Raw genomic sequence first — 54,524 nt, forward strand, 5'->3', positions numbered from 1 at the left:
GTTCGGACGTTCCACCCGCCGGGCCGATCGCATCGACCAGGCGATCGAGGACCACGGGCAGCCCTTCGCCGCTCGCGCCCGAGAGCGGGAAGGGGTCGACCCCGCTCGCTTTCTTGAGCGCCTTCATCAGCTTGGCGCGCGTCTTGTCGTCGACCGCGTCGACCTTGTTGAGCGCCAGCACCTCGGGCTTGTCGACCAGCCCGCCGCCATAGGCGTCGAGCTCGGCGCGCACGATATGATAGGTTTCGATCGGGTCGTCGCCGGTCGCATCGACCAGGTGGAGCAGCACGCGGCAGCGCTCGATATGACCCAGGAAGCGGTCGCCGATGCCGGCGCCGTCGGCGGCACCCTCGATCAGGCCGGGGATGTCGGCGACGACGAACTCGCGGTCGCGGTGGCTGACGACGCCCAGCTGCGGGCGCACCGTGGTGAACGGATAGTCGCCGACCTTGGCCTTGGCATTGCTCACCGCGTTGATGAAGGTCGACTTGCCGGCGTTGGGGAGGCCGACCAAGCCGGCGTCGGCGAGCAGCTTGAGCCGCAGCCACACCCACATTTCCTCGCCGGGCCAGCCCGGCCCGTGCTGACGCGGCGCGCGGTTGGTCGAGGTCTTGTAGCTGAGATTGCCGCGGCCACCGTCGCCGCCGCGCAGGAAGACCTGCTGCTGGCCGGGCACGGTGAAGTCGGCGAGCACGGTCTCGCGATCGTCGTCGAGCAGCTGCGTGCCGACGGGGACCCGGATGATCAGGTCCTTGCCGCCGGGGCCGGTGCGGTTCGAGCCCGATCCGCCCTTGCCGCGCGGCGCGCGGAAATGCTGCGTATAGCGGAAGTCGATCAGCGTGTTGAGGCCGGGCACCGCCTCGAAGATGATGTCGCCGCCCTTGCCGCCATTGCCGCCATCCGGACCGCCATATTCCATGAATTTCTCACGACGAAAGCTGACCCCGCCGGGGCCGCCGGCACCGGAGCTCAGATAGACTTTGGCCTGGTCGAGAAAATGCATGACGGGTCCGGACGCAGAAAGCGGCAGAACGGCGAAGGCCGGTCCGCCGTCCGCGATGGGATAGGAGGCCGGCCGTCGCCGCACTGACGGTGAAGACGGTTGAAGCGGGCCGCATAGCGTTTTTGGGCGCGGACCGCCACCCCTGGGGTACGGGCCATCCTGGCTTCATCGTCATGCCGGACGCGATCCGGCATCCAGAGCCGCAAACGGCGCGCTCGACGCCCTGGATCCCGGATCACGTCCGGGATGACGGCGTAAGAAGGGGCAGGGCGTCAGCCCGCGTGCGCGTACATCACGCAATCGACCTCGCCACCACGCACCGCGCTCCAGCGCTTGGCGGTCTCGCCGGTCGGCACGAAGCCCAGCTTTTCGAGGACGCGCCCCGACGCCGGATTGTCCGGGAAATGTCCCGAGCGCAGCGTCTTCAACCGCAGTCCGTCGCGCGCCATGCCGACCACAGCCTGTCCGGCCTCGGTGGCGAAGCCAAGCCCCCAGCAGGGCCGTGCGATCCAGTAATCGAGCTCCGCCGACTCCTCGTCCTCGGTCTCGCGCAGCGCGATCCCGCCGACCAGCCTAGGGGCGCCGCGCGTGCGGGCGTAGATCAGCAGTTCGGGCAGATCGTCGGGTGCGCGATCGCGCAGCAGGAACGCCTCGGCATCCTGCGCGCGGTAGGGCCACGGCGTGCCGGGCAGCTTGTCGACGATCGCCTCATCGGCGATGGCGGTGAACAGCGCCGGGGCATCTTCCCCCCAGCCGGGCCGCAGCAGCAGCCGTTCGGTCCGTGCGAACATTATATCCTAGCCTCTCCCCACGCCCGCGAGAACGCGCCTAGGCGCATCCGGTTACGAGCTCGCGACACTATTTTTCGAGGGAGACGACACAGCAAAAAGGGAGCCGGGGCGACCCGTCTCCCTCTTGGCTCCGCATCATGCGGAACCCGGGATCGCCCTCGTCGGACGATCCCTTTGGATAGTCCGATTATTCCGCGGCCAGCGCCAGCGCGTCGACCGACACATATTTGCGGCCGAGCTTGCCGGCGTGGAAGCGCACGCGGCCGTCCGCGGTCGCGAACAGCGTGTGGTCCTTGCCGAGGCCGACATTGACGCCCGGATACACCTTGGTGCCGCGCTGGCGGACGATGATGTTGCCGCCGATGACCTCCTGGCCACCGAACTTCTTCACGCCAAGGCGGCGGCCAGCCGAATCGCGACCGTTGCGCGAGGAGCCGCCTGCTTTCTTATGTGCCATTTTCGTCTACTCCTTGTCGCTGGATCAGGCGTCGGTGGCCGCGGGCGCATGCGCCTCGACGGGGGCTTCGGCCTGCTTCGCCTGCTTGTGCTCGCCGCCAACCGACAGGATCTCGAGGATCGTGTGATACTGGCGATGGCCGTTACGGCGACGATAATTGTGGCGGCGACGCTTTTTGAAAACGATCACCTTCTCGCCGCGCGCCTGCGCGATGATCCGCGCCGAGACGGACAGGCCGTCGGTCGACTGCGCCTCGCCGTCATTGCCCGCGAACAGCACGTCGCCCAATGCCACCGTGGCACCGGCCTCGCCGTCCATCTTCTCGACGACGATCTTGTCTCCAGCGGCGACGCGATACTGCTTGCCGCCCGTGCGCACGATAGCGAACATGGCTCTCTCTTATAATCTAGACATGACGCGCGGAGTGGAGCGTTCGCCCCACGGACCCTCGCGGAAAGACCGGCTCGCTAAGGGATTCGCGCCGGTGTGTCAATCCGAAGTCGCCGCGGCGACAGCCTTAGTGGCGATGCTCGCGGCGCAGCGTGTAGCGGCCCTCGATGAACCCGTCGAACAGCCCGTCGAGCGCGGGATGCTCGACCGGCTCCTCGGTGCGGTCGACGACCAGATTCTGCTGGCTGACATAGGCGACGTAGCTCGAGTCGGCGTTTTCGGCGAGCAGATGGTAGAAGGGCTGGTCCTTCGATGGCCGCACGCCCTCGGGTATCGCCTGATACCATTCCTCGGTGTTGGCGAAGACCGGATCGACATCGAACACCACGCCACGGAAATCGAGCAGCCGGTGGCGCACGACATCGCCGACGGTGAAGCGCGCGTGCACGATGCTGGGCGCGGCTTTGATCGCATCTGGTATGCCCGGCGGGGTGCCGGCGAAGTCGGGGCTGTCGTTCATCCGGACCTATCTAGGGCGCTCGCGGTACGAGGCAAGCGCATCTGCGCTTGGCAAGTTCCGAAATGGTCGCTAATGGCCGCGCCTCACGACCATGGATGCCCGCTTGGCGGGCCCCAGCGTTCTCGCGGAGAGGTGCCAGAGTGGTCGATCGGGACGGTCTCGAAAACCGTTGTGGGTGTGAGCTCACCGTGGGTTCGAATCCCACCCTCTCCGCCAATTATTCAATGAAATCAGTATGTTGCAAGAGACACGGTCCGCGATGCCCACATTGGTGCCCATTTCGCGCTCGGCTGTTTTGGGACGATCTGGAGTACGGTGAGAAATCTTTGACGCGCGAGGCGCACGATATTGACGGGTTGATGACGCCCTAAGTCTGCGGATTGCGGATTGCGGTTGTTCACGCAGCGCGTGCGGTGCGTTTCGATCAGGGCCGTGGTCCGCGGCTTAGCGGGGAACCCAGATGGCGACCTTCGGCGCGCCGTGGCTGCTGCCCAGACTGGCGTCTTGTCCTCTCAGCCGAACGGCAGGTTCTGCCGCGTTCAATCCAGTAGGGCATAGGGCCGACGCTCGGCTGATGAGTGATCGGCGCAGACTCAGCAGCCGCGTCCGGCATGCGCTCGTCAAACCCGGCTGATCATAGCATTGCGCGACGTAGAAAGACCTCAATCCTCGGGGTATGGAGCCGCCTACCATGAGGATCCAGCAGGAGGTGGCATGTCCGACGACGATTATGTCTATGACGAGGATAGCGGCGAGTGGGTTCCGGCAGCCGAGTTGGCTGACAAGCGCCAGCTCGCTGCGCAGATTGAAGTGCGGGACGCGGTCGGCAATCTGCTGGCCGGTGGCGATCAGGTCACGCTCGTCAAGGATCTCGACGTCAAAGGTGCAGGGCAAACACTGAAACGCGGCACTCTTATCAAATCGATCCGACTGACCGGAGACCCGCAGGAGATCGACTGCCGTTACGAGGGGATCAAGGGGCTCGTGCTGCGTGCCGAGTTCGTTCGCAAGCGCTGATGGCACGCCCGAGGCCAGCTATGCCGTCCAAGGCGGCGATATTGGCGCTGGCCGGTGCGGACGGGCGGTTAGAGGTGCGAGTGTCCCCCGGCGCCTCGGCTGATGCGATCGCACTTCCCGCATCGGGGCGTACGCTCGTCGTGCGGACCACCGCTCCGCCCGCTGACGGCGAGGCGAACGACGCGGTCCTGCGGCAGCTGGCCGAGGCGCTCGACCGGCCCTTCTCTAAGCTGGAACTGGTGCGCGGTGCTACCAGCCGGAACAAGCTGATCCGGCTGACGCCTTGATCCACAATTAGCCGCCCATGCGATCTGTCACGCATCCTCAACTTCAGACGTCCGTTAAGATCCGAAGCCGACGACGACGGAGGCCGGACGACTGAGACCACCGACGATCAGCAGGCTGGTGCGCCGATCGTGACCGGTTCACAGAGAATGGATGGTGCTCAGGCGAAGCCGGACGGATTTTTGGGGGAGTGGTCCGGCATGGCGCGAGGCCGCCGGCTTCAGTTTCCATGTGCTGGACGCCAACGCGCCTGAGGAAGAGGTCCAGCAGCACAGTCATGACGAGGCACATTTTGTTCTCGTCCTCGCCGGCGGCTATATGTCGTCGGCGGTCGACGCGCCGCTGGTGTCGAATACGCCGATCCTGATCTACAACCCGCCTGGGACTACCCACCAGGACCGCTTTCATGGCGGGCGCGGGCGTTTCGTGGCGATCTCTGGTGGCGAAGGCGGCGAAGCGACGGCGCGCTGCGTCCGTGATCCCTACGCATGTCGCTTGGCGCGAAGCATTGCGCAGGAGATTGAGGGAGCAGCGTCCTTCACGCTGGAGGCGCGGGCGCTGCAGTTGCACGCTGCGGTGTTGCCGCCCTCGCCGGAAGAGTCCCGAACAGCGACAGCCCCGCCACGCTGGCTGGCGCGGGCCGTCGAGATGATCTTCACTTCCGACGATCCCGATCTCTCGGTCGCCGGGGTTGCTGCGGACGCGGGCGTCCATCCCGTCCACCTCGCTCGCGTGTTCAGGCGTTTCCTCGGCTGTTCGCCGGGCGACTATCTCCGCGGCCATCGCCTAGAGCGTGCCGCCGCGATGCTCGGCCGCGGCACGGCATCCCTTGCGGACGTCGCCCAATCGGCCGGCTTCGTAGACCAGGCGCATCTGACTCGAGCCTTTCGATCGCGCCTGGACACGACGCCAGCGCGGTGGCGGCAACTGCGCGATGTTGCGCGGATACAAGACGGCGATCCAGCGGGGCCCTAGGAATCCCGCGTCGACGCAGGAGAAGTGCCATCACCTTCAAAGCCATCCCTATCGCCGTCCTGCTCGGCGCTCTGTCCAGTACGGCCTCTCCGGCGCGTACCGATCCTGCGCTGAACGCGGTTCTCGCGGGCTACGACCACGACGCGCATCCCGACCTTCGCGGCGTCGTCGTCCTGCGCGACGGGCGGATCGTCGCCGAACGCTACTATAATGGCGAGCGTGCCGACACGCTCCACGACATACGCTCTGCCGGAAAGAGTGTGACCGCCTTGCTGGCCGGCATAGCGATCGATCGCGGCAAACTGCGCAGCGTCACCGATCGCGTCGTCGACTATTGGCAGGAGGCACGGGGCAGCGCGATCGGCGAGGTGGCGATCACTGATGTGTTGACGATGCGATCAGGCCTCGCCGCGTTCGACGAAGACCCCGCATCGCCCGGCAACGAGGACAGGCTGGACGCGGCGCCCGATCCGCTCGCATTCCTTCTGGCGGTGCCGCGTGCGGACCCGCCGGGCACCCGCTACCGCTACAATTCGGCGACGGCCTACACTGCCGGCATCGTCGTGGCGAAGGCCACCGCCGAGCAAATGGCGGACTTCGCGCGAGTGTCGCTCTTCGCACCGCTGGGCATCCGGAACTGGCGCTGGGCTTCTGACGCTGCTGGCATTACCAAGGGACAGGGCAATCTTTCGCTCACGGCACGCGAATTTGCCAGGATCGGCGAAATGGTGCGCGGCGGTGGCAAATATCATGGCCGCAGGATCGTCAGCGCGGCCTGGATCCACGATGCGCTGACGCCGAAGGTCACGATTTCGGGCAGCGATCCCTATGCCGACGGATACGGCTATTTCTGGTACTCGAAGGTTCAGCAGGTCGATGGGCAGCCGGTTCCCGTCTCGTTCGCCTCGGGAAACGGCGGCAACAAGATCTATGTCGTCTCAAGCCACCATCTGGTCGTGGCGATCACGTCGAGCGCGTACGGACATGGGTACGGCCAGCGGCGCTCGGAGGATATCCTGAAGGCGATACTAGCCGCAGACGGAAACGGACATTCAGCCTCGATTGCCATCCCGCCGATTGGCTGAGGCCTCCAGATCCATAATTGCGCCGCGGATCTTAAGACCCAGAAGGCGACGTTCAGGGCAACGGAGACGCTACCCAACTTCAGACACTTGTTCATCTCGATCCAGTCGGCGATTGTGGCACTTCAATCGGCTGTCCGGCAGCATGGTTGATATCGGCAGGGTGGACGCGTCCAGCACCGTGTTGTGATAAAGCGGACGTTTGTCGGAGAGCCGGATGGCCTACGCGTCCAGACCAGCCCCACATGCTGCGAGGACGGCACCTTCATGTTGAAACTCCTGCCGTTTTTTGCTGCGTTCCTTTTATTGATCCCAAGCGCGCAAGCTCAGGCAACAAGGGATCGACCTTTAGCAAAGACTGCGCCGCTGAAACTCCAAGCGCGGATAACTAGGGTCGAGCGAGGGCTCTCCACACCCGTCGTCGTCAAGGGTTCGCCCGATCAGAAGATGACACTGACAGAGCGCATGGCCTTTTATCAGGTCCCCGCCGTCAGCATCGCCTTGATCAACAATGGCCGGGTGGAATGGGCCCGAGCCTACGGTGTGGCCGATGTCGCCAGCAGGCGGTCCGCGACCGTGAAGACGCTGTTTCAGGCGGGTTCGATCAGCAAGGCGGTTAGCGCCATCGGGGCCCTACGCTTGGTTGAGCAAAGCAAGCTCTCCTTGGATGAAGACGCGAACCGCCAGCTCGCATCCTGGAAGATCCCCGAGAACGATTTCACCCGGAACAGGGCGGTAAGTCTGCGCATGCTACTCAACCACGGCGCCGGAACGACCGTGCATGGATTCGACGGGTATGCGCTCGGACAACGACTACCGACCTTGTTGCAGGTGCTGGACGGTGCGTCGCCAGCGAATTCCGGGCCGGTCCGGGTCGTTCATCTCCCCGGCAGCGCCTGGAGCTACTCGGGCGGTGGCTACAGCATCATCCAGTTGATGATGATTGAAGCCAGTGGACAGCCCTTCGACCGGTACATGAAAGCGGCAGTGCTGGATCGGCTGGGGATGACACAGAGCACTTTTGTCGTGCCGCTGCCACGCACTTGGCGCGATCGTGCGGCAACGGCCTACGATGGCAACGGCAAGGCCGTCGCAGGTCAATGGCATAACTATCCAGAGTCCGCCGCGGCTGGCCTCTGGAGCACGCCTAGCGACCTGGCGCGCGTAGTGATTGCAGTTCAGCAGGCCGAAGGGGGAACGTCCGACAAGATCCTGTCGCAGCGCACGGCATCTTCGATGCTGACGCGCGGCTTGGGCGAATACGGCTTGGGCTTCTTCGTCGAGAACCTAGGCGACCGAACAAGCTTCAGTCACGAAGGCGGCACCGAGGGGTACCGTTCCCAGCTCTACGGTTACACGCGCGCCGGCCAAGGCGTGGTCGTTATGACCAACAGCAATAACGGCGCTGCTCTGATCAACGAGATCTTGTGCAGCATCGCGGCAGAATACGCGTGGCCTGAGTTTAAGGTCGTCGAGAAGGTCTCGATTCCGGCTGATTTAACCATCAACAGCCATCTCGTGGGCGAATATCGGTTGCTGGACAAAACAGCGTACATCATCACCGAAGGTGATCACCTCTATTTCCAGAGCGAATTGTTCGGCCACAACCGGATGGAGCTATTTCCGGAATCGAAGACCGAGTTCTTCATGACGGCGCAGGACATGTCGATCCGTGTCGAACATGAGGCCGATGGTCGAGTCGCAGGATTCACCTTGGTCCGCGGAGCGAATACCTACACGGCCAAGAGGATCGGATAATTATAGCGAGTGTCGAAGTTTGCGCCCCCCCATCGGAGATACGGAGAATAATGACGAGTTGGCGCTGGATGCTCGGTATGACGTGCATATCGACCCAGACTAGCATCACTGGAGTTCTATCCGGCAGCGATGACCCACAAGGCGACGTTCGGACTAGCCTGGCGGCTGCCTGAATCTCGACGCTCGTTCATATCAGAACTCCGGCCCGCGCCGGCAGAAATCGGAAGGTAGGTCCAAGCGCGAGTGCGACAAAAGCTGACATCCATCTTTTAGCCTGTTAGCTTCGTGTCGTAGCCATGCGGCTTCTCGGGAGGGTGCGTGAGCCGACAGCTGATCAACGAATATCGTGCTGATCTCGACCGCCTGCGTGCTGTCTCGGGCAGCCGCCGCGAAAGCGTGCTGCGCGAGGCGTTCAAGGATCTGCTCAAGCGTTGGGGGCGCAGCCACGACCTGCTGTTCGTCCCCGAACATGCCATCACCACCCAGCAGAAGAACCGCATCTATCTCGACGGCGCGCTGCTTCATGCGCTGCGCGTCCCATTCGGCTATTGGGAAGCCAAGGACGCCGATGACGATCTTGATGCCGAGATCTCCGTCAAATCGCGCAAGGGCTATCCGCGCGACAACATCATCTATTCGGACGATCACACCGCCATCCTGATTCAGGACGGACACGAAGTCGCACGCGTCGCGATGGACGATACGGACACGCTCTACCCGCTGCTCGTCCGCTTCTTCGCGCACGAGCGGCAGGAGATCGCCGACTTTAACAAGGCGGTGAAGCAGTTCAGCCTGGACCTGCCCGCCGTGCTCGAAGCGTTGCGCGACCTGATTGCGAAGAAGCGCAGCGCCTCCAAACCGTTCGTCGTCGCCGAAAAGGCGTTCCTTACCCATGCGCATGAGGCGATCAACCCGGCAATCACCGAGGGCGATGTGCAGGAGATGTTGATCCAGCACATCCTGACCGAGGACATCTTTGCCAAGGTGTTCGACAACCCCGATTTCCACCGCCAGAACAACGTCGCCTCCGAACTCTACAAGCTCGAGGAAAAGCTGTTCGGTCGCGGAGAGAAATCCACGCTTCTGCGGGCGCTATCACCCTATTATTCGGGTATCGCGCAGACCGCCGCCGTGATCCAGAGCCATTCCGAAAAGCAGGGCTTCCTAAAAGGGCTCTACGAGAATTTCTACAAGGTCTACAACGCCAAGGCCGCCGACCGGCTTGGCGTGGTCTATACACCCGGCGAGATTGTCCGCTTCATGATCCGCTCGACCGACTGGCTCTGCGAGAAGCATTTCGGCAAGAACCTGGTCGATCGCGGCGTCGAGATCCTTGATCCCGCCACCGGCACCGGCACCTTCATCGTCGAACTGCTCGAACATTTCCGCGGGCATCACGACAAGCTCCGCCACAAATACAAGGAGGAGCTGCACGCGAACGAAGTCGCGATCCTGCCCTACTATGTCGCTAATCTAAACATTGAAGCGACCTATCAGGCGATCACCGGTCAGTTCGCCGAGTTCGAGAATTTGTGCTTCGTCGACACACTCGACAATGTCGACGCGCTCGGCATCCATGCCGGCCACCAGTTCGATTTGCTCGGCAGCCTGACCGACGAGAATATCGAGCGCATAAAGAAGCAGAACCGGCGCAAGATCAGCGTCATTATCGGCAATCCTCCCTACAACGCCAACCAGCAGAATGAGAACGACAACAACAAGAACCGCACCTACGCCCACATCGATCAGCGCATCAAGGACACTTACATTGCGGCGAGCACCGCGCGAAAGACCAAGCTCTACGACATGTACGCGCGCTTTTATCGTTGGGCGAGCGACCGCCTGGGCGATGAAGGGATCGTAGCGTTTGTGACGAACAATAGCTTCATAAATAGCCGCACCTTCGACGGATTCCGGAAAACGATTTCCAGCTCGTTTAGCGAAGCATGGATCGTCGATCTAAAAGGAAACGCTCGTACGAATGGCGAGCAGAGGCGGCGAGAAGGCGGCAACGTATTTGAAGACAAAATACGTGTCGGGGTGGCTGTATGTTTTCTCGTGAAAATCAAGAAGAACGTTCCCTTTCGTGTTCGTTATCTGGCGGTCGAGGACTACGCGAAGGATGATGATAAACGTCAATTCATAGCTTCCTGCGACATCAGTCGTGACCAGTTTACCGATATTAAACCTGACAAAGCTGGAATTTGGATCGATCAACCGGACGACAACGGGTGGGAAAGCCTGCTCCCTGTCTTCAATGCCAAAACGAAGTCTGGCGATGAAGGAGCTGCGGCAACGGCTCTATTTAAGCAACATTCGCTTGGGGTTATTACAGCGCGGGACGATTGGGTCTATGGCGAATCTGATGAGGAGATCGCTACCAAGCTTACGTGGTTCGTATCGCGCTATGAGAAGGAACGCTTGCGACTCAAGTCAATCGACCGAAGGGCACGTGGCGAGTCGATTATCGAGCAGAATATAAAGCTGACGCGAGCGCTTAAAAGTGATCTCGTTGCCGGGAAGAATTTGGAATTTCGAGAGTCACTTAATCGAGATGCTGCATATCGCCCATTTATTGCGAAGAGGCTGAATTTCGATCCACGGCTCAATGAGATGCAGTACCAATTAAATACGCTGTATCCCGACTCCTCGTCCAATCCGACGATTGCATTTCGATGTGTGTTTTCGAACGATCAGATCGCTGTTTTGGCGGTCGATAAGGTATTTGACTACGGACTTCTAAAAATTGGAAACGGTGGAACGGAGTCGCTTCCACGCTACCGCTACACCAAATCCGGCGAGCGGATCGACAACATCACCGACTGGGCGCTCAACAAGTTCGTCAAAGAATATGGCAAGAAGGGTGTCACAAAGGATGGGATCTTCAACTATGTGTACGCCGTTCTGCACGATCCGCTCTATCGCGAGACCTATGCGCTGAACCTCAAGCGCGAGTTCCCGCGCATCCCCTTCTATCCCGATTTTGCGCAATGGGCGACGTGGGGCGAGGCTTTGATAGCGCTGCTCATTGGCTATGAAGACGTTGTGCCTTGGCCGGTCGAGCGGATCGACACGCCGGGCACGCGCGCTGCGGGCACGCATCCCCGGCCGATCCTCAAGTCGCAGCCCAAAGCGGGGGTAGTGGTGATCGACGCCGACACGCAGATCGCCGGCATCCCGCCCGAGGCCTGGGCGTATCGCCTGGGCAACCGCTCGGCGATCGACTGGGTGCTTGACCAGCACAAGGAAAAGCGCCCGCGCGATCCGACCATCGCCGCCAAGTTCAACACCTATCGCTTTTCCGATTACAAAGAGAGCATGAGCGCCTTGCTCGCAAAGGTTGTGCTAGAGAGTGTTGAGACGGTTGAAATTACCAAGTCCATGACGCAAATTAATCGCAGCGCTTAGGCTCCAATCCCGTGCCGGCGCTATTTGGGTCCTTAGTTTTACCATTGCATCTTTGAGCGATGGCCCAGGCGTGCCGGTGCAAAGACCCAAAGCCAGCCGCTCATGCAGGTTCGACGCAGTCCGAAAGCAGACGTTGGTTCAGGCCTACCTGCCTGTTTTCATGGCTTTTGTGCGCGAGTTTTGACCGCGGCAGCATCTTAAAGCGGCCGGACCGTTCTCCACCATGAATCGACCTATCCGAAGCCGAGCGGTGACGCGTCGCCAGCTCGAACCGGACCGGCGGCAGTCGGGGCGGGCGTGGCATCCGGGTTACGGCCGACGTCGCGAACGTAGCGCTTCGACAGGAACCGCCTTTGCTGCGTCATCGATGGCTCACCTCGGACGAGAAGCAAAAGGGACGACCTTCCCAAGGCCCTTTTTAAGCGCGGCCTCTGAGCGTTCCTGCACAGCCTCTTCGCCATTGAAATATCGCAGTGCGCCGTCACTGATCGGCGCAGCGAAGGCACCGGCAACCTGCTCTGCCGCCTTGATCATCTCTCGGTGGACGCGTTTGTATTTTGCCGACTTCACGTCATCGATGTCGTTGAGCCGATCGACAATCCGGGCGAGCCGCTGGCTCGTATTATGGATCATCGTCTCACGCAGCCGACGCTCGGCCTTTGTTTCGGAGCGCATCGCCGTCTTCGTCCCCATTCGTCGAGGTCAATCGACGAGGGTCTAAGCATCCTTCGACCAGGCGGCTACGGCAACTGACGCCGATCCAAAGGGATGCCGCGCCCTGTCGCTGATCCGACGAGTATCACGGATCGGATTGGCTGCAATCAGGAAAAGGCTCGGGTGCAGGCGCACCTGGCGTAGGGCCGTCATTGGCCACGTTCATCGACCTGGTAGAACATCGGGCTCATCATCCAGCGGTTGACCGCGGACTCCCGCCAGCCTGCACACCGGGTGCTGAGCGCGATCTGCCTGGGGAAGCTGCCAGCCGCGATCTTGCGATAGAGGGTGGAGCGGGAAAGCCCCGTGCGCTCGAGCACGGTTGGCAAACGGAGGATACGGTCGGGCTGGTCGGTCATCGAAGGTCTCCTTGATCGAGGGACTGAACTTCGATGGGGTTTCTATGCACGCCATGGGCGCGCGGGCAGGGTCGTTTTCGTCTTTTCCAAAACGACCCCCCGGGGCGGGCGTCCCGCTTTCTACGGAAAGCGGCCGCGCTCTGCTCCGCTGGCGCTCCATCGAGCCACCGTAACCGGTGTCTCGCCGCCTGTCGGCGCTACGATCGCTGACGCGAGCCGGCTGGCGCCGGATGCGGCCATCGCGCGGTGCGCGACGAGCGTCGTTGAACCGGCCGCGCAAGGGGGCAGGGTGGGCGTCGCTACCCTGTAATACCGCCGCGGCGGGCCGCAACCCGGCGGTGCCGGGTCCTCCACTACGTTACGGCGCTTCGCGTGCAGCCCGCCTCTTTCGGCGGGATTGCCGGTTCGCTCCTGCCGCCCACCCCGCCCCCTTCCGGGCCGGTTGCGTTGGCGTAGGAAGGAGCGAGGAACATGAAGAAAGATGCGCAGGATTTGGGTGACCGGCTGGTGCGGCTGACGCGCGCGTTGGCCGTCCTCCCGGAAGGCCCTCGAACGGTCTATCTCCTTCACGCACGCGATGAAGTGCCGTTCGACGCAATCGCGGTGCGGCTCGGCATCGCGCGGGCCGATGTCATGGCGCATCTGGCCCACGCGCTGGCCGCGCTTTCAAAAGCGTTGGACGAGTCGAGCCCATGATCGGGTGGCCTGGTACGTCGTAGTCGATGCCTCCCCGATCTGGGCAGCGCCGCCCACATGTGTTTAGGTGATTTGTCATGCGCACCGATCTCGATCATCTGCCGCCGGCCAAACAGCGCGAGCTCGAGCGCGTGGTGCAGCTTCTCTTCGAAGAGTTCGAGGCCGCGAACGCCGACGCCACCGGCGATCGCCGCCGCGCGCGCATCCGCAAGATCATCCTGTACGGAAGCTATGCCCGCGGTGGCTGGGTCGACGAGCCGCACACCGCCAAGGGGTATCAGTCCGACTTCGATCTCCTCGTCATCGTCAGCCAGAAGGAGGTCACCGACCGGGCGACCTATTGGTACAAGGCGGAGGAGCGGCTCAACCGCGAGCGGGCGATCACCAGGACGCTGCAGACGCCGGTCAATTTCATCGTCCACACGCTGCAGCAGGTGAACGATGGTCTCGCCCATGGCCGTTACTTCTTCATGGATGTCGCCAGGGACGGCATCGCGCTCTACGATGGCGACGACACCGAGCTGCACGAGCCCAAGCCGAAAACGCCCGATCAGGCGTATGTCATGGCGAAAGAGTATTTCGAGGAGTGGTTTCCGAGCTCGGGCGAGTTCTTCGATAACTTCAAATTCAATGCGGCGCAGGGGCGACGCAGCAACGCCGCGTTTCAGCTGCACCAAGCCACCGAACGCCTATACCATTGCGTCCTGCTGGTCTGCACCTTCTACACCCCGCACAACCATAATATCGCATTTCTGCGCACACAGGCGGAGCGTCTCGACCGTCGTCTCCATGGCATCTGGCCGATGGACAATCGACGTGAACGAGCGATGTTCGAGAAGCTCAAGGACGCCTATGTGAAGGCGCGCTATTCGAAGCATTACCGGATCGCGCAGGATGAGCTCGCCTGGCTCGGCGGGCGCGTCGAAGAGCTTGGCATGGCCGTCAACGAGATTTGCTCTGAACGCCTTTCTGCGTTGCGGTCGAAAGTGCAGGACGCCGCCGAATAGTCGCCTTCGCGTTGGCTTCGTTCGTGCGCCATACGCTCACGAGCAGACATGTCGTCAATGTCGCCGCCGCAGACCCTTCCGCGATCGCCTTTGAAGTGTCTCGTCAGGTTTCGTATGCCGTATGGAGTTCGGCCTCATGTGGCAGGCGAAAGGTTCGAAAATGCCTGGAAGGAAGCTGCGGGTCTGGACGAAGGCGCCGCCGCGTCCCGTTCGGCCGGAAGAAGCCGAGAAGCGGGCCATGATCGACGCGTGCGAGGCGTTCATCAGCGACGTGCTCAAGCCGCGGTTCCTGCCCGGGATCACGCCGACCGAGTGGAACTATGTCGTCGACATACGGGGTGCGTATGCGGCGGGGCGTTATCGTTTCATGCAGCGTTACCGGTCGGGCATGGCGCACAATCGCGGCGAGGAGTTTGATGCGCCCTTCGCGCGGATCGACCGGATGGGCCCGGACAACTTCGATGTTCAGTGGATGCGACACACCGGGCAGTGGTGGCGCGTCTACACCGGGGTGACATTCGCCCGGGCGCTTCATCTGCTGGAAACCGACGGGGTTCTCCATCCGCAATGACGGGCTTGCCTGAGCGGCGCGCGTCCATGAGAAAGCGCCGATGAGCGAATATCAATATTACGAGTTCCAGGCTCTCGACCGTCCGCTCGATGCAGCCGATCGGGAAGCGCTGCGTGCGCTGTCGACGCGTGCCCGGATCACCGCCACGAGCTTCACCAATTCGTACGAATGGGGCGACTTCAAGGGCGATCCCGCGACGCTGATGGAACGGTGGTTCGATCTCCATCTCTATCTGGCGAATTGGGGAACGCGCGAGTTCAAGATGCGCTTGCCGGCGCGCCTGGTCGACCGAAAGCGCATCGCCGCTCTGCTGCGGGGGAACGAACATGCCCAGCTCAAGGTCACCGGCGAGAATCTGATCCTCACCATCATGCGTGACGAGATGGAGCCGGGAGACGATTGGGATGACGGCTCCGGTTGGCTGACCGCGCTCGCTCAGCTTCGGGCTGACGTGTTCGCGGGCGATCTGCGGTTGTTTTACCTTGTCTGGCTGATGGCGGTGGAAGCCTGTGCCGTCGAGGCGGACGAACCCGAGCCATTGCCGGGATTGGGACCGATGACGGGCGCGCTCGAAGCCTTTGCGGAATTTTTCGGCATCGATCCCGACCTTGTCGCCGCCGCTGGCGAAAGGGCCGGTACAGCGATGGAGCCGTCGTCGCCGGACGCCGTGCGCGCGGTTGTCGAGGGATTGCCCGAGGATCGGAAGAATGTGCTTCTCGTCCGGCTGATCGACGGCGATCCGCATGTCGCCAGCGAACTGCGGACGCTCGTGCGCAAGCAACTGAGCCCGACTTCTCCAACGAGTACGGATGGTCTTCGGACTGCGGGCGTGCTGCGCGCCCGGGCTCGGACGATTCTCGGTGATCGTCAGCGCGCGGCGGCCGCCAAGGCTGCTGCAGAGCGCGATCGACGGGAGAAGGAAGCGGCGAAGGCGCAGCGTGTCAGACTCAATGGTCTGCTCCAGCGGGGCAATGCGGTCTGGAGCGAGATCGAGAACGAAGTCGAGCGCCGGAATGCGGCTGGCTACGACAACGCTATGAGCCTGCTCACGGATCTTCGCGTGCTGGCTGGTGAGCAGGGCTCGATAGCCGCTTTTGTGGAGCGCGTGGCGAAGTTGCGCGACCGGCACGTTCGGAAAGCGCGATTCGTCGAACGACTGACGCCGTTGATCACGTCGACGCAGCGTTCGTGAACCAAGAGTAAGTGGCGCGGTCGATTAGTGTAAACGCAATGAGATAGTGTGAAACGACGCAGTCCCGAAATTGATGAAATCATTTGAGGGCGCGCTTATACATCGTGCCGACGTCGCTTCCGAGGTGTAGATGGATTGCCGTCATGGCGATCTACCACTTCTCGGCTAAGATGATTTCGCGGGCCAACGGCTCCAGCGCCTTGGCGGCGGCCGCCTATCGCTCGGCCTCGCGGCTGCACGACCAGCGGCTCGATCGCCATCACGACTTCGCGAACAAGGTCGGTGTCGTCCACTCCGAGGTGATGCTGCCGGACGGCGCGCCCGAACAGCTCGCCCACCGCGAGAAGCTGTGGAATGCCGTTGAGGCAGTCGAGGTTCGCAAGGATGCGCAGCTTGCTCGCGAGATCGAGTTCGCGATCCCGCGTGAGCTGGACCATGCCGAGGGCATTCGGCTGGCGCGTGAGTTTGTCAAAGCCGAGTTCGTCGACAAGGGCATGATCGCCGACCTCAACGTGCATTGGGATATCGGCGCAGATGGTCTTACCAAACCGCACGCGCATGTCATGCTGACGACGCGGTCGATCGTCGAGGAGGGGTTCGGTCCCAAGGTTCGCGACTGGAATGCGACCGCACTGCTGGAGCAATGGCGCGAGCGCTGGGCGGGGCACGTTAATGCCAGGCTCGCCGAGCTCGATATCGATGCGCGCGTCGATCATCGCTCGCTCGAAGCCCAGGGGATCGACCTCGAACCGCAGCACAAGATCGGGCCCGCGGCGTCGCGGATGGCCGGGCAGGGGCTGGAATCCGAGCGCCTAGCCGAGCATGTCGAGATCGCGCGGAGCAATGGCGAGAAGATCATCGCCAATCCCGGTATCGCACTCGATGCGATCACGCGGAGCCAAGCCACCTTCACCGCCCGCGACCTCGCGAAGTTCGTGCATCGCCACAGTGAGGGAAAGGAACAGTACGACCAGGTGATCGCGGCGGTGCGCGCGTCGCCCGATCTCGTCGCGCTGGGCCGGGACGGACGCGGCGAGGAGCGCTTCACCAGCCGCGACATGATCGAGACCGAACAGCGTCTCGAACGCGCGACGATCGCGATGGCCGATCGCTCTCGCCATGGAGTCGGCGAACTCGAGCGCGGCGCCGCGCTATCGCGTGCCGCGCAGCGTGGAATGGTGCTTTCGTCCGAGCAGCGCGACGCGTTCGACCATGTCACAGACCCCAAGGATCTCGGCGTCGTCATTGGCTATGCCGGTACTGGCAAGTCGGCGATGCTGGGTGTTGCGCGCGATGCCTGGGAGAGCGCTGGCTACCGCGTCACCGGCTTGGCATTGTCCGGCATCGCTGCCGAGAATCTTGAGAGCGGATCGGGCATCGCGTCGCGCACGATCGCGAGCCTCGAACATCAGTGGGGACAGGGAAGAGAGCTGATCTCTCGCCAAGACATCGTCGTTGTCGACGAGGCCGGCATGATCGGCACGCGCCAGCTCGAACGGGTGGTGCGCGAAGTCGATAAGCAAGGTGCCAAGTTGGTGCTCGTCGGCGACCCCGAACAGCTCCAGGCGATCGAAGCGGGCGCGGCGTTCCGCTCGGTTGCCGAACGCCACGGCGGCGTCGAGATCATGGAGGTGCGCCGCCAGCGCGAGGATTGGCAGCGCGATGCCACCCGGGCGCTGGCGACGGGGCGGACTGCCGAGGCGATCCGGGCCTATGACGACGCCGGTCACGTCCATGCCGCGGACACGCGCGACTCGGCGCGGCGAGCGCTCATCCAGCGGTGGGACGAGGATCGCCTGTCCCAGGGCGTCTCGTCGACGATGATCCTCACCCACACCAATGCAGAATGCGACGAACTGAATGGGATGGCACGGGATGCCCTGCGCCGCAGTGGCGGCTTGAGCACTGAAATTGCTGTGGAAACGACGCGTGGCCGCCTCTTGTTCAGCGCCGGCGACCGTATCACGTTCCTTCGCAACGAGCGCGATCTGGGTGTGAAGAATGGCACTCTGGCTACCATCGAGCATGTCGATCCCAGGCGCATGGCAGTGCGCCTCGACGACGGTCGCGAGGTTCGCTTCGATACGAAAACCTATGCCGACGTCACCCACGGCTATGCGGCAACCATCCACAAGACGCAGGGCGTCACCGTGGAGCGCGCCCATGTGCTGGCGACACCCGGGCTCGATCGCCATTCTGCCTATGTCGCGCTCTCCCGCCACCGCGACGGCGTCGAGCTCCATTATGGTCGCGACGACTTCGAGACACAGGACCGGCTCGTCGCCACGCTGTCGCGCGACCGGTCGAAGGACATGGCATCCGACTATCCGCAGCACTTCGCCGAGCGACGGCAGATTATTCGCCGCGGCGAGCCTGCGGAACGGACGCCCGCGGTCGAGCCGTCGGCCCGGCGTCCGGGCGTGTTCGATGGGCTGCGGCTGGCCCTTGCCGACGAGGGGCGTGCCAGGCCGGCACGCGCGCCGGCGCGCGGCATGTTCGATGGTCTGGTCGCCAGGGCGGCGCAAATGCCGGTGCCGGATCGTGGGCCACTCGGTCTCGAATCCGCGGTTGGTCGCTATGCGCGCGCCTACCAAGAGGGGCAGCGCATGATCGACCACGAAGCCTCCGAGCTCGAATCCCGGAAGGCGGCGCGACTGACCGCCGCCAAAGCGCTCGATCAGATCCGGCCGGGGGCGGCGCACGATCTGGATGCTGCCTTCGCCGGTCATCCCGAGCTGGTGGAGAGCGCTGCCGGCGGTCGGCCGGCGTCTGCGATCCGTGCGATGCAGATGGAGGCGGAGCTTCGCGCCAATCCCGAGCTTCGCGCCGATCGCTTCGTACAGACGTGGCAACAATTGCGCGCACGCCGCGACGAGTTGGATGGGTGGCGCAACGCCGACGCGCGTGAGCGGATCGACGGCCAACTTCGGGCGATGGCCAAGGGAATAGACAAGGATCCGGCAATGGGCAGCGCGCTGTCCAAACGCGCCCACGAATTGGGCTTGAGCCGGCAATGGTCGCCCGAATGGTCGCGTCACTCTCCCGATGGCGGGATGGGGCGTGAGGTCGGCGACCTCATCAAGGCGCGGGCCATTGGTGCCGCGCTCACCCACGAACTCGGTCGCGGCAGAGGAGTCGGTTTATGAACGACGGTGACGCATTGGGCTTCGCGCTGGACCCTCGTGACGGACAGGACGCCGCAGCCGCAGCCTTCGATCGACTGGGGCGGCGCATGGCCAGTCTGACCGCTGCGGTCGAGAGCTTCGCGTTGCGCCAGGAGGCGATCGAGGCACGTGATACGGGACCGGTGATCGAGAAGATCGACCGGCGGTTCTCGCAGGTCCGTGACGCCTTGCTGAAGCTGAACGCGCGGCCCGGGCTACAGACGACTGTCGAGGGGATTGCCGCCAGCATCACCGAGGCGGGGCGAACGGCGAGAATTGCGGATCATGACGCCCTCGCGAGCGCGCAGCGTCAGATCGACGCCTCGACGCGCACGCTCGATCGGATGATCGCCGGAAAGATCGACCTGCGCAAACAATGCTATTGGCTGGCTGGCGCGGCGGGCGTGTGCCTCTTGATGGGCGCGATCGTCGGCGATGCCGTGCTGCCGATGATTGATCGGGCGGCGCCGACCAGCTGGCGATGGCCGGAGGAGCGGGCTCTGGATGATCTGGGCATGTCGGCCAACGAGGCCGGGCAGCATCTTTTGCAGTTGTCCGATCCGGCGGGTTGGCATGCACTCATCCAGGATCATCTGCTCGTTCAGGGCAACGAAGCCGCTATCGATGCCTGCCGAGCACGGCGGGCGAAGCACGGGTCCCCCGTCGATTGCTCGATCGTCGTGAGCGGCCCGAAAGCCTAGCTGGCTATCTGATCAGCACCATCGTAGTCGGGTGATCTAGGCACATTCCTATAATACGCTAGCTCTTCTCAAAAGACAGCAAGTGGGATGAAGCCGTCGTCGCGAGCCCGACAAAGCAGGGCAGGTTCTGGCAATGAGCGGACTTTCGAAGGGTTTCGCCTGCCCCTCCGAACGGCAAGCCTCGCTCAATGAGGGAAGAATGCTTGTGAGCAGCGTCTGCGGTTGGCTGACTGTGGTTAAGCGTCGAAGCCGGACTCTGCCAGAAGCGCGCTAAACGTCGGTAAAAGCGAATAAAACCCTGGATCAGAGAAGCCGATCGACGCCGATTGTGCCCCCTTAGCAAAATCATTTCCCCTGTATTTTCATGCGTGTGTGCCCCGCAGTGATGGGCTCCTGCTTGCGCCTATCCACAGTGTAGGTCCGGTAGAACTGGTTCCCGCTCTACGACCGCAAACCGCTGAGCTTCGATCCCAACGTCTTCGTCGCCAAGCCCGTCGACTATGTCGCGGCGACGCAGGTGACGGTGTCGGGTCCCGACCAGAGTTATATTGACCTGCCAATGGTGGCACCATCGGGGCGCGCCGGCCAATCGGCGCGCTTGCGCATTGCTAAGCGGCGCGAGATCGGCGACGACGCAGCATTATGGACGACGAACGCTCGAGCATCCGCTCCTCGTTGGGGCGCAATCTAACCTATGGGATGCTCGACGCACTCGGCCGCTCGATCGTGACGGGGGAGTATACCGCCAAGATCTTCCCGACCGAGGCCGAGCTGACCGAGCGCTATGCGGTCAGCCGGTCGGTGACACGCGAGGCGGTCAAGATGCTCACTGCGAAGGGGCTGCTCAGCGCACGCCCGCGGCAGGGGACGATCGTCCAGCCTGAGGTGTCGTGGAACCTCTTCGACGCCGACGTGCTGCGCTGGCTGCTCGAGCGTAAATTCTCGATCAGCCTGCTGCGCCAGTTTAGCGAGCTGCGCGTCTCGATCGAGCCCGCCGCGGCCGAACTCGCCGCGCGCACCGGCACGCCCGAGAGCTTCGGGCTGATCGCGGCGGGCTATCAACGCATGGTCGCCGCCGAAGCGGGTAAGGACGACACGCTCGACGCCGACATCGCCTTCCACGTCGCGGTGCTGACCGCGTCGGGAAACCCCTTCTACGCGCAGTTCCGCGACGTGGTGGAGACCGCACTGCGCACCTCGATCCGCTTCACAAACCGCTTCAAGGGCCGCGCCGCGAGCCTGCCCGCGCACAAGGCGGTTAAGGACGCGATCGAGGCGCACGACAGCGCGGGCGCGCACACCGCAATGAGCCTCATCATCCGCGAGGTGATGCTGCTGATCGCCGAGGCCGAGCGCCAGGGCGCGGTGGAGGGCTGATCCGCGCCTACCACCGCCTTCCCCCCCTCAGTTGGTGGTCGAGGTCAGCCTGGTGATGAGATCGACCTCGGCCTGCCGATAGGGCGCGCCGTCGGTGTGCAGCACGTCGTGGAACCAGACCGTCGGCTGCTCGAGCACATAGGGGTGCTGCCAGCTGTCCCACGGCAGCCAAGTCTGCTCCTTGCCCTCGACGAAGCCCCAGTTGATCATGCCAACATGGTGCGCCTTGCCGATCGGCAGCGATCCGTCGAAGGTCGAGCCTGCGCCGCGCGCCATATATTCGGTGCAGATCACCGGGCGGCCATAGGCCTCGAGAAGCGTGATCCTTTTCTCCATCGATTCGGGCCAGCCATAATCGTGGAAGGTAAGCACGTCGGCCTGGCCGAGCTGGACGGTCTCGATCGGGCGATGCTTGTCGGTCGGCCCCCACGCATCGCCCAGCCACACGCCGCTGGTGAGCGGCTGGCTGGGATCGACGCTGCGCGCCCAGGCGAAGACCTGCGGCAGCAGCTTGGTGACGAGTTCGGTCTTGTCGGCTGGCTGATTCTTATACTGATCGGAGGGGTTGTCGGGCTCGTTCCACACGTCCCAGCCGAGGATACGGTCGTCGTGCGCGAAGGTGCCGATCACCCCCTTCACATAGGCTTCGAGCCGCGGATATTGTTTGGGATCCTGCAGCGCGGCGGTGCCCGGCGACTGCACCCAGCCCGAATTGTGGACGCCCGGGATCGGCGGATGCTGCAGGCCGAGCTTGGGGTTGGGATCCCAGCAGCTGTCGAACAGCACGAACAGCGGCTTGATGCCGTGTTTGTGCGCGATCGTCAGAAACGTGTCGATGCGCTTGGAAAAACCCTTGGGGTCCTGCTCCCAGAGCTGGTCGTGGAGGAACACGCGCATCGTGTTCATCCCCATCTTCTGCGCCCAGCCGAGCTCGAGATCGATCCGCGCGGGATCGAAGCTGCCCGCCTGCCACATTTCGAGCTGGTTGATCGCGTTGGCGGGCAGATAGTTGGAGCCGACCAGCCAGCGCTGCTGGCCGTACCACGCATTGGCCTGCGCGGGTGTCCAGCGCTCGCGCGCGGCGGCGGGGCTCGCCACCAGGGTCGCGCCGGCGAGCAGCGCGAGGATCGCGGTCTTCATCAGTCTCACTCCCTGAAATTGTGAGTCTTTACCGCGCCGAGAAGCGGAAGATCATGTGGTTGGCATAGGTCTGGCCCGGATCGAGCCGCACCGATCCGAACGCCGGACGATTGGGCGTGTCGGGAAACATCTGCGGTTCGAGCACGATCGCGTCGCCCTCGCGGTAGATGTGCCCCGCCTTGCCCGTGATCGTGCCGTCGAGGAAATTGCCCGAATAGAATTGCAGCCCAGGCTGGTCGGACAGCAGCTCCATCACGCGCCCCGACAGCGGATCCTCGACGCGTGCCATCAGCTGCATCGCCTTGGGCCTGGTGCGGCTCACCACCCAATTATGATCGTAGCCGCGGCCGAAGCGCAGCTGCTCGTCGCGCCCGTCGCGGACGCGCAGGCCGATCGGCGTGGGGGTGCGGAAATCGAACGGGGTTCCGGCGACGGGGCGGAATTCGCCGGTCGGGATCGCGGTCGCGTCGGTCGGCGTATAGGCGTCGGCGGGGATCGTCATCCGCAGACCCATCGCGCCCGCGACCGAGCCTTCGCCGTCGATGTTCCAATAGGTGTGGTTGGACAGGTTGACGACGGTCGGCCGGTCGGTGGTCGCGCCATAATCGACCGCGAGGCCGCCATGGCCGTCGAGCGCATAGGTGGCGGTCGCGGTCAGCGTGCCGGGATAGCCCTGGTCGCCGTCGGCGCTGACGAGGCGCAGCGTCACGCTCGGCGTAGGGCCACCCTTGGTCGAAACGATCGTCCAGACGCGCTTGTCGAAGCCCTTGGCGCCACCGTGCAGCGCGTTGGGGCCGTCGTTAACGGGGGTTTGATAGCTCTTGCCGTCGAGCGTGAAGCGGCCCTTAGCGATGCGGTTGGCGACGCGGCCGACGGTGGCGCCGAAATAATTGGGCTTGGCGACATAGCCCGCGAGATCGTCATAGCCGAGCACGACGTCGCCGGCTTTCCCCGCGCGATCGGGGACGATCACCGATTGCACCGCCGCGCCCAGCGTCAGGATCGTCGCGGTCATGCCGTGGCCGTCGGCGAGCGTCACCGCCTCGACCGCGGTGCCGTCGGGCAACGTGCCGAACGGCTTGCGTTCGACGCTGCTCGCCGAGGCCGCCCCGGCCAGCGTCGTGGCGAGGACCAGCGCGGTCCCCCAATGTGCGATCATGTCGCTATCTCCTCTCCCGAATGCCGCGATTGTGAGGCGGCTCCCCGGCAATGTCCAGAATTATATGATAATTCGCACTCGGCGCGCCTGCCATGCCTCGAGCAACGCTTGCGCGCGCGCACCGACGGTGGCGGCGTCGTCGCCCGCCTTGTAGAGCGCGCCGCCGACGCCGATGCCCTCGGCGCCCGCCGCCAGCCATTCGCCGAAATTGGCGACGCCGGTGCCGCCCACCGCCCAGGTCCGCGTGCCCGCGGGGAGCACCTCGCGGATCGCCTTGAGATAGGCGGTGCCGAAGCCGCTCGCGGGGAAGAGCTTGAGCCGCTTCGCGCCCGCCGCGACCGCGGTGAAAGCTTCGGTGGGGGTGGCGAAGCCGGGCATCGGCTCCATGCCCAGCGCGACTCCGCGCGCGATCACCGCGGCGTTGACGTTGGGGGTGACGAGCAGCTTGCCGCCGACCCCGGCGACCGCGTCGACGCTGTCGGGGTCGAGCACGGTGCCCGCGCCGCACAGCGCGCGCGGCCCCATCGCCTCGACGAGCAGGCGGATGCTGGTGATCGGATCGGGCGAGTTGAGCGGCACCTCGATCAGCCGGATACCGCCCGCGACCAGCGCATCAGCGATCGCCACCACCTCGTCGGGCTTGACCCCGCGCAGGATCGCCACGACGGGCGGCGCGCCGTCGCTGAGAATGTCGTCGATCGTCATCGCGTCGGTCCTTGGTAGAGCAGGGCGAGTCCGGCGATCGCGCAGGCGTCGCCGTCGAGATGCGTCACGGCGAGCCCGAAACGCTCCGCCGTCTGCGTGTAGAGCGCGGAGAGCGCGGGATCGCCGATCAGCACGATCGGGCTCGGCGCGCCGCCTGCGAGCGCGATCGCCTCGGCGAACTCGCCGCCGATCAGCAGCCCCGAAAGCAACCCGAGCGCCCAGCCGTGGCTGCGCCCCTCGACGAGCTGCGCGGCGCGCGCCTCGAACAGCCCCGCGATAAGCCCGGTGCCGGCGCGCGCGAGCCCGTCGGCGAAACCCTGTTCGCGCCCCGCGGTGTCGGCGCCCGCGCGCGTCAGCGTCGAATGGTCGCGCAGCAGGGCGAAGAGCTCGCCGGTGGGAAAGGTGTGGAATCGCTCGACGCGGCCGTCGATCAGCTCGGCCCATTTGCTGTGCGTGCCGGGCAGAACGACCAGCGCGCGCCCCCGGGCGAGCGAGGGATCGACCGCGGTCGCGCCAAAAATCTGCGTCTCCTCGCCGCGCATCACGTCGGCGTGTCCCGTGAAATTGGCGCCGCTCAGCCCCGGCGCGACCGACACCGCGATGCCGTCGACGGTGACGGTGGCGAGCCGCGCGCGCCACGCATCGGCGTCGGCGGGGCAGGGCGCGTAGGGCACTTCGACCAGTCCGTTGCGCGATCCCGCCATGCCGCAGAGCAGAACGCCCTCGTCGCGCGCGGCGTCGCGCCACGGCGCGAGCGCAGCGGCGAGCGTCTCCGCGGGCGAGGCGGCGAGCTGGCCGATCCCGGGGCCGTCGAGCCGCTCGGCGATCGCGCCGTCGCGGAGGCGGAACAGGCGGAGCCGCGTCGTCCCCCAATCGCCGAGGATCGTCATGCGTCGATCTTCGCGGGCGTGGCGACGACGCCGGCGACGTCGACCGCGAAGGCGAACAGCCCGCCCGCGAGCGGCTGCGCGGCGAGCGCCGCCTCGTCGAGCCCCGCGCGCGCGCTGGTCGCGAAGGCGGTCTTCAAGTCGGGGCCGCCGAACGCGACCTTGGTGATGTTGGCGCAGGGGAAGCGCACGGTCTGCACGAGCGTGCCGTCGGGGGCGTAGCGCCGCGCTGCCCAGCCGCCCCACAGCCCGACCCAGAGATGGCCCTCCGAATCGATCGTCACGCCGTCAGGATTGCCCGCGCTCTCCTCGATGCGGACGAAGACCTCGCCATGGTCGAGCCGCTCGGCGTCGCTGACGTCGAAGCGCCAGATCGTCCGCTCGACCGTGTCGACATGGTAGAGCCAGCGGCCGTCGGCGCTCACCGCGGGGCCGTTGGTGATCATGCTCTCGCCGCCCGCCACCGAAATCTCGCCGTCGACATGGAGGTGGACCGCGCCGGTGACGGCCTGCTCCTCATTGTCCATCGATCCGAACCAGAGCCGGCCGTGGCGATCGGTGGTGGCGTCGTTGAAGCGATTCTCCGGGCGCATCGCGACGTGCGCGATCTCGCCCGTCACGGCCTCGCCGTCGAAGCGCTGGAGCAGATGGCCGTTGCCGACGACGAAATTGCCGCCTTCGCGTGGCAGGATGAAGCTCGGCGATCCGCCGACCTCGATGGTGCGTCGATCGCCGCCGCGCGCGTCGCAGCGGTGGATGCGGCCCTGCTTGATATCGACGAACCACAGCGCCTGCGCGGCCGCATCCCACAGCGGACCCTCGCCGAGCGTCGCTTCCAACGGCCAGATGCAGTCCATCGTCTCTCCCTTCGGGCGTCGTTCCAACGCCGGTTGCCAATGCGTAATAATCATATAAATGGAGCCGGCAAGGCCAAGATGCCCGGCGCGCCCAAGGCGCGATCAGAGAGGAAATCCCGTGTCGCTCGCTCCCATCGATATCGCCGTCATCGTCGTCTACGCCATCGCCATCTTCGGGCTGGCGCAATGGGTGAGCCGCGACAAGGCGGGGGTGGGGGCGAAGAACACCACCGACTATTTCCTCGCTTCGAAGAATCTCCCCTGGTGGGCGATCGGCGCCTCGCTGATCGCGGCCAACATCTCGGCCGAGCAGATCGTCGGCATGGCGGGATCGGGCTATGCGATCGGGCTCGCCATCGCCTCCTATGAATGGATGGCGGCGCTGACGCTGCTGATCGTCGGCAAATTCTTCCTTCCGATCTTCCTGCGCAACGAGATCTACACGATGCCGCAGTTCCTCGAGCGGCGGTACGGCAAGAACATCCGCACGCTGATGGCGATTTTCTGGCTCGCGCTCTACGTCTTCGTGAACCTCACCTCGATCATCTGGCTGGGCTCGATCGCGGTCACCAAGGTGGCGGGGATCGACCAGATGCTCGCGCTGGTGATCCTGGGCGCCTTCGCGCTGCTCTACCAGATCCGCGGCGGGCTGAAGGCGGTCGCGCTGACCGACATCGTGCAGGTGACGCTGCTGGTGATGGGCGGGCTCATCATCGCGTGGCTGACGCTGGGCAAGCTCGGCGGCGGCGACGTGCTCGGCGGCTGGCACAAGCTGACCACGGGCATCCCCGAGCATTTCCACATGATCCTCAAGAAGGGCGATCCGCATTATGCCGATCTGCCCGGCCTGTCGGTGCTGATCGGCGGCATGTGGATTGCCAACCTCAGCTATTGGGGCTTCAACCAATATATCATCCAGCGCGCGCTGGCGGCGAAGAACATCGACGAGGCGCAGAGGGGCATCATCTTCGCGAGCTTCCTCAAGCTGCTGATGCCGATCATCATCGTGCTGCCCGGCATCGCCGCAGTGATGCTCGCGCCGGCGCTCGCCAAGCCCGACGAGGCCTATCCGACGATGATGCGGCTGCTGCCGACCGGGCTGCTCGGGCTTGTCTTCGCGGCGCTGATCGCGGCGATCATCGCGTCGACCGCGTCCAAGATCAATTCGATCGCGACGATCTTCACGCTCGACGTCTACGCCAAGTTCAAGCGCCAGCAGAGCGCGGCCGAGAACGGCGCCGGCGACGGCACGCACGAGCGCCATCTCGTCATGGTCGGCCGGATCGCCGCGGTGGTCGCGATCATCATCGCGATCCTCACCGCCAAGCCGCTGGTCGGCGCGTCCGAGCAGGCGTTCCAGTTCATCCAGGAGTTCACCGGCTTCTTCACCCCGGGGATCACCGTGATCTTCCTGCTCGGCCTGTTCTGGAAGCGCGCGAGCGAGGCGGGCGCGATCGCCGCGGCGGTCGCCTCGGTGCTGCTGTCGTGGCTGTTCAAGGCCGAATGGGCGTCGCTGCCCTTCATGAACCGGATGGGCGTCGTCTTCCTGATCGCGCTCGCGCTCGCGGTGATCGTCTCGCTGGTCACCCCCGCCAAGCAGGGCACCGACACGATCGAGACGGGCGACGTGCTCTACGCCACGGGCACCGGCTTCAACGTCGGCGCGCTCGCGGTGTGCCTGATCCTCGTCGCGCTTTACGCGACCTGGTGGTGAGCCGGGTCAGGGCGCGAACGGCTCGGCCGCGCTGACCCGCGCGAGCAGGAACGCGTCGGCGACGAGGCGCAGCGGGCGGACGTCGATCGCCGACCGCCCCTGCGCGACCAGCGCCGCGAACTCGGCGTAGACCCCGGGATATTCGATCCGCTCCCGCGTGCGCGGCGGCGCGCCGTCGATCGCGATCGTCGAGCCGCCGTCGCGCAACTCGATCGCGGCGCCGTCGTCGGTCTCGAGCGCGATCGTCCATTCGGGCGTGTCGTCGTCGTGGAAATGGAGGTCCGCCGCGACCGGCGCGTCGCCGACGCGCATCGCGAGCTGCGCGGAAATCGGCGCGTGCAGCCCCGCGGGCACCTGGAAATCGGCGCGCGCGATCGACCAGGGCGCGTCGGTGATTTCGGTGAGGATCGAGAAGGCGTTGATGGTGGGATCGAACACCCCCATGCCGCCCGGCTGCCACAGCCAATGCTGCCCCGGATGCCAGCGATGCGCGTCCTCGCGCCACACCAGCCGCCCCGCGCGGATCGTCCGGCCCGCGAGCCAGGCGCGCGCCTCGGCGACCATCGGCGCGTGGCGCGAATGCCAGCTCGCATAGACGGTGCGGTCGGGCCGCACCGCGGCCTCGATCGCGGCGACCTCGGACAGCGTCGCGGCGGGCGGCTTCTCCATCAGCACGTGCAGCCCCGCGGCGATCGCCTCGCGCACGATCGCGGTGCGCGGCAGCGGCGGCGTGCAGACCGCGACCGCATCGACCGCGGGGCCCCGCGCGATCAGCTCGGCGAGCGTGGCGAAGGCGGGGACGCCCAGATCGGGCAGCGCCGGATCGACCACCGCGGCGAGCGAAAAGGCGTCGCTCGCGGCGATCGCGGGAAGATGCTGATCCTGCGCGATCTTGCCCGCGCCGATGATTGCGATGCTATGGGGAGGCTTCACGCGGATACCCTTGCTTAAATATGGGATCGTATATATCAGACAATTAGAAGAGCGATAGCCGTCCGGCACAGCGGCGGCGAAGGGGAGTGACGACAGTGTCAGACGACGTTACGCCGCGCGGACTGCGTTCGCGAGCGTGGTTCAACGATCCCGAACATCCCGACATGACCGCGCTCTATCTCGAGCGCTATCTCAATTACGGGATCAGCCGCGAAGAGCTCCAGTCGGATCGCCCGATCATCGGCATCGCGCAGACGGGCAGCGACCTCAGCCCGTGCAACCGTCACCATCTCGTCCTCGCCGAACGCGTCCGCGACGGCATCCGCGAGGCGGGCGGAATCCCAATCGAATTTCCCGTCCACCCGATCCAGGAGACGGGCAAGCGCCCGACCGCGGGGCTCGATCGCAACCTCGCCTATCTGAGCCTCGTCGAGACGCTCTACGGCTATCCGATCGACGGCGTCGTGCTGACGATCGGCTGCGACAAGACCACGCCAGCCTGCCTGATGGCGGCGGCGACGGTCGACATCCCCGCGATCGCGCTGTCGGTCGGGCCTATGCTCAACGGCTGGCACAAGGGTCAGCGCACCGGATCGGGGACGATCGTGTGGAAGGCGCGGCAGATGCTCGCGGCGGGGGAGATCGACTATACCGGCTTCGTCGATCTGGTCGCCTCGTCGGCGCCGTCGACGGGCTATTGCAACACGATGGGCACCGCGACGACGATGAACAGCCTCGCCGAGGCGCTGGGGATGCAGCTCCCCGGTTCGGCGGCGATCCCCGCGCCCTACCGTCAGCGCGCCGAAATCTCCTATTATACGGGCAAGCGCATCGTCGACATGGTGCGCGAGGATCTGCGCCCATCGAAGATCATGACGCGCGACGCCTTCCTCAACGCGATCGTCGTCAATTCGGCGATCGGCGGATCGACCAACGCGCCGATCCACCTCGCCGCGATCGCGCGCCACGTCGGCGTAGAGCTGTCGCTGGCGGACTGGCAGGAGAGCGGGCACGACGTGCCGCTGCTCGTCAATCTCCAGCCCGCGGGCGATTATCTCGGCGAGGATTATTATCATGCAGGCGGCGTTCCCGCGGTGGTCGGCGAGCTGATCCGCCAGGGGCTGATCCACGAGGATGCGATCACCGCCAACGGCCGCAGCATCGGCGACAATTGCCGCGACGCGACGACGCAGCTTCCCGAGGTGATCCGCCCCTTCGACCAGCCGCTCAAGGAGCACGCCGGCTTCGTCGTGCTCAGCGGCAATCTGTTCGACAGCGCGATCATGAAGACCAGCGTGATCTCGCCGAGCTTTCGCGCGCGCTTCCTCGCCAACCCCGACGATCCCGAGGCGTTCGAGGGCAGGGCGATCGTGTTCGACGGCCCCGAAGATTATCACCGCCGCATCGACGACCCCGCGCTGGGGATCGTCGAGACCGACATCCTCGTGATCCGCGGCTGCGGTCCGGTCGGCTATCCGGGCGCCGCCGAGGTCGTCAACATGCGCCCGCCCACCTATCTGGTGAAGGACGGCATCGCCGAGCTGCCGTGCATCGGCGACGGGCGCCAGTCGGGCACCAGCGGCTCGCCCTCGATCCTCAACGCCTCGCCCGAGGCCGCGGCGGGGGGCAATCTCTCGCTGCTCGCCAGCTACGACCGGCTGCGCATCGATCTCGCCAAGCGCCGCGTCGACGTGCTGCTGCCCGACGACGAGATGGCGCGGCGCCGCGAGGCGCTCGAGGCGGCGGGCGGCTATGCCTATCCGCGCTCGCAGACGCCGTGGCAGGAAATCCAGCGCCGCACCGTCGGTCAGCTCGGCACCGGCGCGATCCTCGAGGGCGCGGAGCGCTACCAGCGCATCGACGAGCGCTTCGGCGTCCCCCGCGACAGCCACTGACCGTCGCACGGGGCGCCCCTCCCGCGCGGGCGCCCCGCGACTCCCTCTGAAAAAATATTGCCGAAGATGACAAAGCGGTAGCCATCGCTTCATTTGTCAGATAAATGCGACTTACTCGGATCGCAGATCCGCAATGAATCGAAGCAGCCGGCAACGTCCGGAAAAACTTGGGGAGGTCCTGATGATCAAGAAGAAGCTGTTGCTGTGTTCGGCGTCCACCGCCGCGATTCTGCTGGGCGGCACCGCCCACGCGCAGAGCGCCCCGGCCCCGACGCCCGCCGAAGCCGGCCAGGCGTCGACCAACGAGACCGCCGGCCAGGCCCCCGCCGCCTCGGACACCGCGCCCGCCGCGCAGGCCCCCGACATCGTCGTCACCGGCATCCGCGGCAGCCTCAAGGCCGCCGAGACGATCAAGCGCAATTCGGACCAGATCGTCGACGCGATCGTCGCGCAGGACATCGGCAAGTTCCCCGATCCCACGGTCGCCTCCGCGCTGCAGCGCGTGCCGGGCGTGCAGGTCGTCGTCGGCGACAATAACGAGATCGAGAACCCGCTGATCCGCGGCCTCGCCGACATCGAGACGACGCTCAACGGGCGCGAGGTGTTCACCGGCGAGGGCCGCGGCTTCTCCTTCCAGGATCTTCCCGCGCAGGCGCTCGCCGGCGCGCAGGTCTACAAGAACAACAGCGCCAACATGCTCGAGGGTGGCGTCGCGGGCACGATCAACATGGATTTGCACCGCCCGTTCGACTTCAAGGGCTTCACCGTCTCGGGCGGCGCCGAGAACACGCTGTCGACCAACCTCAACAAATCGTATCCCTCGGCCAATCTGCTCATCTCGGACCGCTTCGACACGGGCATCGGCGAGATCGGTATCCTCGTCAGCGGCTCCTACGCCAGGACCAAGTTCGACCGCCCGGTGGCGTTCGACGATCTGATGCGCTCGGGCAACGAGGGTCCCCCGGGTGCGGCGGGCGCGCTGCTGCCCACCGGCGTCGGCGGGCTCGACCAGTTCGGCACCTATTCGCGCCCGCAGCTTAACGCCTCGGTGCAGTGGCAGGCGTCGCCCGATCTCCAATTCTACGGCGACGCGCTGTGGGCGGGCTATCGCAACAAGTCGTCGACCGCGTTCATCATCAACGACGCCTTTTCGGGCACCAACATCAGCAATGTCGTGACCGGCAACAGCTGCAACAATTATCTCGTCAACGGCGCGGGCTTCGCGGGATCGACCACCGACCCCAGCTCGCACATCGAAAATCTGTGCAACACGCAATCCTACACCGCCAATAACGGCCGCGGCTTCACCAGCGATCAGGCGCACCAGCAGCGCACCAACGACTATATCTACGGCGGCGGCGTCAAATACGACCATGACCGCCTCCACCTCGATCTCGACGTGTCGGGTGAGAAGTCGACCTATTACAGCAAGACCTTCATCATCGACATCGGCAAGACGCTGCCGACGGTCAACATCACTACCAACGACAATAATGGCGTCAACTTCACCGCGCCGGGCAACCCGCTCAGCCAGGCGTCGGGCTTCTACTTCACCAACGGACTCGACGACGACCGGCTCAAGTCGAGCGGCACGCTGTTCGCGACCGCACTCGACGGCAAGTACGACGTCGGCGGCCTTCTCAAGGAAATTCAGTTCGGCGGCCGCTACGCCCGCCGCACCGGCAAATATGAGGAGGTGATCGTCAACCCCGCGGCGCCGGGCGGCGCCTATGCCACGCCCATCGACGGGCAGGGGCTTCCTGCCGACTTCCTCCAGCCCGTCCCCGGCGTTCCGCGCATCTATGGCGGCACGCCGTGGCTCCAGCCGGGAATCGACCAGCTACTGGACGAGGCGGTTGAGAATCGCCTGCGCCAGATCTTCGGCATCGCGCAGGGCGACCAGCCCTACCAGCCGCAGCGCAGCTTCGCCGCCAAGGAAAACACCTACTCCGGCTATGTGCAGGGCAAGTACGGCATCGAGATCCACGGCCCGATCGAGCTCGACGGCCTGTTCGGCGTGCGCATCACCAACACCAGCCGCGACATTTCGGGCACGGGTGCGGTCGCCAACCCCGACCAAACGACGACGCTGGTCCCGGTCAGCCGCCACACCAGCGACACCGACTTCCTGCCCAACGCCAGCGCCCGGCTCAAGCTCGGCGGCGGCCTCCAGCTGCGCGCGAGCTACGCCAAGACGCTGGCGCGCCCCGACTTCGCCTCGCTCAACCCCGGCCTCAACTATGCGGTGTCGACCAACGCCAACATCCAGAACGGCGGCTCGCAGGGCAATCCGGATCTCAAGCCCGAGAAGGCCAACGAATATGACGCCACCGCCGAATTCTACTTCGGCAAGTCCAACTACATCTCGGTCGGTATCTACCAGAAGGACATCACCAACCGCATCATCACCGACGGCGTGCTGACCGCGATCGGCGGCATCAACTATCTGATCTCGGAGCCGCGCAACCTTGGCGCGGCGCGCCTGCGCGGCGTCGAGGCGGGGACGCAATATTTCTTCGATTTCTTGCCCGGTGCGCTTTCGGGCTTCGGCGTGTTCGGCAACTACACGATCGCCGACAGCAAGGTGACTAGCCGTAGCGATCCGCTCTACGGCTATCAGCTGCTCGGCGTGTCGAAGTATAACTACAATGCCGGGCTGATCTTCGAGAAATACAGCGTCTCGGCGCGCATGGTCTATACGCATCGCTCCAAATATTATGACGGCGACAACACCACCTCGGTCAATCTCAGGCCTACTGATCAAGCCGTGTTCCTCAACGGGGTGCGCGCCAACGGTCGGCTCGATTTCAGCCTCAACTACGACGTGACGCCCCATCTGACGCTGACCGCGGATGGCACCAACATCACGCACGCCAAATATGAGAGCTTCTATTATTACGGGCTGAACCCGCACGATATCCGCTTCGATGACAGCACCTATTCGATCGGCGCGCGTTTCCGCTTCTGATGTCCCAACTGGCCGGACGTGTTCGTGCGTCCGGCCTTTTCTTCCACCGCACCCGCGCAAGGAGGACATGATGCGGCTCACCGTCCTCGTCGCGGCGCTCGCGAGCCTGGCCGCGGCACCGCCGCCCGCATCGCCCGCCGCGACGAGTAACCCGCTGTTCGCCGGCGCCGATCCCGACATGGTGGCTGCGTGCGGGCGCTGGTGGGTCTATCCGACGGATCCGGGCGATCCGCCGTCGGTGGCGGCCGCGACGCGCCTCACCGCCTGGTCCTCGCCCGATCTCCAGCATTGGACGCGCTCGACCCCGTTGCTGCGCATGGCGGATATTCCCTGGATCGCCGCCGACGGTGCGGCCAACCACGGGCTGTGGGCGCCGAGCCTAACCGCGGCGATCGGCCGCTATTATCTCTATTATGCCGTCGGCCCACAGAATCCGACGCCGAGCCGGCTGGGCGTCGCGATCGGCGACCGGCCCGATGGCCCTTTCGTCGACAGCGGTCATCCGCTGCTGACCGGCGGGGACGGCTTCGAGGCGATCGACCCGATGGTGTTCGTCGATCCGAAGAGCGGTACGCCCTATCTCTATGCGGGCGGCAGCGCGGGCGCGATGCTGCGCATCTTCGAACTCAAGTCCGACATGACCGAGATAGCGCGCGAAATCCCCGTCGAGACCCCCCCCAACTTCACCGAGGGTGCCTTCGTCCACGAGCGCGGCGGCATCTATTATCTCTCCTACAGCCACGGCCGCTGGAACGGTCCGGATTATTCGGTCCACTATGCGACCTCGTCGACCCCGGTCGGTCCGTGGACCTATCGCGGCGCGGTCCTCCGCGCCGACGCGACGCACCAGGGCCCCGGTCACCACGGGTTCGCCGAAAATCCCGCGACGCATCAATGGTATATCGCCTATCATCGCTGGGAGCGCGGACCAGGCCCCGGCCCGTATAAGGGCGATCGTCAGGTCGCGATCGACGCGGTCCGCTACGGCCCCGACGGCCGCATCCTGCCGATCGAGATGACCGACGCCGCGCCGCCCGCCTCGCCTCTGCCCCCCTCGACCTGCCAGGAGCCTGACCGATGACCGGAACCGACCGCCGCGGCCTCATCAAGGGCGCGTTGACGCTCTCCGCCACCGCGATGCTTCCGCGTTCGGCGACCGCCGACGCCGCGCCCGACACGCTCAACGCGCATCTGACGGGCTATCTCGTCGGGCTGCACGATCCCGTCATCATCCGCGAGCGCGACACCTATCACGTCTTCGGCTCGGGGGGCTGGGAAGGGCGTCCAGGGCCGAGCTGGCGCACCTCGAAGGATCTCAAGAGCTGGACCGACAACGGCTCGCCCTTCGGCATCCCCGATTGGGCGCACGCCGCGATCCCGACCGCGACCAGCGTGTGGGCGCCCGACATCCATTATGTCGACGGGTTCTACCGCCTCTATTATTCGGTCTCGACCGGGGGGAGCATGCGCTCGGTCACCGGCTTCGCGACCACGCCGACGCTCGACCGCGCCGCGCCGCATTATGGCTGGACCGATCACGGGCTGGTGATCGAGACGCACCCCGGCTCGGGCTACAACGCGATCGATTCCAACTTCATCCGCGACGAGCAGGGCGAGGACTGGCTCGAATTCGGCAGCTATTGGGGCGGGCTCAAGCTCATCAAGCTCGATCGGCACACCGGCAAGCGCGCGCCCGGGGACACGCGCATCTGGTCGCTCGCCTATCGTCCCGCCCCCGAGGGCGCTGACAATCCGATCGAGGGCGGCTTCCTGTTCCGCCACGGCGCTTATTATTATCTCTTCGCCAGCTACGACTATTGCTGCCGCAAGCTCGCCTCCAATTATTTCGTCGCGTGCGGCCGCTCGAAGAGCATCACCGGCCCCTATGTCGACAAAGACGGCCAGCCGATGATGGAGGGCCGCGCCAAGACCGTGCTGATCGAGCGGCCATGGGGCGGCACGCGCTGGCGCGGCCCCGGCCATTGCGGGCTGATGCACGACGGCGCGCGCGACCTGATCGTCTACCACGCCTATGACGCCGAGCACGACGCCACCCCGACACTGCGCCTCGCCGAGCTGCGCTGGGATGCTGACGGCTGGCCCGTCGCGCTGAGCTGAGCCGCGCGATGGCGATCGATCGGCGCACGCTGCTGGGACGACGCTCGCGGCGGGGCTTTTGCCCGCGTCGGTCGCCGCCGAGCCGGCCGCAGATGTCGCGCTCGGCTCCGATGCGGTAGCGTGGCCGCCGCGCGAGCGGGTGATGCTGTGGCCGGGCGATCCCCCCGGCGTCGCGTCGCCGCCGCCGCGCCCCGATTCTGAGATGCGCGGCGATCCGGGGCGCCGCGAAATCCAACTGCGCGGCGTCGCGACGCCGATGCTCTACGTCTTTCGCCCTGCCAGGCCCAGTGGCGTCGCGCTGCTGGCCGCGCCCGGCGGCGGCTATGAATTTCTTGCGGCGTCGAACGAGGGGTTGCACGTCGCCGAGACGCTTCGCGCGCTGGGCTATACCGTCTTCGTGCTGATCTACCGGCTTCCCGCCGAAGGCTGGGCGGACCGCGCCGACGTGCCGCTGCAGGGTGCGCAGCGCGCGATCCGGCTGATCCGCGCGGGCGCGGTGGACTATGGCATCGATCCGGGCCGCGTCGGCATCGTCGGTTTCTCGGCGGGCGGCCATGTCGCGGCGAGCCTCGCGGTGGGCGCCGGCGAGCGCGTCTACGCGCCCGTCGACGACGCCGACCGCCTTCCGGTGCGGCCCGATTTCGCGGGGCTGCTCTACGCGGTCACAACGCTGCGCGCGCCGGAGACGCACCAAGGCTCGCGCGACCATCTGCTGGGGCCCGATCCATCGTCGGCGCTGGTCGACCGGCGCTCGCCGGTGCTTCACGTCGACGCGCGCACCCCGCCAAGCTTCCTGCTCCACGCGCTCGACGACACTATCGTCCCCCCGGCGTGCAGCCTCGACTGGCTGGCGGCGTGCCGCGCGGCGGGGGTGCCCGTCGAGGCGCATCTGATCGAGCGCGGCGGCCACGGCTTCGGCACGGGGTTGCCGCCGGCCAACCCGGGCAGCCTGTGGCCCGCGCTGTTCGATCGCTGGATCGCCGCACGCACCGCATAGCGGGCGTGGGCATGGCAATCGAACTGCGGCCTTTGTTCGGCTCAGACTTACGCCTGCTTGTGGCCGATGCACGGACCCGCTGCGCGGGAGCATCGTGCGTGGCGAGGTTGGCCTGAGACGGCACCGTTGCGCTTGAGTTGAGCGCTGCTCAGTCGAGGCCGAGGGATCGAGGTCACCGACCACCTCATGCCCGGGATGACCGGGACTGAGCTCGCGGCGGCAATTCGATCCACGAGGCCCGACACCTCGGTGCTTCTAGTGTCGGGCTACGCCGAGAACGGGGGCATACTGGCGATCCACAGATCGCCGGTCAGCGCGGTCTCGAGCGCGACCTGCTCGCCCAGCGTGCCGTGGAGCAGATCCTCCATGCCGTGGACAAGGGCGTTAATGTCGGTCGATTTCAGATCGAGCGATTGCCGCCGGCCGAAGGCCAGCCGGCGGGCCGTGAGCGCGGCCGCCCGCTGGGCCGAGGTGTTGGCCGCGTCTATATATTTGTCGACCCGATCCACCTTGCCGGCGGCGATGTTGCGCTGCGGAACGCAGCCGATCTTCTCGCAATTGACACCACCGCTGCCCATCGCGAGGGGTGATCCCGCTCGTGGTCGAGAACCATCCGTACCGCGCGTCCGCGAACTTCCGGCGCAAACTTGTTCGTTGTCTTACTCATACAGGCTCCACCTTCTCAGATCCCATGAGGAGTGGAGACCGGCTCGCGCTGTGACAGAGTTGGTCACCAAATTGCTGGAGACAAATCATGAATGCGATAGCTGACGGATTCGATGGACCTGCCGCGTTCCGCGTAGATCTCGGCTCATTTTTGTCTCGTTGGAGCTCAGTAAATCGACCTGGCTGGTCACCTCACTAGCACCGGGTAGCGACAAGATGTCGCGCCGGACGATCGCCGGCGGCGATATCGACGGCCTGTTTGCCTGCTTTGCCCAACTTCGGACAAAGGCGCAGGAACGGCAGGGCAAGCTTTACCCCTTGGTGGTGATCCAGAAAGCGGGCCTTGACGGCTTTTGGATCGACCGCGTGCTGGGCCGAGAAAGCTGGATCGAAAGCCATGTTGTCGACGCCACGTCAATCGCGGTGTCGCGTCGCCACCGTCGCGCAAAGACTGATCGCATCGATGGCGAGATGCTGCTCCGCACGCTGATGGCCTACACGCGGGGAGAACCGCGTGTCTGCTCGATGGTCCGGATACCGACGCCTGAGGAAGAAGATCGCCGCCGGATCGGTCGGGAGCGAAAGGCGCTGGTCGCCGAGCGAATCCTTCACGTCAATCGCATGAAAGGATTACTCTTCAGCCGAGGCATCCGGGACTATGAGCCGCTTAATCGTGATCGTCGCAAGCGCCTGGATGAGCTGCGAACCGGCGATGGCCGCGAGCTCCCTGGGAATATCAGGGCGCAGGTCTGCCGTGAGCTCGACCGCCTCGAGTTGTTGCTCGATCAGATCAAGGCGGTGGAAGGCGAGCGGGATGCTATGGCAATCCCAGCCGTCATCGGCACCCCCGCGCCCATGGCAATGCTCCTTGGCCTCAAAGGGATTGGTCCGAAGTTTGCTGCGATCCTCTACTCGGAAGGCCTTTTCCGCCACTTCGACAATCGAAGGCAGGTCGCCGCCTATGCGGGGCTGGCACCCTCTCCGTGGCAGAGCGGATCGATCGATCGTGAGCAGGGTGTCTCGAAGGCCGGAAATCCCAGGCTGCGTACGACGATGGTTCAGCTCGCGTGGCTGTGGCTGCGTCACCAACCGGACTCGACGCTAGCCCGTTGGTTCCAGGATCGCGTGATACGCAATGGTGGCCGCCTCAAAAAGGCGATGATCGTGGCACTCGCCCGCAAGCTGCTGGTCGCGCTTTGGAAATTCGTGACGTCCGGCGTCGTTATCGAAGGCGCCGCCATGAAAACTATTAGCTGATATTCCTAGCAAATTTTGAATCCCCAGGACCTGATCAGTCCTGACGGATCCAGGTGGACGGACCGCCAACTCCTATGGCTTCAAAAGCCGCTTCTCAGAATGGTCCCGTTCTCCTGAGCCCTTGCCCGTCGAAAGCGGGATATTGGTGCAGCCGTTCCGAGCGGCGACCGGATGTGAGGTTGTGCAGGCTTGGATACCGGACCGGCACTATGCGATCGGGTTCAGACCTTGGATGCCGAACAAGAAAGGATAGACCAACCTAATGACCCCTTGACCCCAAAACCCTCATGTGAGGAGTTGGAGCTTCCGGCAAACCCGGGGCGGTTCATTTCGTGCCTGAACGGCCGCTGCACCTTGTGACTGCATGAGGTTCAGGTTGATCGTCCTACGCAGGCTCGATCAAAGCCCACGACAAGGATTAACATTATGGTGACAGGACGGAACCTCAGGCGCGTCGTCTCTCTCACTCTGGGAGCAGCGCTCATCACCGGCACCGCGTCGGCACAGGCATCGAGGGACATCCGTCCGCATGCCTCGCTGCCAACTAGCGTGGGAGCCGGCGAGCGGGTGATCGACCTTCCGCTACGCGGGGGAGATCATCAGCGGGTCCTGTTCTCGGCGCCAGCGCGTCCGCGTGGAACGATCGTGATGCTTCCCGGCGGCGCCGGCGATGTTGGCCTTGGACGCCGTGGCGACGTTCAGCATGACGAAAATTTCGTCGTTCGGACGCGTGCGCTGTGGAACAGCCATGGCTATGCGGTGCTGATCCCGGACACGGTCGATCGCGCCAATCTCCGCGGTCTGCGCAGCTCACGCGCCTACGCTAGGCTTGTGAGCGGCCTGGTCGACTTTGCGCATCGCCAAATCGCTGGTCCCGTCTTCCTTCTCGGGACGAGCCAGGGATCGATCGCCGCCATGAACGGTGCCGCGCACGCCGCGCCGGGCAGCATCGCCGGGGTTGTGCTTACTGAATCCGTTTCGGTCATGGGCGGTAGCGGCGAGACGGTGTTCGATGCCGAGCCGCAGCGGGTGCGCGCCCCGGCACTGATCGTCGCCAATCGCGATGATCGCTGCAACGTGGCGCCCCCGCAGGCCGCGCAGCGGATCGCCGCCGCCATGACCGGTAGCCAGAACGTGCGCGTCCTCACCGTGTCGGGCGGCACCACTCGTTCCCCGAAGGATTGCGGCTCGCTCACACCTCACGGCTATTTCGGCATCGAGGGACAAGTGGTGGCGGCGATCGGCAAGTGGATGGACGCGCATGGCTGAAGCACCGCTTGACCGTCGCGCTTTCCTCGCCGCGGCTGGTGTCACACTCGCCGCCGGGCTTCATGCAAATCCGGTCTTGGCCACGCCAGGGAGCAACGGCTTCGTTCCGGGCTCGGTCGCGTCGCCGCCGGACGCAACGTGCGGTTTGGGTTCGCGCTCGATACCCGGCGCCTGAACGGCGATCCACGCTACGCCGCGTTCGTCGCCGAGCAAGCTACGCTGGTCGTGCCGGAGAACGCGCTGAAATGGGCGACCGTCCATCCGTCCCCCGACCGCTTCGATTTCGCGCAGGCAGATGCCATCGCGACCTTCTCGGGAACCCACGGCATCGCGATGCGCGGCCATACCTTCTGCTGGCATCGTGCCCTGCCGCCCTGGGTCACACAAACGGTGACGAGGCAGAACGCCGAAGCGGTTCTCGTCGACCATGTCCGGCAGGTTGCCGGCCGCTACAAGGGCAGGATCCAGTCATGGGATGTCGCGAACGAGGTCATCAACCTCGTCGATGGCCTGCCGGGTGGCTGGCGGGACTCGTTCTGGTATCGGGCGCTGGGCCCGGGCTATGTCGACATTGCCTTCCACGCCGCGCGGGAAGCCGATCCGGCCGCCATCCTGTGCTACAACGACTATGGGCTCGAGGGCGATGGGGACAGTGGGCGCCGCAAGCGCGCTGCGGTGCTCGCCTTGCTTGCTGGCCTGCGTGAGCGAGGCGTTCCGATCGGTGCTCTTGGCATCCAGTCTCACCTGAGCGCCGGGGCGACCGATGGCTTCGCCGGGGCTGGCGCAGTTCATCCTCGATGTGAAGGCGATGGGGCTCGCGGTCTACATCACCGAACTCGACGTCGACGACAGCAGGCTCAACCCTGGCAGCAGCGACGGGATGGTCGCGGGCGTCTACAAGCGCTACCTCGGCCGGGTACCGGGAACGGGTGCGGTCTCATCGGTCCTGACCTGGGGCGTCTGGGATACGCCCCACTATACGGCAGCGACGCCGGGTCAGAGCGGACCGATGGCGAGGCGGCCGCTTCTGTTCGGGGCAGACGGTACCGTTAAGGACGCAAGCTGGGCGACCGAGCATTGCTTTGCGCGAACACCTTAGTAATTCAGCCCGGCATTTTGACGGCGCGAGAGCGACGCGCTGGCAGCCGATCCGTGACGCAGCCGAAACATCGATCACCAATAAGTGTGCTGCCGACTGAATTTTCTACAAGAAACGGCGGTCGAGACAGCCGGAGCGTTCCTAAAAGCATGCGGCCACGGGAAGGCACATGGCTTCGCGAAGCTCACACACCGATTTTAGAGAAGATCCAGCATCACTGGCAATTGCCTGCGCGGCATCTTCTCGTGCGCTCCGCCTCGTTTTGGGTAAAGCGGTCCCTCGCGAACCGCATGAGGAACGACATGAAGGCCCTGATAATCTTAGCTGGTGTCGCGCTGGCGGGAACCGGGTTGGCCCAAGTTCCGGCCGGCAGCCGCTATGTGGCGATGGGGAGCTCCTATTCCGCCGGGCCCGGCGTTGGGACGCCCGACAGTGCCAGCGGTCAATGCGCTCGCTCGATGTCCAACTTCGCGCGCCAGGTCGCGAGCGGCCGCCACCTCACGCTGACCGATGTATCCTGCTCGGGTGCCACGACCGATAATATCCTCGTACACGGCCAGCATGGATTCTCAGCCCAGATCGAGGCAGTGACGCCGGACACGAAGCTCGTCTCGATCCTGATCGGCGGCAACGACATCGACTATGTCGGCAACCTAGGCGGCCTGTCGTGCCGCGACACGGGCGGCACCAATTGTCATGTAGCCGATCCCGCCAGCATCGAAAGCAAGCTGGCGGCCCTTCCCGCTCGTCTCGATCAGGTTGTGGCGGAGGTACGTCGCCGGGCTCCCGCAGCTCGTATCGTGCTTGTCGGCTACCTACCTGCCGTGCCTGCAAACGGCGCCGGCTGCGCGGCGCTGCCCTTGTCAATTGCCGATATTGGCCGGATACGCGGTGTGGCGATCCGGCTCGCGCAAGCGATCGGGGGCGCCGCAGCGCGCAATCATGTTGGCGTGGTGCGATCTTCCGAGATCGGCACCGGCCATGATGCCTGTTCGGCTAGTCCCTACATCGCCGGCTATCACGCGCCGCGCACACCGAATTGGCCGAGCCCCGTCGCGTATCATCCCAACCAGGCCGGCATGGATCGGATTGCACAAGCACTCGACGCGGCCATTGGTGGTTAGCTCTTTCTCGAAAGGGAACCCGGCACCGGGCCGGCGGGCAACAGTGACGAGTGAACTGCCCCCGCTGCGAGCCGCTTTCCCAAAAACCGTTCTCAAGACGTTTTCCCGAAATGGCGTCATCTCGGCGGAGTTATGGGAATGACAGCTACGCTCTTTTGGCGACGCAAAAGACACGTTTTTCGCGCATATCTTGAGCGCCTGTCATATCATGTTTGTTGACTCGGAAAGCTGTGCGACAAACGCTGTCGCTTTGCTGCAATGTACAACAATCTACGTTTTAGGGTTTGTCGACACGCGCGATTGCACCGTCGCTGCAACATTTAGCGAAGCAGAAAACGTCGGGTTCTCGGAAACTCGCTCTCTTCGTTTAACGGCAGAGAAGTCGCGCCCTGCGGCCCGACCGCTCAATGGAACGGGATGGCAAGTTTCAGCATGAGCCGCCGTTCACGCTCTGGGCCGGGAATGGCTTGAGTTGGTCGAAAGGAGCTGCATGGCTTCGCGACCGTGATCAAGTTCTGAGTTCCAAAGTCCCTTGTAGGCGACCATCAGACGTGGGTGGCTCGGTCATCGGCGATTTGGGCACAAAATCATACCGCGACGATCGTTCAATGGCGCACGCGGCTTAGGCAGATTTTTGCGACGCATCAGGGCGCGCGTCATTCTGGGGCCGCTTGATCTGGCGGAAGGAGATATTCCGCCCACTTTTTCATAAGTACGCGCCTGCGCTCGATTGCCGTTCCGCGGCGATACGCACGCTCTACCTTATCGCTGATAGTATGCGCCAGGGCTTGCTCGATGAGGTCGCGCGGGAACTCGGTCGCGTCACCGGCCCAGTCCCGGAAGGTGCTCCGCATTCCGTGGGTAGTGATGCGGTAGCCCATTCGGCGTAGGAGCATCGCCATCGCCATGTTGGAGCGCGCTGCACCTCCGACGGCGAAGATCAGATCCTTGGGTCTGTAATCTTCGGGCTTCAATTCATTCAGAATTGCTACCGCCGCGTCTGAAAGGGGCACGACATGTTCGGCGCCGGCTTTCATTCGCGTGGGCGGAACAGTCCACAGTTTCTGGTCGAGATCAATCTCACCCCATGCCGCGCCGAGCACCTCGCCGGATCGGGCGGCAGTCAGAATAGTGAACTCCAAGGCTCTGGCTGCTAATGCGGGGCGCTTAAGCAATTGAACCATGAAGGATGGCGCATCGCGCCACGGAAGCGCTTCGTGATGCCCTCGGGTGAGCTTGGGGCGACGTGGGAGCAGGACGTCGAGGTGCCCCTTCCAAAGTGCCGGATTGGCTGCATCGAGTGGGCGTAGCCCCCGAGCTTTGGCAGCCGCCAGGATCTTCTCGATCCGGCCACGGACACGACTTGCCGTCTCCGATTTTGTCAGCCAGATCGGCTGCAGGACGGCAAGCACGTCCTCGGTGCCGATGTCTTCGATCCGCTTGTTGCTCAACGACGCTGCGTGGTCTCGCAGCGAGTTGCGCCATTGCTGACGGTGGACATCATTCCGCCAGCCTTCCTCGATGCTGGATATGTATGTCTCAGCGAATGTGCCGAAAGTAACGATATCGGGCGGCGCCTCGATGGGTTTGGGCGCGATGACTGCGCGAGGATCGATACCGGTGGCGACGGCCTCCCGCATATCGGACGCGAGCTTTCGTGCTGTCGATAGCGGGACGGAGGTCTCCGCGCCGAGGCCAATTTCGGCGCGTTTGCCGGCGTTGGTTGTCATGAAGACCCAAGACCGAGCACCGCTTGGTGTGATCCTGAGATAGAGCCCTCCGCCGTCGGCATGACGGCCCGGTTCTTTGAGCGAAGCGACCTTGCGGGCGGTCATCCGACTGAGGGCTCTCGACACGGGCTGCTCCATCGTCCGTCGAACCCCTATAGCCCACTTCCATGCCCACTTCCATGCCCACTTTGTGATGCGCTTCGGAGAGGATGTCTGGCACTTCGTGAACTGGCCGTTGATGGATAATGGAAGAAAGACCGGCCTTAAAACAACGGGATACGTCTTCTCAGGACATTCCGTAAGGGCTCAAAATATTCCGCAATTCTAAGGACACCCTCTCCGCCAAGAACCCCGCCGCAGGGGTTCGTAGAAGTCCGGCACGATCGACTTTTCCGCCTGGAACCTGACGTTCGGCTGACCCGCTCGGCTTAGGTCGTGCGTACCGATCCGACGCACCGTGGGTCTTCGTCCGCCATCATGATGCGCGACGCCCGTCCAAAGACAACCTAGGATCCGTTTGTCGTCAGCAGCCCAAGCGCCTTCAAGGAAGGAAAGCTGCGGTCAGGCATGAACAAACGACAGGACAAGCAAACCGGGGACGCTACGCGAATGGCCTTTTCTGGGGCTAACGCGTCGCGCGCTAGCCTTGGGTCAGCGCAGCACATCCTCGGCATCGACGACCGTCATGTCATGCATCCCGTTGAGATAGCTTTCCAGGTAGGGCTTGTGCGAGGCGCCGACCACGACCAGTCCGCGAACGCCAGGTTGCGCGGCGAACATGTCGCGGATGTTCGATGCCATGCGAAGGTTACGTGTCTCCCAGCCGCCGAGATAGGCACGGCCGAAGCGGGCTGCCGACGGCTCCTCCAGAGCGGCGCCGAAATCGCTGTCGAAAATCAGTTTGGGCTGATCGGGGTCGTTGTAGGCCCGATAAAGCGTCAGCATGGCGCCGGGCTGACCGAGCGTCGCATCGAGCGCCATGTCCATCGCCTTGCGCTTGGCGGTGGCGGGATTATCCCACGCCTTCGCGATCGCGGCGTCATAGGCGGTCTCGTCGAGGACCGGCGCATCGGCGGTATGGTCGTCCATGGCGTATAGGCGGTCGAGGCCGAGCCGCGCGGCGAGGGCGGCTGCGATCAGCAGGCTCTCGTCGTGTCTCGTACGCAGCTTGTCGAGCCGCGCGACGAGAGCGTCATCAAGCCCGTCGCCGACATGGCGTTCACCTTCGGGAAGGCGCAGCCATTGGACCAGCGCGGAAGCGCTCTCGCCTCCGGCGAGAAACAGCGCCGAAAGGCGACGACGGTCAGCGGCCAAGGGTTGCGCCGGCCACGTCGCCAGCAGCCGGCCCCAGGCAGCGGTCGCGGCCGGCACGTCGAGCCCGGTCGCCTTGGCGGCAGGCGCCGGATCCCAGCAATAGGCCGCAACGCTGTCCTTATAGCGATCGGGATAGTGGCGCATGAAGTCGCACTGGATGCCGGACACCGCCTCGATGGCGATGGCCTGTGGGTGCCATGCTGCAAGCTTGTCGAGTACCGGCCGCAGCTGTTCGGGCTCGAATTGTGCGGGCATGCCGGAAAGATGGGGACTGCCGATGACGAGCAACTGATTATGAGGCCCCGAATGCGGCCCTTTGAAGCGGCCCGTATCAAAGGGATGATAGGTTTGCGCCGCTGCGACGGAGGCACAAGCAACGGCAGCGATCATTGCTGCCACCCTCCACATCCGCATCGTGGTCCCCCTGCGCTCTGCTGTGCTATTCGGCTAACACAGCTGGCGGGGTTAGGGAAGCGGATCCGGCGCAGCCTGGTTCAAGAGCGGCTAGGTAGCCGCTACGGATGCACGCTCGTACAGAGACGGTCGCGTGCGCTCCCCATGCTGATTGAAGAGATCCGGATTCGCGACTGCGGCCCGACCGGCGCCATGAGCAATGGGATCGTGCGTCGCGATAGCGTCGGCAGACCGGTTCGGTAAACCGGTCTGGCCGCCGGTATCGCTAATCGGCCGCAAGCCAAGCTGCGCTGCACATCAGAATGAGTTCTCGCCTAGCCGCAGGCCTTTCGAGATGGGCTGCAACGACCACTCGATCGCCCGCCGCGAGGTGGCGGATCACTTCCGAAACACTACGACACCGCCCCGACTGAGCCAGCTGAAACGCGCGATCGATTGCCGATGTCATCGCCGTCACCTAACCCAAAGCTGCGACAGAGCGAAGGCCGCTTTTTCGTCATGATCATGTCGTGTATCCGAGGATACTGACCTGCCTTGATCGTCACGCAGTCGATGCTAATCGACAGGCCACAACGAAGGGGCATGTGTGAGCGAAGCGCGCGAGAGCAGCTGGCGGATCGAGCGCGCGGACCAGATGGCCGTCATCATCGATGCGGAAGACTATTTCGCGACGGCTCGACAGGCGCTTCTCCAGGCGCGTCGTCGCATCATGCTGGTCGGCTGGGACTTCGATTCCCGCGTCGACCTCCACGTCGCGGCGCGGCTGCCGGGCGAGCCTGCGCAGATCGGCGAGCTGCTCTCCTGGCTGGTCGATCGCAACCCGGACCTGCATCTCTATCTGCTGCGGTGGGACACGGGTGCGCTCAAGGGCCTGTTTCGCGCGTCGACGGCGTTTCGCCTGCTCAAATGGATGCGGCATCCCCGCATTCATCTGAAACTGGACGGCCATCATCCGACCGCCTCGTCGCACCATCAGAAGATCGTATCGATCGACGATTGCTTCGCCTTCTGCGGCGGCATCGACATGACCGACGCGCGCTGGGACACGCGCGCGCACCATGACGAGGACCCCGCGCGCACCAACGCCGGCGGCAAGCCCTACAAGCCCTGGCATGACGCGACGTCGGCGCTGAGCGGCCCGGTCGCCAAAGCGCTGGCGCGAAGCTGTCGCGATCGCTGGCAGCGCGCGACCGGCGAAACGCTGGAGCCCGTCGAGGGGGAAGCGGAATGCTGGCCGAAGGGGCTGACGCCGACCTTCACCGCGGTCGACGTCGCGATCGCGCGCACCCACCCGAAAATGGACGATCAGGAACCGGTCTACGAAATCGAGGCGCTGTTCCTCGAACAGATCGCGGCCGCCAGGCGGTGGCTCTATTGCGAGAGCCAGTATTTCGCGTCGCGCCGCGTCGCCGAGGCGATCGCCAGGCGGCTGGACGAGCCCGACGGGCCGGAGATCGTCATTATCAACCCGCAGACCGCCGAGGGTTGGTTGCAGCCGATCGCGATGGACAGCGCCCGCGCGCGGCTGGTGCGCGCCCTGCAGGCGCGGGATCGCCAGGGCCGGCTCGCGCTCTATCATCCGTTCACTGCCGGCGGTGCCCCCATCTATGTGCACGCCAAGATCACGATCGTCGACGACGCCCAGCTTCGCATCGGCTCGGCGAACCTCAACAACCGGTCGATGCGGCTCGACACCGAATGCGACGTCTCGGTCGATGCCGCCCGCGATCCCGATGCGGCGCTCGAGCCGGCGATCGCCGGCATTCGCAATGGCCTGCTCGCCGAACATCTGGCTGTCCCGGTCGAGCAGGTCGGTGCGCTGCTCGAGCAGACCGGGTCGCTGATCGCGGTGATCGAGCGCCTGCGCGGACCGGGCCATTCGCTCAGCCCCTATCAGCTGCCCGAATTGACTGCGGCGACGCAGTGGCTCGCCGACCATGAGGTTCTGGATCCGGAAAGCCCCGAAGAGGTGTTCGAACCGATCGCCGGCGGCGGCCTGCTCCGCCGTCTGCGGCGGCGATAGGGCCGCTCCTCAGCTATCTTCGGTCGGACGGCCCATGTCTCGCGATAAAGCTAGCTGCGCCGGACGATCGCCCGGTAGAGATGCGTGTCGGACAGCGAATAATAGAGCCAGATCTGGTCTCCGACGACGACCACGGAGGCGGCGAAGGCAATGTCGGTCGCGGTCCGTTGCAGCGCGGGCGGCGGGATGATGAGCGGCTCGATGCAGCGCGCGACGACCTTGCCATATTGGCTGTCGAAGGCGATCCAGCCGATCCGCCAGCGCGCGTCCTGCGTCGCGCCGTTGTAGAACATTACCGGCATGTCCTTGTCGGTGGTGAGCAGGGGGCCGGTCGACAGATGCCAGCTGTCCCAGCCGTCGGTCCGCGGCGCGAACGGATCCCGTTCGTCGGTCCAGGGGCCGGCGATGTCGTCGCTGACCGCAAGACCGACCAGCGATGCCTCGTGGCGGGCGAACTCGTAGAACATGCGCCACCCACCGGTCTCGGTCCGGTCGACTGTGGCCTCCTTGATATTGCCCTGCGACGGCGTGTTCGGCATCGCCACGCCCCGCTTCTCGAGCCGGTCGATCGAAGGGCCGACCGCGTAGAGCATCTCACCGTGGCTGCGTGTCGCATCGACGCCGGTATAATAGATCACGACGCTGCCGTCGGGCCGGAACACCGGGGTCGGATCCTCGCAGCCGCCGATATCGTCGGCGCCGGGACCCGGCGACAGCACCGGCGTGTCGGTCGCGGTGAAGCGCAGGCCGTCGGTGCTGGTCGCATACCAGATCGTGCCGGTATCGCCGGTCTCGCCGGGACGCGGCACCGCGCGGACCAGCATGGCATAGAGGCCGTCGGGCGTCCGCCAGACATAGGGGCTCATCAGGTCGCGTCGCGAGACCTGCTCGTTGCCGACCATGGCGATCGGATCGATCTGCTCGACGTTGAAATCCACGAGCGCGGCCATGATCAGGCGCCTTGCGCGACGGTCAGCGACAGCGCGCCGTCGATCGTGACGGTCGTGCCGGTGATATAGTCGGCCTGCGGCGACAGCAGGAAGTTGACCAGCGTCGCCACCTCGTCGGGCCGGCCGGCGCGGCGCCAGGGGATCGCCGCCTCCTTGGCCTTGAGCTCCGCCGGATCGTTCAGCGCGGACTGATTCATCGGGGTCAGGATCATGCCGGGCGCCACGCCGTTCACCGCGATGCCCTTGGGCGCGAGCTCGAGCGCCAGCGTCGCGGTGAGCTGCGAAAGCCCGCCCTTGGCGGAATCATAGTCGACGCCGCCGGGACGCGGTGCCTTCTCGTGGATCGAGGAGATGTTGACGATGCGCCCCTTCATCGCCTTCGCCTCGAGCGCGCGCACCAGCCGGCGGCAGGTGAGAAACGGACCATAGAGATCCGAGCGGATCACGCGATCGAACTGCGCGAGCTCCATGTCGACGAGATCGACGCCGGTCATGTTGAGGCCCGCCGAATTGACCAGCAGGCTGACGGTGCCGAACGTCGTCTCCGCTGTGGCGAACAAGCGTTCGACCTCGCCCTCGTCGCCGACATTGGTCTGGACGGCGATGGCCCGCGTCTCGTCGCCGATCGACCGGCAGACCGCCTGCGCCGCATCGGCATCCTTGAAGAAGGTGATGACGACACGGGCGCCGGCATCGCCGAGCGCTTTCGCGCAGGCGGCTCCGATGCCGGATTCACCGCCGGTGACGATCGCGATCTGGTTGTCGAACATGTCGGCTCCTCGAGGATTGGGGGGAAGCTTGGGCGGCGGTCGAGGGGCGGGTCGAGTTACGCTTTTGTCATTCGTCGCATTCACCCACGCGGGACCCAGGCCACGACGACCGTCCATATCGACGCGGCGATTGCCAAGCTGTTGTTCCAGCGCCGGGAGCGGATCGGATGGAGCGAAGGGCCCGTTCGCGAGTAGGTCCGTAGGAACGAGCAGGCAGCGGGACGGCACGATGACGGGCGAGATCTGGCACTATAAGGACGGCGACGTTGCGTTGCGCGGCGAGATCTACCGGCCGGTCGGCCATCCCAACGGGCGGTCGGTGTTGGTCGTGCACGAAGCGGACGGGATCGGCGGCAATGTCCGGCGGCACTGCGCGATGCTTGCCGAGCGCGGCTATCTGGCAGCGGCCGCCGACCTTCATGGCGATGGCCGTGTGCTCGAGGGTGAGGCGGTGGCGTCCGCGATCGCGGCGTTTCGGGACGACCCGGCGCTGTTTCGACACCGCGTCCGTGCCGGCTTCGATGCGATGGCCATGCTCCCGGGCGTCGCGGGCGAACGCAGCGCGGCTGTCGGCTACTGCTTTGGCGGCGCAGCGGTGCTCGAACTCGCGAGAAGCGGCGCGCCGATCGCCGCCGTGGCGAGCTTCCACGGCTCGCTGACCACGGCGCTGCCGGCGCGCGCGGGTGTCGTCTCCGCGCGCGTTCTGGCGTGCACCGGCGCGCGTGATCCGCTCGTGCCCCCCGCCGACATCGCCGCCTTCCAGCAGGAGATGACCGACGCGGACGCCGACTGGCAGCTGCTCGTCTTTGGTCGCGCGCTGCACAGCTTCACCAACGACCAAGTCGATTCACGCGGCGATCCGCGCATGGCCTACGACCGGATTGCCGACGTACAATCCTGGGAGGTGATGCTCCGCTTCTTCGACGACACATTTGCGGGCGGGTCGTGACGGTCGATCAAACCATGCACGGCAGGTCGGATGGACGTCGGTGCGTCGGAGGCGGCGGATCACGCTCGGCATTGCCGACGATCCGGCCGCAGCTCGGACTCTCCGCGCGACATCATGCGTAGCCATCGAGATCGTCCTCCTCCTCGTCCTCGTACTCCTCGCCTTTCCGTGAGAGAGGGCCAGCGGCCTCGATGTCGGACACGGTGAGCAGGACTGGCGGCTCACCACCAAGGCGCTTCACGAATTCCAGCCGGGCAATGTGGTGAACGTCGGTTTCGAACTCGAAAAATGTCTCCATCGCCGTCTCGCTATCGATCTCGTCGAGATCCGGGTTCAGGAGATAGGCAAGCGCGTCGCGCGTGATTAGAAAATCGACCGGCCCCAAAGCCGTCAGGCCGGCGAAGCCGACGCTGTCTCGTTCCGCGACCCATTCGGCATCTCCGGGCTCAAATCGAACGCTTGGCTCTGCCATGTCTGCAATCCATTCTGATGGCCGATGATGGCAGCGCGATACGCGGCCGGACTGGGTGATGACAATGTCGGCCCGTCGACGAGAGCATAGCCGCCGGCAGCCACGTGCCAGCCATCGGCCAGACGCGACCCGACCGCGACGCAAAGGCGGCGGCCGCCTGGACTGATGCTGATCGCGATCGCCATGGGTCGGAGGTGAACCCGGCTCGTGAACGGACGGACTCGCCGCTTTCGCGGTGCCCGGCGTCTTGGACTTTGAGGCCGACGCTTTCCCGCCGCCGGTGTTGCTGATCGAGGCAACATTGAGGTTTCTTATTTTTGGCTCGGCGCCGATCTCCGCTAGGGCGGCCGCTGCACCTCCCAGTGGACAGCGACGGCAGCGCATGAACATTCTCGTCGCAGAAGATGATCCCGAAACGGCGGCGTTTCTGTGTCGCGGATTGGGGGACGCGGGCCATCAGGTCCACCATGTGGAGACGGGCGCCGAGGCGCTCGCCGCGCTGCAGTCCGGCAGCTTTGACATCGCCGTGTTGGACCGGATGCTGCCCGGACTTGACGGGCTCTCGGTGATCCGCGGGGCACGGCGCGGCGGCATCGTCACGCCCGCGCTGATGCTGACCGCGCTGGGGCGGATCGAGGACCGGGTCGACGGGCTTGAGGCCGGCGCCGACGATTATCTGGTCAAGCCCTTCGCGATGTCCGAGCTGGTCGCCAGGCTCAATGCGATCAGCCGGCGGCGGCAGACCGGCGACGTGGTGACGACGCTGACCGCCGGGTCGATCGTGCTCGACCTGCTGCACCGCGAGACGCGCATCGCCGGCCGGCTGGTGCCGCTCCAGCCGCGCGAATTCCGCCTGCTCGAAGAGTTGGTCCGCAACGCCGGGCGCGTGGTGACGCGCACGATGCTGCTGGAGAGCGTGTGGAACTTCCATTTCGAGCCGCAGACCAATCTGGTCGAAACCCATATGAGCCATCTGCGCGCCAAGCTCGCCGCCGGCGGCGCGCCTGCGGTGATCGAGACGGTGCGCGGCGCCGGCTACCGAATGGTCGCCGACGCCTGAGATGATGCGCAGCGCCGCCTATCGGATCGCGACGATCTATTCCGCCGCCTTCGTCATCGCGACGCTCGTGCTCGGCGTCGCGGTCTATTATGCGGCGCATGTCGCGCTGCAGACCCAGCTCGACGACCGCATCGCCGCCGAGATGAGCTCGCTGGTCAGCGAATATCGCAGCGAGGGGCTGACCAGCCTCAAGCTGGTGATCAGCCGGCGCGAGCTGGCGCGGGCGACCAACGATCTCGGCTATGCGCTGTATGATCCGGCCGGGCACCGCGTCGCCGGGACACTGAGCGCGCGCAGGCCCGCGCTCGGCTGGTCGACGATCGGATTCGTCGATCGCGAGGACGCAAGCGATGTCGCGCGGTCGTTCGCGGTGCGGCTCGACGGGGGCGAGCGGCTGGCGGTTGCCGCCGATTGGGACGAGCTGGAGGCGGCGGATCGGCTGATCCTGACCATCCTCGGCGTCGCCTTCCTGGTCGAACTGATCATCGGCGGCATCGGCGCCGTCCTGCTCGGCGCCTATCTGCGTCATCGACTGTCGGGGATCAGCGGCGCGGCGGAAGGGATCATCGCCGGCGATCTCGGCACACGCGCGCGGGTCGGGCCGCGCGGCGACGAATTCGATCGGCTGTCCGCCGCGCTCAACGCGATGCTCGATCGGATCGGCGAGCTGCTCGACACGCTCCGCCAGGTCTCGAGCGACGTCGCGCACGACCTGCGCACGCCTCTGTCGCGGCTGCGTAACGGGCTCGAGGAGGGGCTGCGCACCGATCCCGGCCCCGCCGTGATCGAGCGCGCGATCGAGCAGAGCGACCAGGTGCTCAGCCTGTTCTCCGCGATTCTGCGGCTGTCCGAGATCGAGGCGGGCGGGCTGCGGCAGGCGTTCGCGCCGGTCGATCTCGCCGCGCTGGTGCGCGATCTGGCGGAAAGCTACGCGCCGGCGATGGAGGCAGCGGGCCGGACATTGGCGGCGCATGTCGAGACCGTCCCGCCGGTCATCGGCGACCGCGAGCTGCTCGCGCAAGCGGTGATCAACCTGCTCGACAATGCGCTGGCGCACACGCCGGTGGGAACGACGGTGCGGCTCGGCCTGGCGGTGGGTGGGGGCGGGACGGTGCTGACTGTCGCCGACGACGGCCCGGGCATTCCCGAGGCGGACCGCGACCGCGTGGTGCAGCGCTTCGCGCGTCTCGAGGCCAGCCGGACGCGGCCCGGCTATGGGCTGGGGCTCAGCCTGGTGGCGGCGGTGGCGCGCATCCACGCGACGTCGCTCGTCCTCGGCGATGCCCGACCCGGTCTGGTCGCCACCCTGACGTTCGGAGCGGCACGCCGATGATCCGCAAGCTCGGCCTGTGCGCGTTGCTGCTGCTGCCGTCCGCCTGCCAGCATTATGCGCCCGCCCCGCTGCCGCGCGCGGTACCTTTGCGGCCGGCCGCCGCCGATCTCGTCGGCATGCCGGCGGGTCCGCTGACCGTCGGCGACGTCGTGCGGCTGGCGCTTGCCAACGATCCCGATCTCGTTGCCGCGCGGGCCAAGCGGGGCGTCGCGCAGGGCCAGCTGCTGCAGACCGGTATCCTGCCCAATCCCTCGCTGTCGGGCGCGTTCCTGCCGCTGATCTCGGGCGTCGGCTCGGTGCCGGCCTGGACCGCCGGGCTGTCGCAGGACATCAAGGCGCTGATCACCTATCGCTCGCGACGCGAGGCGGGCCGCTACGCCGCGCAGCAGGTCTATGCCGATCTGCTGTGGCAGGAATGGCAGGTCGCGGGGCAGGCCAGGCAGCTCGTGGTAGACCTGATCGAGACGCAGCGTGCCCGCCCGGTCGCCGCCCAAGCCTACGACATTCTGTCGGCGCGCAACCAGGCCGTCGAGGCGGCGCTGGCGGCGGGCAATTCGACGCTGGTCATCGCGGCGCCGTCGCGCCTCGCCTTCCAGACCGCACGGACCACGCTCAACGGCATCGACCAGCGGATCCTGACGCTGCGTCACCAGCTGAACGCGTTGCTGGGGCTGGCGCCTGATGCGCCGCTCGCTCTGGTGCCGACGGTCGCGCTGCCGCCGCTCGACATCGCCGCGGCGCGCGCAAGCCTCGCGACCTTGCCCGGTCGCCGCCCCGATCTGCTCGCGCTGCGGCTCGGCTATGCCGCGCAGGAGGAGACGGTACGCCAGGCGATCCTGTCGCAATTCCCCGATCTCATCTTCGGCGGCGCGGCGTCGAGCGACAACAGCCGCGTGATCAACGCCGGCCCCAACGTCACCGTCGGGCTGCCGATCTTCGATCGCAACCAGGGCAACATCGCGATCGCCCGCGCGACCCGCGAACAGCTCCGCGCCGACTATGCCGCAAGGCTTGCGGCGACCGCGGGCGAGGTCGGCGCGGCGCTCACCGAGATCGAGCAGCTCGGCCGCCAACTCGCCGTCGCGCGGCGCGACCTGCCGATGGCGCGCCAGGCCGCGGCGCGCGCCATCGCGGCGCGCAGCGCTTCCGCGATCGACGAGGCCGCCTTCGTCGATCTGATCACCACGCGCTTCACCAAGAAACAGGACGTCATGGCGCTCGAACTCGCGCTACAGGATCGGCAGGTCGCCGTGG

Annotated in this window: 46 protein-coding genes, 1 tRNA gene and 2 pseudogenes; 30 read left to right on the plus strand and 19 right to left on the minus strand. The window is 65.3% G+C overall.

Annotated features, from left to right (window positions below):
- The 5 genes from obgE to hspQ all read right to left on the minus strand — a co-directional run.
- On the minus strand, positions 1-1,003 hold a 1,003-nt coding region (gene obgE / locus Q0326_RS08765), incomplete at its 3' end, for a GTPase ObgE (protein ID WP_298689243.1).
- Positions 1,004-1,275: 272 nt separating this feature from the next.
- Positions 1,276-1,794, minus strand: coding sequence for a GNAT family N-acetyltransferase (locus Q0326_RS08770; RefSeq protein WP_298689245.1), 519 nt, complete (start codon positions 1,792-1,794; stop codon positions 1,276-1,278).
- 187 nt (positions 1,795-1,981) lie between these two features.
- Positions 1,982-2,251 carry a 50S ribosomal protein L27 gene (gene rpmA, locus Q0326_RS08775; RefSeq protein ID WP_298689248.1) on the minus strand — a complete coding sequence of 90 codons (270 nt, stop codon included), beginning with the start codon at positions 2,249-2,251 and terminating at the stop codon, positions 1,982-1,984.
- A 24-nt stretch (positions 2,252-2,275) separates the two neighbouring features.
- Positions 2,276-2,641, minus strand: a complete 366-nt coding sequence (rplU, locus tag Q0326_RS08780) for a 50S ribosomal protein L21 (RefSeq protein ID WP_298689250.1) — start codon at positions 2,639-2,641, stop codon at positions 2,276-2,278.
- Positions 2,642-2,768: 127 nt separating this feature from the next.
- A complete protein-coding gene (hspQ, locus tag Q0326_RS08785) occupies positions 2,769-3,161 on the minus strand; it encodes a heat shock protein HspQ (protein ID WP_298689252.1) in 393 nt (130 codons plus the stop codon).
- A gap of 126 nt (positions 3,162-3,287) precedes the next feature.
- Here hspQ and Q0326_RS08790 point away from each other — a divergent pair.
- From Q0326_RS08790 to Q0326_RS08820, 7 genes are all read left to right on the plus strand, one after another.
- Positions 3,288-3,377, plus strand: a tRNA-Ser gene (locus Q0326_RS08790).
- Between the two features lie 498 nt (positions 3,378-3,875).
- Positions 3,876-4,178 carry an alkylphosphonate utilization protein gene (locus tag Q0326_RS08795; RefSeq protein WP_298689255.1) on the plus strand — a complete coding sequence of 101 codons (303 nt, stop codon included), beginning with the start codon at positions 3,876-3,878 and terminating at the stop codon, positions 4,176-4,178.
- On the plus strand, positions 4,178-4,465 hold the full coding sequence (locus tag Q0326_RS08800) for a DUF167 domain-containing protein (protein WP_298689257.1): 288 nt from the start codon (positions 4,178-4,180) through the stop codon (positions 4,463-4,465). The genes Q0326_RS08795 and Q0326_RS08800 overlap by 1 nt, the downstream gene beginning before the upstream one ends.
- Positions 4,466-4,616: 151 nt before the next feature.
- On the plus strand, positions 4,617-5,438 hold the full coding sequence (locus Q0326_RS08805; RefSeq protein WP_298689259.1) for an AraC family transcriptional regulator: 822 nt from the start codon (positions 4,617-4,619) through the stop codon (positions 5,436-5,438).
- Entirely contained in the window at positions 5,381-6,523 is a 1,143-nt protein-coding gene (locus Q0326_RS08810) for a serine hydrolase domain-containing protein (protein WP_298689261.1), read from the plus strand. The genes Q0326_RS08805 and Q0326_RS08810 overlap by 58 nt, the downstream gene beginning before the upstream one ends.
- Before the next feature lie 264 nt (positions 6,524-6,787).
- Positions 6,788-8,278 (plus strand): serine hydrolase domain-containing protein, encoded by a 1,491-nt coding sequence (locus tag Q0326_RS08815; protein WP_298689263.1) that lies wholly within the window; start codon positions 6,788-6,790, stop codon positions 8,276-8,278.
- 318 nt (positions 8,279-8,596) lie between these two features.
- The gene (locus Q0326_RS08820; RefSeq protein WP_298689265.1) at positions 8,597-11,686 is read left to right on the plus strand and encodes a type ISP restriction/modification enzyme; all 3,090 of its coding nucleotides are present in this window, start codon (positions 8,597-8,599) and stop codon (positions 11,684-11,686) included.
- A 372-nt stretch (positions 11,687-12,058) separates the two neighbouring features.
- Here Q0326_RS08820 and Q0326_RS08825 read toward each other — a convergent pair whose 3' ends face one another.
- Both Q0326_RS08825 and Q0326_RS08830 read right to left on the minus strand, forming a co-directional pair.
- On the minus strand, positions 12,059-12,361 hold the full coding sequence (locus tag Q0326_RS08825) for a hypothetical protein (protein ID WP_298689267.1): 303 nt from the start codon (positions 12,359-12,361) through the stop codon (positions 12,059-12,061).
- 188 nt (positions 12,362-12,549) lie between these two features.
- Positions 12,550-12,759 carry an AlpA family phage regulatory protein gene (locus tag Q0326_RS08830; protein WP_298689269.1) on the minus strand — a complete coding sequence of 70 codons (210 nt, stop codon included), beginning with the start codon at positions 12,757-12,759 and terminating at the stop codon, positions 12,550-12,552.
- 471 nt (positions 12,760-13,230) lie between these two features.
- Here Q0326_RS08830 and Q0326_RS08835 point away from each other — a divergent pair, with 471 nt between their 5' ends.
- The 7 genes from Q0326_RS08835 to Q0326_RS08865 all read left to right on the plus strand — a co-directional run bounded on the left by Q0326_RS08835 (position 13,231) and on the right by Q0326_RS08865 (position 21,467).
- The gene (locus Q0326_RS08835) at positions 13,231-13,455 is read left to right on the plus strand and encodes a sigma factor-like helix-turn-helix DNA-binding protein (protein WP_298689271.1); all 225 of its coding nucleotides are present in this window, start codon (positions 13,231-13,233) and stop codon (positions 13,453-13,455) included.
- Positions 13,456-13,532: 77 nt separating this feature from the next.
- Positions 13,533-14,462, plus strand: coding sequence for a HEPN domain-containing protein (locus tag Q0326_RS08840; protein WP_298689273.1), 930 nt, complete (start codon positions 13,533-13,535; stop codon positions 14,460-14,462).
- Positions 14,463-14,583: 121 nt separating this feature from the next.
- Positions 14,584-15,033: a hypothetical protein gene (locus tag Q0326_RS08845; RefSeq protein ID WP_298689275.1), complete on the plus strand. Its 450-nt coding sequence runs from the start codon at positions 14,584-14,586 to the stop codon at positions 15,031-15,033.
- Between the two features lie 40 nt (positions 15,034-15,073).
- A complete protein-coding gene (locus Q0326_RS08850; RefSeq protein ID WP_298689277.1) occupies positions 15,074-16,225 on the plus strand; it encodes a hypothetical protein in 1,152 nt (383 codons plus the stop codon).
- Positions 16,226-16,368: 143 nt separating this feature from the next.
- Positions 16,369-19,371, plus strand: a complete 3,003-nt coding sequence (gene traA, locus Q0326_RS08855) for a Ti-type conjugative transfer relaxase TraA (RefSeq protein ID WP_298689279.1) — start codon at positions 16,369-16,371, stop codon at positions 19,369-19,371.
- On the plus strand, positions 19,368-20,090 hold the full coding sequence (locus tag Q0326_RS08860) for a DUF6118 family protein (RefSeq protein ID WP_298689281.1): 723 nt from the start codon (positions 19,368-19,370) through the stop codon (positions 20,088-20,090). Before traA ends, Q0326_RS08860 begins: the two co-directional genes overlap by 4 nt.
- 642 nt (positions 20,091-20,732) lie before the next feature.
- Positions 20,733-21,467: a FadR/GntR family transcriptional regulator gene (locus Q0326_RS08865; RefSeq protein WP_298689284.1), complete on the plus strand. Its 735-nt coding sequence runs from the start codon at positions 20,733-20,735 to the stop codon at positions 21,465-21,467.
- Between the two features lie 27 nt (positions 21,468-21,494).
- Here the strand turns inward: Q0326_RS08865 and Q0326_RS08870 are convergent, their stop codons facing one another.
- Genes Q0326_RS08870 through Q0326_RS08890 form a run of 5 tightly spaced genes read right to left on the minus strand, consistent with a single transcriptional unit; the run spans position 21,495 to position 26,215 of the window.
- Positions 21,495-22,607 (minus strand): cellulase family glycosylhydrolase, encoded by a 1,113-nt coding sequence (locus tag Q0326_RS08870; protein ID WP_298689286.1) that lies wholly within the window; start codon positions 22,605-22,607, stop codon positions 21,495-21,497.
- A 28-nt stretch (positions 22,608-22,635) separates the two neighbouring features.
- Positions 22,636-23,766, minus strand: coding sequence for an aldose epimerase family protein (locus Q0326_RS08875; protein WP_298689288.1), 1,131 nt, complete (start codon positions 23,764-23,766; stop codon positions 22,636-22,638).
- A 60-nt stretch (positions 23,767-23,826) separates the two neighbouring features.
- Positions 23,827-24,471, minus strand: a complete 645-nt coding sequence (locus tag Q0326_RS08880; RefSeq protein WP_298689290.1) for a 2-dehydro-3-deoxy-6-phosphogalactonate aldolase — start codon at positions 24,469-24,471, stop codon at positions 23,827-23,829.
- A complete protein-coding gene (locus tag Q0326_RS08885) occupies positions 24,468-25,361 on the minus strand; it encodes a 2-dehydro-3-deoxygalactonokinase (RefSeq protein WP_298689292.1) in 894 nt (297 codons plus the stop codon). The genes Q0326_RS08880 and Q0326_RS08885 overlap by 4 nt, the downstream gene beginning before the upstream one ends.
- A complete protein-coding gene (locus Q0326_RS08890; protein ID WP_298689294.1) occupies positions 25,358-26,215 on the minus strand; it encodes an SMP-30/gluconolactonase/LRE family protein in 858 nt (285 codons plus the stop codon). Before Q0326_RS08890 ends, Q0326_RS08885 begins: the two co-directional genes overlap by 4 nt.
- A gap of 118 nt (positions 26,216-26,333) precedes the next feature.
- Here Q0326_RS08890 and Q0326_RS08895 point away from each other — a divergent pair, with 118 nt between their 5' ends.
- Positions 26,334-27,929, plus strand: a complete 1,596-nt coding sequence (locus tag Q0326_RS08895; RefSeq protein WP_298689296.1) for a sodium/solute symporter — start codon at positions 26,334-26,336, stop codon at positions 27,927-27,929.
- A gap of 6 nt (positions 27,930-27,935) precedes the next feature.
- Here Q0326_RS08895 and Q0326_RS08900 read toward each other — a convergent pair whose 3' ends face one another.
- Positions 27,936-28,862, minus strand: a complete 927-nt coding sequence (locus Q0326_RS08900) for a Gfo/Idh/MocA family oxidoreductase (RefSeq protein WP_298689298.1) — start codon at positions 28,860-28,862, stop codon at positions 27,936-27,938.
- A 95-nt stretch (positions 28,863-28,957) separates the two neighbouring features.
- Here Q0326_RS08900 and Q0326_RS08905 point away from each other — a divergent pair, with 95 nt between their 5' ends.
- The 5 genes from Q0326_RS08905 to Q0326_RS08925 all read left to right on the plus strand — a co-directional run bounded on the left by Q0326_RS08905 (position 28,958) and on the right by Q0326_RS08925 (position 36,840).
- Entirely contained in the window at positions 28,958-30,757 is a 1,800-nt protein-coding gene (locus Q0326_RS08905; RefSeq protein ID WP_298689300.1) for an IlvD/Edd family dehydratase, read from the plus strand.
- 181 nt (positions 30,758-30,938) lie between these two features.
- Complete coding sequence (locus tag Q0326_RS08910) at positions 30,939-33,725, plus strand: TonB-dependent receptor (protein ID WP_298689302.1); 2,787 nt, start codon at positions 30,939-30,941, stop codon at positions 33,723-33,725.
- A 70-nt stretch (positions 33,726-33,795) separates the two neighbouring features.
- The gene (locus Q0326_RS08915) at positions 33,796-34,806 is read left to right on the plus strand and encodes a family 43 glycosylhydrolase (protein WP_298689304.1); all 1,011 of its coding nucleotides are present in this window, start codon (positions 33,796-33,798) and stop codon (positions 34,804-34,806) included.
- Positions 34,803-35,843 (plus strand): arabinan endo-1,5-alpha-L-arabinosidase, encoded by a 1,041-nt coding sequence (locus Q0326_RS08920; protein ID WP_298689306.1) that lies wholly within the window; start codon positions 34,803-34,805, stop codon positions 35,841-35,843. Before Q0326_RS08915 ends, Q0326_RS08920 begins: the two co-directional genes overlap by 4 nt.
- A gap of 58 nt (positions 35,844-35,901) precedes the next feature.
- Positions 35,902-36,840, plus strand: coding sequence for an alpha/beta hydrolase (locus tag Q0326_RS08925; protein ID WP_298689308.1), 939 nt, complete (start codon positions 35,902-35,904; stop codon positions 36,838-36,840).
- Positions 36,841-37,106: 266 nt separating this feature from the next.
- Here the strand turns inward: Q0326_RS08925 and Q0326_RS08930 are convergent, their stop codons facing one another.
- Complete coding sequence (locus Q0326_RS08930) at positions 37,107-37,418, minus strand: hypothetical protein (RefSeq protein ID WP_298689336.1); 312 nt, start codon at positions 37,416-37,418, stop codon at positions 37,107-37,109.
- Positions 37,419-37,594: 176 nt separating this feature from the next.
- On the opposite strand from Q0326_RS08930, the pseudogene Q0326_RS08935 reads away from it, so the two are divergent.
- From Q0326_RS08935 to Q0326_RS08950, 5 genes and pseudogenes are all read left to right on the plus strand, one after another.
- Positions 37,595-38,763, plus strand: a pseudogene (locus Q0326_RS08935) (IS110 family transposase).
- A gap of 426 nt (positions 38,764-39,189) precedes the next feature.
- On the plus strand, positions 39,190-40,032 hold the full coding sequence (locus Q0326_RS08940) for an alpha/beta hydrolase (protein ID WP_298689310.1): 843 nt from the start codon (positions 39,190-39,192) through the stop codon (positions 40,030-40,032).
- A gap of 129 nt (positions 40,033-40,161) precedes the next feature.
- A pseudogene (locus Q0326_RS08945) lies at positions 40,162-40,779 on the plus strand (endo-1,4-beta-xylanase); the annotation flags it as partial.
- 61 nt (positions 40,780-40,840) lie between these two features.
- A complete protein-coding gene (locus tag Q0326_RS18065; RefSeq protein WP_363303900.1) occupies positions 40,841-41,131 on the plus strand; it encodes an endo-1,4-beta-xylanase in 291 nt (96 codons plus the stop codon).
- A gap of 302 nt (positions 41,132-41,433) precedes the next feature.
- The gene (locus tag Q0326_RS08950) at positions 41,434-42,255 is read left to right on the plus strand and encodes an SGNH/GDSL hydrolase family protein (protein ID WP_298689312.1); all 822 of its coding nucleotides are present in this window, start codon (positions 41,434-41,436) and stop codon (positions 42,253-42,255) included.
- Between the two features lie 656 nt (positions 42,256-42,911).
- Here Q0326_RS08950 and Q0326_RS08955 read toward each other — a convergent pair.
- Positions 42,912-44,090: a site-specific integrase gene (locus Q0326_RS08955; protein ID WP_298689314.1), complete on the minus strand. Its 1,179-nt coding sequence runs from the start codon at positions 44,088-44,090 to the stop codon at positions 42,912-42,914.
- 546 nt (positions 44,091-44,636) lie between these two features.
- Positions 44,637-45,554, minus strand: coding sequence for a DUF5694 domain-containing protein (locus Q0326_RS08960; RefSeq protein ID WP_363303898.1), 918 nt, complete (start codon positions 45,552-45,554; stop codon positions 44,637-44,639).
- A 793-nt stretch (positions 45,555-46,347) separates the two neighbouring features.
- On the opposite strand from Q0326_RS08960, the gene Q0326_RS08965 reads away from it, so the two are divergent.
- Positions 46,348-47,736 carry a phospholipase D-like domain-containing protein gene (locus Q0326_RS08965; protein WP_298689334.1) on the plus strand — a complete coding sequence of 463 codons (1,389 nt, stop codon included), beginning with the start codon at positions 46,348-46,350 and terminating at the stop codon, positions 47,734-47,736.
- Positions 47,737-47,786: 50 nt separating this feature from the next.
- Here the strand turns inward: Q0326_RS08965 and Q0326_RS08970 are convergent, their stop codons facing one another.
- Together Q0326_RS08970 and Q0326_RS08975 are read right to left on the minus strand one after the other, a co-directional pair.
- A complete protein-coding gene (locus Q0326_RS08970) occupies positions 47,787-48,686 on the minus strand; it encodes a glycosidase (protein ID WP_298689318.1) in 900 nt (299 codons plus the stop codon).
- A 2-nt stretch (positions 48,687-48,688) separates the two neighbouring features.
- Complete coding sequence (locus Q0326_RS08975) at positions 48,689-49,456, minus strand: SDR family oxidoreductase (RefSeq protein ID WP_298689320.1); 768 nt, start codon at positions 49,454-49,456, stop codon at positions 48,689-48,691.
- Between the two features lie 229 nt (positions 49,457-49,685).
- On the opposite strand from Q0326_RS08975, the gene Q0326_RS08980 reads away from it, so the two are divergent.
- The gene (locus Q0326_RS08980; RefSeq protein WP_298689322.1) at positions 49,686-50,405 is read left to right on the plus strand and encodes a dienelactone hydrolase family protein; all 720 of its coding nucleotides are present in this window, start codon (positions 49,686-49,688) and stop codon (positions 50,403-50,405) included.
- Between the two features lie 112 nt (positions 50,406-50,517).
- Here Q0326_RS08980 and Q0326_RS08985 read toward each other — a convergent pair whose 3' ends face one another.
- Positions 50,518-50,877, minus strand: coding sequence for a hypothetical protein (locus tag Q0326_RS08985; RefSeq protein WP_298689324.1), 360 nt, complete (start codon positions 50,875-50,877; stop codon positions 50,518-50,520).
- 382 nt (positions 50,878-51,259) lie between these two features.
- On the opposite strand from Q0326_RS08985, the gene Q0326_RS08990 reads away from it, so the two are divergent.
- The 3 genes from Q0326_RS08990 to Q0326_RS09000 all read left to right on the plus strand — a co-directional run.
- On the plus strand, positions 51,260-51,937 hold the full coding sequence (locus Q0326_RS08990; RefSeq protein ID WP_298689326.1) for a response regulator transcription factor: 678 nt from the start codon (positions 51,260-51,262) through the stop codon (positions 51,935-51,937).
- Position 51,938: 1 nt separating this feature from the next.
- Positions 51,939-53,270, plus strand: a complete 1,332-nt coding sequence (locus tag Q0326_RS08995) for a HAMP domain-containing sensor histidine kinase (protein WP_298689328.1) — start codon at positions 51,939-51,941, stop codon at positions 53,268-53,270.
- A partial coding sequence (locus Q0326_RS09000) for a TolC family protein (protein ID WP_298689330.1) occupies positions 53,267-54,524 on the plus strand: 1,258 nt, incomplete at its 3' end. The genes Q0326_RS08995 and Q0326_RS09000, both read left to right, overlap by 4 nt.

Source organism: uncultured Sphingomonas sp., from assembly GCF_937859915.1.
In the GTDB taxonomy this organism is placed as follows: domain Bacteria; phylum Pseudomonadota; class Alphaproteobacteria; order Sphingomonadales; family Sphingomonadaceae; genus Solisphingomonas.

What these genes read in the sequence shown, in the direction of transcription:
- Q0326_RS08770 (WP_298689245.1), bottom strand. Translation starts at nt 1,794, where the DNA reads ATGTTCGCACGGACCGAACGGCTGCTGCTGCGGCCCGGCTGGGGGGAA.
- rpmA (WP_298689248.1), bottom strand. Translation starts at nt 2,251, where the DNA reads ATGGCACATAAGAAAGCAGGCGGCTCCTCGCGCAACGGTCGCGATTCG.
- rplU (WP_298689250.1), bottom strand. Translation starts at nt 2,641, where the DNA reads ATGTTCGCTATCGTGCGCACGGGCGGCAAGCAGTATCGCGTCGCCGCT.
- hspQ (WP_298689252.1), bottom strand. Translation starts at nt 3,161, where the DNA reads ATGAACGACAGCCCCGACTTCGCCGGCACCCCGCCGGGCATACCAGAT.
- Q0326_RS08795 (WP_298689255.1), top strand. Translation starts at nt 3,876, where the DNA reads ATGTCCGACGACGATTATGTCTATGACGAGGATAGCGGCGAGTGGGTT.
- Q0326_RS08800 (WP_298689257.1), top strand. Translation starts at nt 4,178, where the DNA reads ATGGCACGCCCGAGGCCAGCTATGCCGTCCAAGGCGGCGATATTGGCG.
- Q0326_RS08805 (WP_298689259.1), top strand. Translation starts at nt 4,617, where the DNA reads ATGGTGCTCAGGCGAAGCCGGACGGATTTTTGGGGGAGTGGTCCGGCA.
- Q0326_RS08815 (WP_298689263.1), top strand. Translation starts at nt 6,788, where the DNA reads ATGTTGAAACTCCTGCCGTTTTTTGCTGCGTTCCTTTTATTGATCCCA.
- Q0326_RS08825 (WP_298689267.1), bottom strand. Translation starts at nt 12,361, where the DNA reads ATGCGCTCCGAAACAAAGGCCGAGCGTCGGCTGCGTGAGACGATGATC.
- Q0326_RS08830 (WP_298689269.1), bottom strand. Translation starts at nt 12,759, where the DNA reads ATGACCGACCAGCCCGACCGTATCCTCCGTTTGCCAACCGTGCTCGAG.
- Q0326_RS08835 (WP_298689271.1), top strand. Translation starts at nt 13,231, where the DNA reads ATGAAGAAAGATGCGCAGGATTTGGGTGACCGGCTGGTGCGGCTGACG.
- Q0326_RS08840 (WP_298689273.1), top strand. Translation starts at nt 13,533, where the DNA reads ATGCGCACCGATCTCGATCATCTGCCGCCGGCCAAACAGCGCGAGCTC.
- Q0326_RS08845 (WP_298689275.1), top strand. Translation starts at nt 14,584, where the DNA reads ATGGAGTTCGGCCTCATGTGGCAGGCGAAAGGTTCGAAAATGCCTGGA.
- Q0326_RS08850 (WP_298689277.1), top strand. Translation starts at nt 15,074, where the DNA reads ATGAGCGAATATCAATATTACGAGTTCCAGGCTCTCGACCGTCCGCTC.
- traA (WP_298689279.1), top strand. Translation starts at nt 16,369, where the DNA reads ATGGCGATCTACCACTTCTCGGCTAAGATGATTTCGCGGGCCAACGGC.
- Q0326_RS08860 (WP_298689281.1), top strand. Translation starts at nt 19,368, where the DNA reads ATGAACGACGGTGACGCATTGGGCTTCGCGCTGGACCCTCGTGACGGA.
- Q0326_RS08865 (WP_298689284.1), top strand. Translation starts at nt 20,733, where the DNA reads ATGGACGACGAACGCTCGAGCATCCGCTCCTCGTTGGGGCGCAATCTA.
- Q0326_RS08870 (WP_298689286.1), bottom strand. Translation starts at nt 22,607, where the DNA reads ATGAAGACCGCGATCCTCGCGCTGCTCGCCGGCGCGACCCTGGTGGCG.
- Q0326_RS08875 (WP_298689288.1), bottom strand. Translation starts at nt 23,766, where the DNA reads ATGATCGCACATTGGGGGACCGCGCTGGTCCTCGCCACGACGCTGGCC.
- Q0326_RS08880 (WP_298689290.1), bottom strand. Translation starts at nt 24,471, where the DNA reads ATGACGATCGACGACATTCTCAGCGACGGCGCGCCGCCCGTCGTGGCG.
- Q0326_RS08885 (WP_298689292.1), bottom strand. Translation starts at nt 25,361, where the DNA reads ATGACGATCCTCGGCGATTGGGGGACGACGCGGCTCCGCCTGTTCCGC.
- Q0326_RS08890 (WP_298689294.1), bottom strand. Translation starts at nt 26,215, where the DNA reads ATGGACTGCATCTGGCCGTTGGAAGCGACGCTCGGCGAGGGTCCGCTG.
- Q0326_RS08910 (WP_298689302.1), top strand. Translation starts at nt 30,939, where the DNA reads ATGATCAAGAAGAAGCTGTTGCTGTGTTCGGCGTCCACCGCCGCGATT.
- Q0326_RS08915 (WP_298689304.1), top strand. Translation starts at nt 33,796, where the DNA reads ATGCGGCTCACCGTCCTCGTCGCGGCGCTCGCGAGCCTGGCCGCGGCA.
- Q0326_RS08920 (WP_298689306.1), top strand. Translation starts at nt 34,803, where the DNA reads ATGACCGGAACCGACCGCCGCGGCCTCATCAAGGGCGCGTTGACGCTC.
- Q0326_RS08930 (WP_298689336.1), bottom strand. Translation starts at nt 37,418, where the DNA reads ATGGGCAGCGGTGGTGTCAATTGCGAGAAGATCGGCTGCGTTCCGCAG.
- Q0326_RS08940 (WP_298689310.1), top strand. Translation starts at nt 39,190, where the DNA reads ATGGTGACAGGACGGAACCTCAGGCGCGTCGTCTCTCTCACTCTGGGA.
- Q0326_RS18065 (WP_363303900.1), top strand. Translation starts at nt 40,841, where the DNA reads ATGGGGCTCGCGGTCTACATCACCGAACTCGACGTCGACGACAGCAGG.
- Q0326_RS08950 (WP_298689312.1), top strand. Translation starts at nt 41,434, where the DNA reads ATGAAGGCCCTGATAATCTTAGCTGGTGTCGCGCTGGCGGGAACCGGG.
- Q0326_RS08955 (WP_298689314.1), bottom strand. Translation starts at nt 44,090, where the DNA reads ATGACCGCCCGCAAGGTCGCTTCGCTCAAAGAACCGGGCCGTCATGCC.
- Q0326_RS08960 (WP_363303898.1), bottom strand. Translation starts at nt 45,554, where the DNA reads ATGCCCGCACAATTCGAGCCCGAACAGCTGCGGCCGGTACTCGACAAG.
- Q0326_RS08965 (WP_298689334.1), top strand. Translation starts at nt 46,348, where the DNA reads ATGGCCGTCATCATCGATGCGGAAGACTATTTCGCGACGGCTCGACAG.
- Q0326_RS08970 (WP_298689318.1), bottom strand. Translation starts at nt 48,686, where the DNA reads ATGGCCGCGCTCGTGGATTTCAACGTCGAGCAGATCGATCCGATCGCC.
- Q0326_RS08975 (WP_298689320.1), bottom strand. Translation starts at nt 49,456, where the DNA reads ATGTTCGACAACCAGATCGCGATCGTCACCGGCGGTGAATCCGGCATC.
- Q0326_RS08980 (WP_298689322.1), top strand. Translation starts at nt 49,686, where the DNA reads ATGACGGGCGAGATCTGGCACTATAAGGACGGCGACGTTGCGTTGCGC.
- Q0326_RS08985 (WP_298689324.1), bottom strand. Translation starts at nt 50,877, where the DNA reads ATGGCAGAGCCAAGCGTTCGATTTGAGCCCGGAGATGCCGAATGGGTC.
- Q0326_RS08990 (WP_298689326.1), top strand. Translation starts at nt 51,260, where the DNA reads ATGAACATTCTCGTCGCAGAAGATGATCCCGAAACGGCGGCGTTTCTG.
- Q0326_RS08995 (WP_298689328.1), top strand. Translation starts at nt 51,939, where the DNA reads ATGATGCGCAGCGCCGCCTATCGGATCGCGACGATCTATTCCGCCGCC.